The following is a 57,671-nucleotide window of genomic DNA, read 5'->3' as shown; positions in this document are numbered from 1 at the left end:
TTGTGTTACTCTGTGTCTCCTTATTGGACTGGATGTATCAAAAACATGAGTATGAAAAAAATCTTAAAATGTCTAAGCAAGACATTAAAGATGAATATAAAAATAGTGAAGGTGATCCGCTCATTAAATCAAAAATCAAACAACGTCAGCGCGAAATGGCGATGCGTCGAATGATGTCAGAGGTTCCGAATGCGGATGTGGTTATTACCAACCCGACGCACTATGCGATTGCCCTGAAGTATGATGAGGAAAGTATGGATGCCCCACGTGTAGTAGCAAAGGGAACAGACTTTGTTGCTCAAAAAATTAAACTGATTGCGAAAGAACATGATGTCGTTATGGTTGAAAATAGACCGTTAGCACGAGCCATGTACGATCAGGTAGAAATAGGCGATCAAGTACCAGAGGAGTTTTTCAAAGCAATAGCTGAAGTACTCGCTTATGTTTATCGTATCAAGCGGAAAATTTAAAGCTTTTATGTAGGAGGGACACAAATGAAGGTTCGCGATATAGGGGTTTTAGGTGCGGTTATTTTAATCGTTGCGATGCTCATCATCCCTCTTCCTCCGTGGATGTTAAGTTTCCTAATCGTCATTAATATTACGTTAGGATTAATAGTACTTTTAACAGCAATGAGTATGAAGGAAGCGTTAGATTTCTCTATTTTCCCTTCCGTTATTTTACTGTTAACCTTGTTTCGACTAGGGTTGAGTGTTTCCACAACGCGAGCGATTTTAGCGAATGGAGATGCTGGTTCAGTTGTTGAAACTTTCGGAGATTTCGTCGTTGGCGGGAATGTTCTCGTAGGTTTGGTTGTGTTTTTAATTTTAGTATTAATTCAGTTTATCGTGATTACAAAAGGGGCGGAACGTGTTGCGGAAGTAGCTGCTCGTTTCACACTGGATGCGATGCCAGGTAAACAAATGAGTATTGATGCTGATTTAAACGCTGGTGTAATTTCTGAGCGTGAAGCACGTGAACGACGTGACAAAGTTGCGGGTGAAGCGGATTTTTACGGAGCGATGGATGGTGCTACGAAATTCGTAAAAGGGGATGCTATCGCCTCCATGGTGATGGTTATTATTAACTTATTATTTGGGATTATTATCGGCGTAGTCCAAATGGGCTTACCATTTGCAGAAGCGGCAACTCATTTCTCAAAGCTAACCGTTGGTGATGGTATTGTGTCACAGATTCCTGCGCTTTTGATTTCAACAGCAACAGGGATTGTTGTAACACGCGCATCCTCTAAAGGAAGTTTAGGAGAAGATATTACCGGACAACTATTTGCTCAAGCAAAGCTTCTTTATGTTGCTGGGGGTACTATTATTTTACTAGGTTTGTTCACGCCAATTCCAAACTGGGTGACGTTACCAATCGGCATTGCACTGATTGCAGGTGCTTACATGATGGAACGTAAAAAACCAGAGGATGAGGAAGAGTTACTTGAAATCGAGGAAGAAGTGGCAACAGACGGCATGAAGAGCCCTGAAAATGTTGTGAATTTATTAAATGTGGACCCAATTGAATTTGAATTTGGCTATGGTTTAATTCCTTTAGTAGATGCAGCACAAGGCGGCGACTTATTAGATCGTGTCATTATGATTCGACGTCAACTAGCATTGGAACTAGGTATTGTTATTCCGGTTGTACGTATTCGAGACAATATTCAATTACAGCCTAATGAATACCGCATTAAAATTAAGGGTAATGAAATGGCACGAGGTGAGCTTTTACTCGATCATTATTTAGCCATGAGTCCTGGTGATGATGATTCTATTGAAGGAATAGATACCGTGGAACCATCATTTGGTCTTCCTGCAAAATGGATTACCGAGCAAGTTAAAGAAGACGCTGAAATGTCTGGCTATACGGTTGTGGACCCACCAAGTGTTGTATCAACCCATTTAACCGAAATTATTCGAGCAAATGCGCATGAATTATTAGGTCGACAAGAAACAAAACAATTAATTGATCATTTACGTGAAACACATCCAATTTTAGTTGAAGAATTAACACCTGCGCCATTATCTACAGGAGAAATCCAAAAAGTATTGGGCAAGCTTCTTCGAGAAAATGTATCAGTACGTAACTTACCAATTATTTTCGAAACATTAGCAGACTATGCAAAATTAACCAGTGATACCGATATATTAACAGAGTATGTTCGACAATCTTTAGCTCGCCAAATTACCTCACAATATGTAGGGAACAGCCCAACATTGAAAGTCATTACTGTCTCAGGTAAAGTGGAGAAAATGATTGCGGATAGTATTCAGCAAACGGATCACGGTAATTATTTAGCGATGGATCCACAAGATTCTCAAACTGTTTTAGAGACAATTGCATCGGAGGTAGAACGCGTGTCCTTTATGGAACAATCTGCAATTATTTTATGTTCCCCAGCAGTTCGTATGTATTTACGTCAGCTGACAGAACGCTATTTCCCGCAGATTCCAGTGCTATCTTATAATGAATTAGATGCTTCAATTGAAATTCAAAGTGTTGGGGTGGTGAATGTAGAGTGAAAATGAAAAAATATTATGCATCTTCCATACCAGAAGCAATGAAGCTTGTGCGTGCTGAATTAGGCGAGGACGCTGTCATTTTGAATTCAAAGGTTATCGTAACAAAGAAACTTTTTGGGCTTGTAAAAAAGAAAAGTTTTGAAGTTGTTGCAGGCATTGACGCTATGGAGCAAAGCTTTACAGCTCCATCGTCTGCTATCGTGCCAACAATGTCTACTAAAAAAGAAAATGCTAGTTTGCAAGAGATTACAAATGCTGTACAAGCTAAAATTCAACATACCCAGCCTAAACATAGTGCAAGTTTGCAAGAAGACTCTGGTATGTCTGATGAACTGAGGAAGGAAATTGCCGATTTAAAGTCGTTAATGCAATCTATGCACAAGAAGGCTAGCCAAGCTCAATATCCCGATGAACTCTTACCCTTCATTGAATACTTAAGACAGCAAGAGCTAAATGAGGAGCTCATCACAACGATCGGTGATGAGCTTTTTATGCATTTCAAAGAAGCCTCAGAAATCAATTTTTCACAATGCAAGTTAATTACAAAAAACTTATTGCGTAAAAAATTAGAAGGATTGCCGATAGGGGGGCTATCGTATGAACGTAAATATATTAATGTTCTCGGGCCAACTGGTGTCGGCAAGACAACAACAATTGCTAAAATGGCAGCACGGGCTGTTTTAGAGAAAAAGAAGAAAATTGGCTTTATTACAACCGATACATACAGAATTGCTGCGATAGAGCAGTTAAAAACGTATGCTAACCTTTTACAAGCGCCTGTTGAAATTGCCTATAACTCGACGGATTTTGAACAAGCTGTGCAACGATTGTCCCATTTAGATTTAGTGTTTATCGATACAGCTGGACGCAATTATAAAGAAGCAAAATATGTAGATGATTTACAGCGCCTTATAAAGTTTGATGATCAGGCTGAATCTTTCCTAGTGCTTGCTATGACGGCAAAAGAAAAAGATATGACCAATATTATTGAGCAATTTATTAGCGTCCCAATCGAGAAAATGATTTTTACAAAGGTCGATGAAACAAATTCTATTGGCACAATGATTAATTTAATGATTAAATATAATAAAGGACTTGCTTACTATACGAATGGTCAAGAAGTACCAGAAGATATTGAAGAAGCTGATTTAGAAGCAGTGCTTAATTTGTTTTTCCAAGGTGAAGAAAAATGAGGGATCAAGCAGAAACATTACGCTTGAAAATGTTGAAGCGGCAAGGTCAGTTAGGCAAAACCATTGCTGTCGTAAGCGGCAAGGGTGGAGTTGGTAAAAGTAACTTTTCAATGAACTTTGCAATTAATTTAGCGAGTAGGGACAAAAAAGTAGCCATTGTAGATATGGATATCGGCATGGGCAATATCAATATCTTAATTGGAAAAAATGTTTCTTATAGTTTGAAAGATTACTTGGAAGGTAATAAATTGCTAGATGAGGTCATATTTGAAGGGCCACATGGTTTACAATGTATTGCTGGCGGATCTGGTATGTCGAGCGTGCTGGAATGGTCAGAGGCCATGTTTGAAAGACTCATTCACGCTTTTGACCAGCTGCAAAAAAACTTTGACTATATTTTATTTGATATGGGTGCTGGGGCGACGAATTGGTCTTTAGAGTTACTTACTTCCATTGACGAGATAATAGTTATTTCAACAGCAGAGCCAACTTCTATTACAGATGCCTATTCGATGATGAAGTACATTCATGTACGAGATATGGAGAAGCAATTTTATATACTCTGCAACCGTGCTTTTTCTAAAGAAGAAGGTATTGAAACCATTGAGCGTTTAAGGCTTACGATGAAACGTTTTTTAGACAAAGAGGTCGCAGTGTTAGGCTCATTACCAGAGGATCCCGTTGTGCGAAAAGCAGTACGTGAACAAGTGCCTTTTTCAATCGCCTATCCAGATGCTCTTATTTCCAAAACACTGCAATTGATTGTGGCACGTTTTATGGAACAACGTACAGAAGAAGTGCATGCACATGAACAATCAGCAAATAAATTCTTAACTAAACTTAGAAGTATTTTTTCGAAAGGACGTGATTAATTGGACTTTTTACATAAAAGCAAGCTGTTAGTTGTCGATGATTCTGCTTTTATGAGAAAGCTAATTAGTGACTTTTTTGTTGGTAGCTCGAAGGTTGAAGTAGTTGGAACAGCACGAAATGGAAAAGATGCAATCAAGAAAATTCAAACATTAAAACCTACAGTCGTAACAATGGATATTGAAATGCCTGAAATGAATGGACTCGAAGCATTAAATGAAATTATGACAATTTGTCCAGTGCCTGTCGTCATGCTTTCAAGTACAACCCAACGAGGGGCTGAAAATGCACTAACTGCAATTGAGTATGGAGCAGTTGATTTTGTTGCGAAACCTAGCGGAACAATCTCTCTTGATTTACATAAAATCCAATCTGAACTTGTTCATAAAGTGGAACAGGCTTCATTGGTACCTATATCTAAACTAAAAAAACCTTCTAGTAGTAAAAGGCAACAAGAACCCATTGTATCAGCAACTGCTATAAGAAAAGAACTTTCGAAAGAACGAAAAGCGATACTTCCAGCCGATGTGAGCTCGTCCGTAGTGAATAGTACGAAGCCGCACGTTGATTGGAATAAAGTAAGCAAGAAAATTGTGTTAATTGGTACATCTACGGGTGGACCACGTGCGCTGCAGGAAGTTATTACAAAAATTCCGAAATCAATTCAAGCGCCGATTCTTATTGTTCAACATATGCCGGCTGGTTTTACGAAATCACTGGCTGCTCGCCTCGATCATTTAAGCGAGATTACAGTTAAAGAAGCAGAGCAAGGCGATATTTTACAAAATGGCATAGCGTATATTGCCCCTGGGGGATACCATTTAAGATTAAGAAAAGTAGGTACCTCCTATGGCATCGTATTGGATAATCAAGAACCACCACGTTCCGGCCATCGCCCGTCTGTAGATGTCATGTTTGAAGATGTAAGTCAATTTAAAGATTTTGATAAGGTAGCAGTTATTATGACAGGTATGGGGTATGACGGTTCAAAAGGACTAAAGGCTTTAAAACATACCGGCAATGTAATTGCTATCGCAGAGTCAGCTGAAACTTGCATAGTGTATGGTATGCCGAAAGCTGCGGTGGAAACGCAGCTTGTCGATGAAGTCGCTGATGTAGATGATATTGCACAAACAATTATGAAATATTTGCCTTAAAAGGGGTGTCCTCTTAATGGAAGTCAATCAATATTTAGAGATGTTTATCGAAGAAAGTAAAGAGCATTTACAAGCTTGTAGTGAGCATTTATTAGAACTAGAAAAAAACCCTGATGATTTGGCAATCGTTGGTGAGATTTTCCGTTCAGCGCATACACTAAAAGGTATGTCAGCGACGATGGGCTTTGAAGACTTAGCCGATTTAACACATAAAATGGAAAATGTATTAGATGCTATTCGAAATGAAAAGATTCATGTCTCACCAGAAATTTTAGATATCGTTTTTGAATCTGTCGATCATTTAGAAGAAATGGTCATGGATATTGCGAATGGTGGAGATGGAAAACGTGATGTTTCTTCTACTGTAGCGCAATTAAAGCGCATTGAGTCAGGTGAGGAAGCAATTCCGCAAGTTGTAGCCACTGTAGAAGTACCACAAGTATCAAGTGTATTAGAATATGATAGCTTTGAACAAACGGTCATTACGCAATCTGCCGAACAAGGTTTTAATGCGTTTGAAATTTCAGTAAGACTGCGTGAAGATTGTTTATTAAAAGCTGCACGTGTATTTATGGTATTTGAGATTCTTGAGAAGGATGGAGACGTTATTAAATCAGCGCCATCTGTTGAGAAGCTTGAAGATGAACAATTCGATCAGCAATTTTATGTCGCATTTGTAACAAAAGAATCAGCAGAAGATATGCAGAAGAAGTTAATGAAGGTTTCTGAAGTTGAGGAAGTTAATATTGCAACAATTAATCAAGTGCAATTCAGCGAAAAACAACAGTATGAGGCAAGCCAAGAGGTAGCGGCTACTGCAACGGCAACGGCGGAAGTAGTAGACACACAAGATACGACAGCTAAGCCTGCAGCAGAAAAAACGACAACGCCTGCAAAAGCAGATAAAAGTCATGCACCTGTTGGTAATAAAACGATTCGTGTAAATATCGAACGTCTGGATATTTTAATGAATCTTTTTGAGGAGCTTGTGATTGACCGTGGTCGCCTACAATCTATTTCCTCAGAAGTAAATCATGGCGAGCTAAACGAAACAGTGGAACGAATGAGTCGTGTTATGGGTGACTTACAAACCATTATTTTAACGATGCGCATGGTACCTGTTGAAACGGTATTCAACCGCTTCCCTAAAATGATTCGTCAATTATCTCGTGACCTTAATAAAAAAATAAATCTTGAGATTATTGGTGCAGAAACAGAGCTTGATCGAACAGTAATCGACGAAATCGGAGATCCGCTTGTACACTTAATCCGTAACTCTGTCGATCATGGTATTGAAAACCCTACTACGCGCCGTGCAAAAGGCAAGCCGGAAGAAGGTACTGTGGTCTTACGAGCTTATCACAGCGGTAACTATGTCTTTATTGAAATTGAAGATGATGGTGCGGGCATTAATCGTGATAAAGTGCTGTCAAAAGCAATTGCTAAAGGAATAGTTACGCAAGAACAATCACTTGCAATGTCAGACAATCAAATCAATGAGCTTATTCTAGCTTCTGGTTTCTCAACAGCTGATGTTATATCTGATGTATCAGGTCGTGGTGTAGGGCTGGACGTTGTTAAAACGACGATTGAATCTTTAGGTGGAAACATATCAATCGAATCTACACAAGATGTAGGCTCAATATTCTCTATTCAATTGCCGCTAACATTATCGATTATTTCCGTAATGCTTGTAGAAATCGAAAAAGAAATTTATGCAATACCGCTATCATCAATTATCGAAACTTCGATTATTCGTACATCCGATATTATGAATGCGCATAATCAAAAGGTAATCGATTTCCGTGGAAAAGTGGTTCCACTTGTATTCTTGGAGGAAATCTTTGAAGTTCCTCGTAAAGAGCTACAAGACGATGAATTCCATTCAGTAGTAATTGTTCGTAAAGGCGAGAAACTTGCTGGTTTAGTTGTCGATTCATTCATTGGCCAACAAGAAATTGTACTGAAATCATTAGGCAACTACTTAACGAATATCTTTGCAATTTCAGGTGCAACAATTTTAGGTAATGGTAAAGTAGCCTTAATTGTAGATTGTAATGCACTTATTAAATAAGGTGAATGAATAAGAGAGGTGTTAACCATGACAAATGCAGTTGAACAAGAAAATATAAAAGTGATTGTCTTCCAATTAGCAGATAAGGAATATGCTATTCCTGTATCTCACGTTCAAGGTATCGAGAAACTGATGCATATTACACGTGTGCCTAAAACAGAGAAATACGTAAAAGGTGTTATTAATTTACGCGGTGTTGTGACGCCAATTATTGATTTACGACAACGCTTTGAATTACCAATCTCTGACCATGAGGAAACAACGCGTATTATCATTATTTCTTTAGAGGATATGGAAGTAGGCTTTGTAGTCGATTCAGCAAATGATGTATTGGACATTCCTGCAAATTCAATTGAACCACAACCAGAAGTAGTGGGTTCTCTTGAAGAAGAGTTTATTTCAGGTGTAGCCAAAATTGGTAAACGATTATTAATTTTATTGCATTTAGAAAAAGTATTAAATCCACTAAAGTAGGGATTCGATTATGACATTTAATCAAAAGATTACATCACTGCATTTAGACGTCTTAAAGGAAATTGGCAATATTGGTGCCGCACATGCTGCGACAGCACTTTCCAATTTGCTTGGTAAAAAAATTGATATGCGTGTACCAAAAGTCGAAATGGTATCGTTTAATGACATGATGGAGTTAGCTGGTGGCTCTGAAAATGTCGTGGTAGGGATTTTTTTACGCATTGAAGGTGATGCAGAGGGGAGCATGTTTTTCATTCTTCCTATCGAACAAGCAAATCGCTTTATCCGTCGTCTAATACAGGATGAATCATTCGACTTTAAAAACCCACCTGTTTCTGAGCTAGGATTATCAGCCATGCAGGAAATGGGGAATATTTTATCAGGGTCATATTTATCTGCGTTATCAGATTTTACAAATTTAAAAATTTATCCCACAGTACCTGGTCTAAGTGTGGATATGTTTGGAGCAATTATTAGTATTGGCTTAATTGAATTATCGCACGTAAGCGATAATGTCATCGTAATAAATACATCCATTTTTGAAGACGGTGTGGAGGATCATGAAACAGTAAGAGGACATTTCTTCTTATTGCCGGATCCAGATTCTTTTGATGCTATTTTTAAAGCATTGGGAGTTTCATAGGCTATGCTAAATACGAATGGGCAAGTAATAAAAGTTGGAATTGCGCAAATGGATGTAGCGAAATTTCCGAACACAATTAGAACCTCAGGTCTTGGTTCTTGTGTAGGCGTTATTTTATACGATGAGTCAAAGAAAATAGCTGGTTTAATCCATGTAATGCTACCAGATTCTAGTCTTGGTAGATCAGAATCAATAAATGTCGCAAAATTTGCAGATACTGGCATTTCAGCTATGATAGATTTATTAAAACTAGAAGGTGTTCAAAAATTTAAGCTAAAGGCTAAAATTGCAGGTGGTGCGCAAATGTTTCAATTTACATCAGATAAAGATTCAATGCGCATAGGTCCACGTAATGTAGAGGCCGTTAAGTTTGAATTAAAACGTCATGGAATTCCTTTAGTTGCCGAAAATACGGGCGGTAATAGCGGTCGAACAATTGAATTTAATCCGGCTACGTCGATATTAAATATTCGAACGGTTAACCAAGGAGTGAGTGAAATATAATGTTTGGTTCTATTTTTTATAACTTGTGGGGGGCGTTAATTGCCTTTTCTTGTTACTTCTTTATAACGCTGCAACAACCGTATACGCCATTACGTATTATCATAGGTTCCTTTATAGCAGCTATTATCGTATTTTTTGTTATGTATATCGTTAGATTGTTAATTGCATATGTGCTATTTACGCCCAATGCAGATCAATTACTAGCTGATGGTGAGCTGGAAGACAACAATGCTTCGCATCTCGACGAGGGAAGTAATGAAGCAGCTCCTACAAGCTCAACAGTTGAGTTTCAAGATGAAAACACAGAAGATATTGCACAAGTTGTACGAACGATGTTAAATCGTGAAGATGAACAACAAGTAAATGCATAAAGCGAGAACTATTTGAACTGCCTCTAATGTTAACTATAGTTAGAGGCAGTTTTCTTATGCCTAAAAAATACGCCAATCAATTATAGAATAGTGTAAGAGAATCATATGAAATTATAGTCGAATCTTGTTATAATAAAAGGAAAGAATGGCATGGGTTTGTATTCTACGTCTGTCAGTCATTGTAAGCAAATACTCAAAGAGGCTTATTAATTGATATGGATTTAAAAATAAGGTGCTAATAGTGCTCTGGGCACAATGAACCACTTGCAACATGTAAGCTTGCTCACAGGCGTAATATGCTTTTCATAAAGAGAGGTGGATTTTATGACACAACCAATTCTAAACGATGAACAAAAGCTGTGGAATCGGTGGATTCATGATCGTGATCCAGATGCGGGTGATTTACTAATAAAAAAATATACATCTCTTGTGACTTATCATGTACAGCGAATCGGCGCAGGTGTACCTAAAAGTGTATCCCGAGACGATTTAACAAGCTTGGGTATGCTAGGTCTATTTGATGCGTTAAATAAATTTGATATAAACCGAGACTTAAAATTTGATACATATGCTTCTTTTAGGGTGAGAGGTGCCATCATTGATGGCTTACGTAAGGAAGATTGGTTACCACGATCTGCACGAGAGAAAGCAAAAAAATTAGATGCCAAAATAGAACAATTAGAACAACACTATATGCGCCATGTGACACCTGAGGAGCTAGCAGAACATATGGAGGTACCAGTGGAAGATGTTTACCAAACAGTACAGGAGCATTTCTTCTCAAATGTACTGTCCATCAATGAGCAGCAAGATCAGGAGGAGACTGAGGGAAAGTCATTTGTCATTCGTGACGATACGACAAAGACTCCTGAGCAGGTCGTTATAAAATCAGAATTACTTGATGATTTAGCCATAAATATACAAAAGCTAAATGACAAAGAGCAACTCGTTCTTAGTTTGTTTTACACAGAGGAATTGACCTTAACTGAAATTGGTGAAATGCTCGAATTATCAACATCCCGTATTTCACAAATACATTCAAAGGCTTTATTTAAATTGCGCAAGTTACTATCAAATGAAATGATCAATGTATAAGCATCATCACGTTTTGTTGAGGGAGGGATACGAATGAGTTTAAAAGGTGTCGAATTACAAATAGCTATTCCAAAAACGTTTGAAGCGGGTAAAATGGCTGATCAGGCACAACAACAAACTTTAGCTCAACAAGCACATGCAAATGAAGCGCTAAAAAAGGACATTGAGCGCAAACAAAAAGCTGTCAATACATCTGAAGGTATGTCTGAGATTAGTGAAGAGGAAGAAGCTGGTGGGGAATATATAAAAGGTACACGTAAAAAGAAAAAAAATCTTAACGAAAAACCCGAAAAACAGGCTCAGCATCCTTTCAAAGGTAATTTCGTGGACTATAGTGGATAGGAGTTTACTATGACAACCATACTAATAGCTGTACTTTTCGTTTTACAGCTACTATCAATTTATTTCATTATCATTTTGAATACCAAACTAGCGAAATTCAAAGATTTAGAAAAAAAGCAGGAACGTTTAATGCGAGAAATGGACGACTCCATCAGTCTTTATTTAACTGAAATGAAAGACGAAAACAATCGCCTTATTCAAGCGTTGCAAGTCGTGCCAAAACCGGAAATGGCAACTACTACAGGACAACAAAAGCGCAATGCCTTACAAAAAAATGAAGGGCAGCCGTTGTCATCATTAGAAAGCCACACGAAGGAAGCGGGACGAGAGAACGAGCCTCGTATTTTAGTGCCGAAAAATATCGTAACGAACGCCTACTCACGCCAACAGCTAGGAGGCGCACCTGTGCAAGCCACAGCGTCGAAGCCACCTACAGTACAAAAAGAAGAGCCACAACCATTAACGATGGAGCAACAAATTGTGCAAATGGCAAAGCAAGGGAAATCGGCGGAGGAAATTGCCAAAAAACTGCAAAAAGGCAAGACAGAAATCGAGCTTTTATTGAAATTCCATAGCTAAAACAGTTGCTAATGCTATAAAGCTGTGATATAGTAGCAAATGGTGTTATTACTACACACGCATTTTGATGCAGTAAGTGGTGCTCTAAGATTAGGGTAGCTTGTTGCAGACGATAAATGCGGAGGAAAAAAACCAAACATTCTAGGAGGAAATTCACATGTCAGTAATTTCTATGAAACAATTACTTGAAGCTGGTGTACATTTCGGTCACCAAACTCGTCGTTGGAACCCAAAAATGAAGAAATATATCTTCGTTGAGCGTAACGGGATCTACATCATCGACTTACAAAAAACTGTTAAAAAATTAGAGGAAGCTTATGACTTCATGCGTCAAGTTGGTCAAGACGGTGGTAAAGTTCTTTTCGTTGGTACGAAAAAACAAGCACAAGAAGCGATCAAAGACGAAGCTGAACGTTCAGGCAACTACTACATCAACCAACGTTGGTTAGGTGGTACTCTTACTAACTTCGGTACAATTCAAAAACGTGTTGCACGTATGAAAGCTATCGAAAAAATGGAAGAAGAAGGAACTTTCGAAGTTCTTCCTAAAAAAGAAGTAATCCAACTTAAAAAAGAACACGAACGTCTAGTTAAATTCTTAGGCGGTATCCGTGATATGCACGATCTTCCAGACGTTATGTTCGTGGTTGACCCACGCAAAGAACGTATCGCTGTTGCAGAAGCTCGTAAATTAAACATCCCTCTAGTAGGTATTGTTGATACTAACTGTGATCCAGATGAAATCGACTATGTTATCCCTGCTAATGACGATGCTATTCGCGCTGTTAAACTATTAACTGCTAAAATGGCTGACGCTTTAATCGAGTCAAAACAAGGTGAAGAAGAAGCTCCAGCTACAGAAGCTGCTGCTGAGTAATTCACGTTTACAAAAAGGTGATAAGTGGCTCAGAACCCTTATCACCTTTTTTAGAACCTATCACTGAAATAAGTTTAACCAATTTGAGGAGGCAACACTAAATGGCAAACATTACTGCACAATTAGTAAAAGAATTACGCGAAAAAACTGGCGCTGGTATGATGGACTGTAAAAAAGCGTTAGTACAAACTGATGGTGACCTAGAAGCTGCAATCGATTTCCTACGTGAAAAAGGTCTTTCTTCAGCTGCTAAAAAAGCTGACCGTATCGCTGCAGAAGGTACAACTTACATTCTAGAAAAAGGTAACGAAGCAATTATTCTTGAAGTAAACGCTGAAACTGACTTCGTTGCGAAAAACGATAAATTCCAAGTATTAGTTTCTGCTTTAGCTGAGCAATTACTTGCTGCTAAACCAGCATCAGTAGAAGCTGCATTAGAGCTTGAAAATGCAGAAGGCGTAAAAATCGCTGACCAAATTTCAACAGCAGTAGCAACAATCGGTGAAAAAATTACACTTCGTCGTTACGAAATCAAAACAAAAACTGATGCAGATGCATTTGGTTCTTACCTACACATGGGCGGCCGTATTGGTGTATTAGTATCTTTAGAAGGTTCTACAGATGCAGCAGCTGCTAAAGATATCGCTATGCACATCGCAGCGATTAACCCAACTTACGTTTCTCGTGACGAAGTTTCTGCTGAAGAAGTTGAACGTGAGCGTAAAGTGTTAACTGAACAAGCACTTAACGAAGGTAAACCAGAAAACATCGTAGCGAAAATGGTTGAAGGTCGTCTTGGTAAATACTTCGAAGACGTTTGCTTACTTGACCAATCATTCGTTAAAAACTCAGACCAAAAAGTTCGCGACTTCGTTGCTACAACTGGTGGTGCTGTAACTGGCTTCGTACGTTATGCAGTTGGTGAAGGTATCGAAAAACGCGAAGATAACTTTGCTGAAGAAGTAATGAGCCAAGTTAAAGGTAACTAATTTGTAGACTAGTTCACTTGTTGAATTGGCTTACATTTGATCCTAATCAAATAATCACTAGATTTTCTAGACAAAAAATGGGGAACACAACATAACGTGTTCCCTATTTTTCCGAAAAGAGCTAAAAAAAGATAGAATTTTCTATTACCATTATTCACAACTAGCAATTATTGTTAGATATACTATAATGGAAAAGGAATAGAAATGTTTTAAATAAATGTCTGACGGAGGTTTACAATGAGTGTGCCACAATATAAACGAGTAGTTATTAAACTGAGTGGTGAAGCGTTAGCAGGAGAGGCTGGCTTCGGATTATCACCAAAAATTATCAAGTCTGTTGCAGAAGAAGTAAAAGAAGTAGTAGATCTTGATGTAGAAGTTGCTGTTGTTGTAGGTGGCGGTAATATATGGCGTGGGAAAATCGGTAGTGAAATGGGCATGGATCGTGCAGCAGCTGACTATATGGGCATGCTAGCAACGGTTATGAACTCATTAGCATTACAAGATGCTCTTGAAAAATTAGGTATCGAAACACGCGTGCAATCTTCTATTGTGATGACACAAGTAGCAGAGCCATATATTCGTCGTAAAGCAGTTCGTCATTTAGAGAAAAAACGCGTAGTTATTTTTGCAGCAGGTACAGGTAACCCGTTCTTCTCTACAGATACAACTGCTGCATTACGTGCAGCTGAAATTGACGCTGATGCGATTTTAATGGCGAAAAATAATGTAGATGGTGTCTACTCTGCAGATCCAAAGGTCGATACTACTGCCATCAAATATGATACACTCACATACTTAGACGTTATTCAACAAGGGTTACAAGTAATGGATTCAACTGCTTCAACACTATGTATGGATAACGATATTCCGTTAATTGTCTTCTCAATTACGGAGCCAGGTAATATTAAACGTGCCGTACAGGGCGAAAAAATTGGAACAGTTGTTAGGAGGAATGCATAATGGCTAAACAAGTTTTAGAACAAGCAAAAGAAAAAATGAATAAATCGATTGCTGCTTTTTCACGTGAACTAGCATCAATCCGAGCAGGTCGTGCAAACGCATCTCTATTAGATCGAATTACTGTAGATTATTATGGAGCACCAACACCAATCAATCAACTTGCAGGTGTTGCTGTACCAGAAGCGCGTTTACTAGTAATCACACCTTACGATAAAACAATTTTAGGGGAAATCGAAAAAGCGATTATGAAATCGGATATTGGTATTACACCAACTAATGATGGTTCAGTTATTCGTTTAATGATTCCTGCATTAACAGAAGAACGTCGTAAAGACCTTGTAAAACAAGTGAAAAAAGAAGCAGAAGATGCGAAAATCGCAGTACGTAATGTTCGTCGCGATGCAAATGACGATCTTAAAAAACTTGAAAAAGCTGGCGAAATCACAGAAGACGATCTACGTGGATATGGTGATGATATCCAAAAATTAACAGATGATTTCATCGTGAAAGTAGATCAAGTAGCGAAAGAAAAAGAAAAAGAAATTTTAGAAGTGTAAGCAGGCGCTTTACATTTCTACGATGGAACTTTTTGATGAGATGAAGGCGTCCTATACATAACAGGACGTCTTTTCTCTTTTATTGTAAAAGTATTCATTTCTATCGATGCTACATTTCTCCTGTCATGTATGCGCTATAACGTTTTACTTGCATACAAATAGTAAACACTTATTTAAGTGCGCTAGCAGTTCATGAAGGTAGCAAGACAAGATTGTTCTTTGCGATGTATGTTGTTCTAAAATAAGGTAGTTCATACATAGTCAATTAGAGGGAAAAAAAAGACAAAAGGCACTTTTGTTTGTTATGATAGGTTAGTATACGTCCGATTAGTTGTAGTGGGGGAGTTAGCATGTTTAAGAAGCTATTAGGTAAACAAGTAAATATGGATACACTATCATTGGAGGAACGTGTTGCCCATTCGAAAAGCGAGCCGATTCCTGCCCATGTAGCGATTATTATGGACGGAAATGGACGTTGGGCTAAAAAACGGGCCATGCCACGTGTTGCTGGGCACCACGAGGGTATGAAGACAGTACGGAAGGTAACTAGATTTGCATCTGATCTTGGCATAAAAGTATTAACGGTGTATGCGTTCTCTACAGAAAATTGGAAACGACCAAAACCAGAAGTCGATTTTCTTATGCGTCTACCTGTAGAATTTTTAGGCTCCTTCTTACCTGAAATGATGGAGCGCAACGTGCGTGTTGAAATGATTGGTGATCCGACGCTTCTACCGGCACATACACAAAAAGCATTGTATGAGGCAATGGAGAAGACGAAACATAATACAGGGTTAATTTTAAATTTTGCCTTAAATTATGGCAGTCGATCAGAAATGGTTAGCGCCATGAAAGCGATGCTACAAAAAGTACAGGACGGTCAATTAACCATACAAGACATAAATGAGGAATGTATGACAGCTCATTTAATGACAGCTCATCTACCAGAGCCTGACTTACTAATTCGTACAAGTGGTGAAGTGAGATTAAGTAACTTTATGCTATGGCAGCTCGCCTATACGGAATTTTGGTTTACCGATACATTGTGGCCAGATTTTAGTGAGGAAAACTTTCTGGAAGCGGTGGAAAACTATCAAAAACGTAATCGCCGTTACGGTGGGTTGAAGGGAGAAGAAACATCTTGAAACAACGAATCATCACAGCAATCATTGCAGCGGCACTGTTTATTCCATTTGTTATTTATGGAAAAGTGCCATTTACACTACTTGTACTAGCAATGGCTGTTGTAGGCTTTTATGAAATACTAAAAATGAAAAGTATTTCAATTTTTTCAGTACCGGGCATTATCGGGTTACTGACACTCATTTTGCTTGTCATACCGAAAAACTGGGCTAATGAAGTAGTACATGCTATTGGCTACTCGTCCTTATTAATGGTTATCTATGGACTAGTGATGCTCTTGCTGATTTATGTAGTCTTAGTAAAAAACAAAATTACATTTGATGAAATTGGTTTTATTTTACTTGGTGCATTTTATGTAGGATTAGGTTTCCATTATTTAATTGAAACAAGAAGCTATGGTCTTGAATTTGTTGTCTATTGCTTACTTGTTGTATGGACAACAGATTCAGGTGCCTATTTTGTTGGTAGAAAATTAGGGAAAAATAAGCTGTGGCCAGAAATTTCACCAAAGAAAACGATTGAAGGCTTCATTGGTGGTATTGTTATTGCGGTGATTTTTGCTATCGCAATGCAAGCGATTTATCCATTCGCAAATGGTTATGTTTCACTAATTTTTATTACGATTTTTGCTTCCATCATTGGCCAAATGGGCGATTTAGTGGAGTCAGCCATCAAGCGTCATTTTGATGTAAAAGATTCGGGCAATATTTTACCAGGGCATGGCGGCATTTTGGACCGCTTTGATAGTTTGTTATTCGTCGTGCCTTTGCTACATTTTTTACATCTTTTCGGTAGCTAAATGGTTGAATAGACAGTGTAGTTTTTCTTTATTTGATGACGTTATTTTTGTTTGTAGAAAAATAACGAACATTCAATGGAGCGGAAGGCGCAACTTCAGCGGGAAAAGCAGCGCAGGAACGGTTTGCTGCTTCCCAAATTAATGCGTCGGTAGCATAATGAGGCAAATTAAAATATTGATTTGCTAAGATAGAAAAAGGGGACGTTTTGTCGTGAAAAAAATTAGTTTATTGGGTGCAACTGGTTCTATCGGTTGGCAAACCTATGATATTTTAAAAGAACAACGGGAGGCATTTCATCTAGTAGCGTTTTCTTCAGGAAAAAACATAGAAAAAACACGTGAAATGATCGAGACCTTAAAGCCAGAACTTGTCTCAGTTCAGCTTGAGGAAGATGCACGTATGCTCGCAAAAGACTATCCGCAAGTACACTTTACATTTGGTGCAAAAGGGCTTGTAGAAGTTGCGACCCATCCTGATTCAACGGTACTTGTCAATGCAGTGCTTGGTAGCGTTGGTCTTGAATCTACATTAGCTGCCATTCGCATGGGTAAAACAATTGCCATTGCAAATAAAGAAACGCTTGTCACGGCAGGACATTTAGTAATGGCGGAAGCGAAAAAATACAATGCCCCAATATTGCCGGTTGATAGTGAGCATTCTGCTTTATTCCAATCGATGAATGGTGAAAACCCGAAAAATATTGAACGTTTAATTATTACTGCGTCCGGTGGTAGTTTCCGCGACAAAACACGAGAAGAGCTAAAACATGTGACGGTTGCTGATGCGCTCAATCATCCTAACTGGTCGATGGGAGCAAAAATTACGATAGACTCAGCAACAATGATGAATAAAGGGCTGGAAGTTATCGAAGCACATGTCTTGTTTGATATGCCTTATGATAAAATTGACGTACTTTTACACAGAGAAAGTATTATTCACTCTCTAGTTGAGTATCATGATACTAGCGTTCTAGCACAACTTGGTACGCCGGACATGCGTGTGCCTATCCAATATGCTTTAAGCTATCCAGATCGTATGCCGCTACATAATGGGCAACGACTTAATTTAGCGCAAATCGGTCAGCTGCATTTTAAAGAAATGGATTTTGCACGCTATCCAGCATTGCGATTAGCTTATGAAGCAGGACGTGCAGGTGGTACCATTTTAACTGCCATGAATGCCGCAAATGAAGCAGCAGTTGCCGCGTTTTTAGAAGGTCAAATAACGTTTCTTGAGATTGATGAAACAATTGAACGTGTCATGCAGGCACACGATAATGTGCTAGTGCCAGATTTACAAACCATTTTACATGTAGATAGAGAAACAAGAAAAATAGTGTTAGACATGGTAAAATAACGACAGGAAGTTATCGTTAACTAATCGCTTTTAAAGAGGTGGGGTATTATGCAAACAGCCATTGCATTTATATTAATATTTGGCTTGCTCGTGTTCTTCCATGAACTTGGTCACTTCCTATTCGCGAAGCGTGCGGGAATTATGGTACGTGAATTCGCAATCGGTATGGGTCCGAAAATTTACGGAAAAATGCATGGTGAGACAATTTATACAGTGCGATTATTGCCAATCGGTGGATATGTCCGCATGGCAGGCGAGGATATGGATGGCATTGAATTACAGCCTGGCTACCGAGTAGGCATTATTGTCAATGACGATAATATTGTGAACAAAATTATCTTTAATCAAAATAATAGACAAATGCCAGATTTATTATTTTTAGAAGTAGAACGTGCTGATTTAGAACGAGAGTTATTTATTGAAGGTTATGATGACGAGGAAAAATTAGTACGCTATCAAGTTGCGCGCGATTGTGTTGTTGTTGAAAATGGTAAAGAAACGGTCATTGCACCATATGATCGTCAATTTAATGCCAAAACAGTCGGTCAACGGGCAATGACAATTTTTGCTGGACCATTATTTAACTTTATATTAGCATTTTTCATCTATATGCTAATTGGTTTATTAAACGGTGTACCAACGTACGAGCCGATTATTTCAGAAGTCGTAGCAAATGATCCAGCAGCACAGGCTGGTATGATTGCAGGAGATAAGGTCACTTCTATTGATGGACATGCTGTTGAAAAGTGGCAAGATTTAGCGACTATTGTGCAGAAGCGTCCAAATCAAACGGTGAATGTGACGGTTGAGCGTGGGGGCCAAATTGAAAACCTCAGCATGACTGTAAAGGCAGTTAAGCAGAATGACCAAACTGTCGGCCAAATTGGTGTAAGGTATGAAAGCCCTCGGGTTTATAATCCATTAAAAGCCGTAGTCTACGGTGCTCAAGAAACGTATAATATGACGGTTACAATATTCCAATTATTAGGAAAGCTCATTACGGGGCAATTTACTATTGATGCACTATCAGGACCTGTAGGTATTTATAAAACGACTGAGGAAGTTGCAACATGGGGAATATTCGCATTAATGAATTTTGCCGCTATGCTTAGTATAAACCTTGGTATTATGAACCTATTACCACTGCCTGCATTAGATGGTGGACGCTTACTGTTCTTTGGTTTTGAAGCGGTAAGAGGTAAACCAATTGATCGTCAAAAAGAAGGTATGGTCCATTTTGTAGGGATTGTATTGCTAATGATTTTAATGGTCGTTGTTACGTGGAACGATATTCAACGATTCTTCTTCTAAAGTTTTACGACAGTTAACTTTCGTATTGCTAAGTTTTAAAGCTTAACTAACATTAGCTTTCGACTAGGTAATGCCAAAGTGTAATGACATTGTCAAATAGCTTTGAACGCAATTGTTTTGAAACATTGCGTTCAAAGCTAAATTTGTTTATGCTAATTAGAGTATTAATTTATTTATTAAAAAAGGTGGAACACTGAATGAAGCAAAGTAAAACATTTATCCCAACGCTACGTGAAATACCTGCGGATGCAGATGTAAAATCACATAAGCAATTATTACGTGCAGGGTTTATTCGTCAAAATACAAGTGGGGTATATTCGTATTTACCGCTTGCAAAACGTGTGTTAACAAAAATTGAAAATATTATTCGTGAAGAGATGGAAGCCATCAACTCAATCGAATTATTAATGCCTGCATTGCAATCTGCTGAACTATGGCAAGAATCAGGCCGTTGGGAAAAATACGGTCCAGAATTGATGCGATTACAAGATCGCCATAACCGTGATTTTGCATTAGGACCAACACATGAAGAAGTCATTACTACTTTAGTGCGCGATGAAATTAAATCATATAAAAAATTACCTTTAACACTCTATCAAATTCAAACAAAATTCCGTGATGAAAAACGACCTCGTTTCGGTTTATTGCGAGGAAGAGAGTTTATTATGAAGGATGCATATTCCTTCCATGCTTCACGCGAAAGCTTAGATGAAACATATGATGATATGTACCGTGCATACTCAAATATCTTTTCACGTTTAGGTTTAAACTATCGAGCAGTTATCGCGGATGCGGGATCCATTGGTGGGAAAGGTACGCATGAATTTATGGTGCTTTCTGAAATTGGAGAAGATACAATTGCTTATTCTGATACATCAGACTATGCTGCAAACATTGAAATGGCAGAAGTGACTGTAGAGTATCAACCATCTAATGAAGCAGTAAAAGATCTTGAAAAAGTCGCAACGCCAGATCAAAAAACAATCGAAGAAGTTTCTGCATTTTTACAAGTAGACGCTTCAAATGTCATCAAATCATTAGTATTTAATGTGGATGATGAATTAGTTGTGGTGCTAGCACGTGGTGATCACGAAATTAATGATATTAAACTAAAAAATGCACTAGATGCTGGTTCTGTAGAACTTGCGGATGAAGCAGCGATTCGTCAGCTATTAGGCTGTGGAGTGGGCTCAATCGGTCCTGTAAAATTACCAGTAGACGTAAAAGTTGTCGCAGATCATGCGATTAAATCAATTCGCAATGGTGTAGCTGGTGCAAATGAGGACGGCTTCCATTTAGTAAATGTTAACCCAGAGCGTGATTTCGCAGTAAATGAATACTTAGATATTCGCTTTATTCAAGAGGGAGATCCATCACCAGATGGACAAGGTATCATTAAATTTGCAGAAGGCATCGAAGTTGGGCATATTTTTAAATTAGGCACAACATATTCTGAAAAAATGAATGGTACATTTTTAGATGAGCAAGGTAAAGCACAGCCATTTATTATGGGATGCTACGGAATTGGTGTATCACGTATTTTAGCGGCTGTAGCGGAGCATTTCCAAGATGATAATGGCTTCACTTGGCCAACACAACTAGCTCCTTATGATATTCATGTCGTGCCTGTCAATACGAAAGACGAAGCACAAGTTACATTAGCAAATGAATTATATGGCTTGTTAAAATCATATCGTTATGATGTACTTTTAGATGACCGTGCTGAACGTGCAGGCGTTAAGTTTGCAGATGCAGATTTAATCGGCTTACCTGTTCGTGTAACAGTTGGTAAAAAGGCAACGGAAGGTGTTGTCGAAGTGAAATTCCGTCAAACTGGCGAAACTTTTGAATGGAAAAAAGAAGAGGTTATTGATCGCTTAAATGAATTTTTCCGTAAAAATTAATGTCCTTTGGGCTAGTAGTGCCCAAAGTTAATGACAACAAGTAAACGAATTCGCGACACTCCTACGGGAAGTCAAGCAAACCTCACAGAGCGAAAAGCAATTTGAGGTTTGCGGATGTACCCGTGGAAAGGGAGCGAATTTTTTTGTATCATAACCGAAGCATATTTGCTCGATAACTAAGAAATAGAACAAAAGGCTTTTTACACTGTTTCTCATTAAAGTGAAAGTAGGTGTCATTGATTGGAACAGCAACAAGAAGCAAGACAGAGATTTCAAATGCTCTTGCAACAACTAGAGCTAACAGATGATGTATATATGTCTTTTTTTGAAGATGGTGAATTATCCCGTTTAACGGTCCATAAAAAAAATAGACTCTGGCATTTTAATATTAAATTACGTGGCATCCTTCCTTTTCCGTTATATCAACTATTGCGAACACATCTTGCAGAAAAATTCGCTGCGATTGCGCAAATCGAAACAACTTTTGAAACAGTTGAAAAAAATGTGACGGAAGAACTGATCCAAACGTATTGGTTAACCATTATTGAGCAAATTGACGATATGTCACCACCATTAAAGAACTGCCTGGTGTCGCAAGTCCCGATGTGGAATGGGCAAAAAATTACGTTATCCTGTATGCAGGAAATGGAACAAATGATGCTGAAAACAAAATATGCTGAAAAGTTAGCAGAAAGCTACAGTCAATTTGGTTTTCCACCGATCGCCTTTGATTTTATGCTACAAGAGCAATCTGATGAAATGCGTGAGGCGCAGGAAGCCTTCGTTGAACAAAAACGTTTAGAAGAAGCGGCGATGGCTCAGCAAGCGATGCAAGACTACCAAAAACGTGAGCAAGAGAAAAAGGACAATCCAGCATCGGCAGCGCTTGGTGATCGTCCATTCCAACTTGGTATGCACATTAAAGACGATGAAATTATGGAAATTAAGCGCATCGTGGAAGAGGAACGCCGTGTTATTATTGAAGGTTTTGTTTTTGATACAGAAATTAGAGAGTTAAAAAGTGGACGTTCACTGTTGCAAATTAAAATTACCGACTATACCGATTCAATCGTTGTCAAAATGTTCTCCCGTGATAATGACGATGCCGAACTGATGCAACATTTGAAAAAGGGTATGTGGGTAAAAGTGCGTGGTTCTGTTCAAACGGATACTTTTATTCGTGATTTAATCGTTATGGCAAATGACATTAATGAAGTTAAAAAAGAAACACGACAAGACAAAGCACCTGAGGGTGAAAAACGAGTAGAGCTACATTTGCACACACCAATGAGTCAAATGGATGCAGTGACGCCAGTAGACCGTTTAGTGGCACAGGCAGCGAAATGGGGCCATCCAGCCATTGCCATAACAGACCATGCGGTTGTACAGTCGTTCCCAGAGGCTTATAGTGCGGGGAAAAAACATGGCATAAAAGTGATTTACGGTTTAGAAGCCAATTTAGTAGATGATGGTGTACCGATTGCTTATGCATCGGAGCATCGTGCATTAGACGAAGCAACCTATGTAGTATTTGACGTCGAAACGACAGGTCTTTCAACTGCCTACGATACGATTATTGAGCTCGCAGCAGTAAAAATTAAAGGTGGACATGTCATCGACAAATACGAAAGCTTTGCCAATCCACATCACGCACTATCCGCCACAACGATCGAACTGACAGGTATTACCGATGATATGGTACGCAATGCCCCAGAAGTGGAACAAGTAATCCAAGAGTTTCATGCCTTTATAGGGGACGCGATCGTCGTAGCCCATAATGCTTCTTTTGATATGGGCTTCTTATATACTGGCTATAAAAAATACGGATTTGAAGAAACGGTCCATCCAGTGATTGATACATTAGAACTTGCCCGGTTGCTGCATCCAACAATGAAAAATCATCGACTCAATACCCTTTGTAAGAAGTTTGGCATTGAATTAACCCAGCATCACCGTGCCATTTACGATACAGAAGCGACTGGCTATCTATTATTGCATCTGTTAAAAGAAGCGGATGAATTGGGTATTAAATATCATGATGATTTCAATAAGCATGTTGGTGGTGGAGATGCCTATAAAAAAGCACGCCCGATGCACTGTACGATTTTAGCAGTCAATAATGATGGATTAAAAAATCTATTTAAAATTGTATCCCATTCGCATACCCAAACTTTTTACCGCGTACCCCGCGTTACGCGCTCCACATTGGAACGGTATAGAGAGGGACTATTAATCGGCTCAGGCTGCAGTAACGGTGAAGTGTTTGAAACGATGATGAATAAATCACCCGAAGAAGCAGAACAGGTTGCAAGATTTTATGATTATATTGAGGTGCAACCGAAAGCTGTCTATGCACCTTTAATTGAACGCAATGTCGTTCGTGATGAATGGACAATTGAGGATATTATTCGCAAGTTGGTCAAGCTCGGGAAGAAGATGGATAAGCCTGTCGTTGCGACTGGTAATGTTCATTATCTAGATCCTAACGATGCAATGTTTAGACAAATATTAATCGGTTCCCAAGGTGGCGCCAATATTTTAAATAAATCGAAGCTTCCAGAAGTTCATTTTAGAACGACTGATGAAATGCTGAAGGACTTTGACTTTTTAGGTCCGGATCTTGCGAAAGAAATAGTAGTTACAAATACGCAAAAAGTTGCTGATATGATTGGCGATGTTAAGCCGATTAAAGATGACTTATATACGCCGAAAATTGAAGGCTCTGATGATGAAGTAACGAATTTAACGTATGAAATGGCACATCGTATTTACGGTGAAGAATTACCTGAAATTGTGAAGGCCCGTATCGAAAAAGAGTTAAAGTCGATTTTAGGTCATGGTTTCGGAGTTATTTATTTAATTTCCGCAAAGCTCGTAAAAAAATCACTGGCAGATGGCTACTTAGTAGGTTCTCGTGGTTCTGTAGGGTCATCATTGGTTGCAACATTTATGGAAATTACGGAGGTAAACCCATTACCACCACATTATATTTGTCCGAATTGTAAGCACTCCGAGTTTTTCAATGATGGTTCGGTTAGCTCCGGCTATGACTTACCAAACAAAGACTGTACCGAGTGTGGCACGCCATATAAAAAAGACGGACAAGATATTCCATTTGAAACGTTCCTTGGATTTAAAGGAGATAAGGTACCTGACATTGATTTGAGTGTGACACGTTGCTAATTGAAAAGATTAGCCACCAATTTGGTAGAACTACTATTTCAAAGTATGGAATGACGGAGTAACGCCCTGAAACATACTCGCTGAAGCTACGACATGCAAGTGGATAACTGCAAAATTGAAACTTGTATGAAGCTCGTTAAAGTAGGCTGAAGTTCACCCAAACAGTACGGCTGTGGAAAGAGAGCAATCTTGTGAATGATAGGTCTGGCGTCTATAAACTTTCTATGGTTAGAATCAGTAGAATGACTGGGACGAACCCTCGACTGACTTTTCGTGAATGTCACGTAGTAGAAATGCTGCGGGGTCCAAATAGGACTACTAGGTGTGGATGAGTAAGCGTTTGGTTATGAAAATCCATCTTGTGTTATAGGCACATGCTAGCCTAGCGGAATTTAGGGGGAACCTAAGGAAAGATGTACAGATAGAAATAGAGGAACGTGTGAAGCTCCTAACGTAAGAGGAAATTGCATTCCGCTGACGACGGTGTAAGGAAAGGCTATTAGCTATAACTTACTTAAAAGGAGTGGCAGTAGTGCCGTAGTACCAGTGAAGAAATGCCAAAGATGACTGAATATCCAATAAGTCGGAGGACAAAACATTTCAGAGGGAAGGGCACAAGTCGTTAATGTTGAAAACAAACCTACAATAAAGTCAGATTCTAGTATGACTAAAGAGAACGAAAGCTTCGACAAAGGAGTGATTAGTTGGCTGACTTAATGATACAAAAACTAAGAAACAACGAATATTTCGGTTTACAATCGATTTTCGATATTCTTTATAAAGAAAGTAAAAGTGGTCGATACTTTACAGATATCTATAAGATAATTATCTCTCAACAGAACATTTTATTAGCCTTTCGAAACCTCAAAAGCAATACAGGCAGTAAAACGAAAGGTACTAATGGACACACAATTAAACACTTGAATAAAATGAATGCTGATAAATTAGTCAAACTTGTCCGAAGAAGGCTTGAAGATTATGTACCACATGCTGTTAGGCGATTATTTATTCCGAAACCAAATGGAAAGATGAGACCTCTAGGTATTCCAACAATTGAAGATAGGCTAATACAACAAATGTTTTTACAAGTATTAGAACCAATTACGGAGGCAAAATTTAACCCACAAAGTTATGGTTTCAGACCTAAACGCAGCACACACGATGCATTGGCAAGATGTTATCATATGGTGAATCACAGCCATCAACACTTTGTCATTGATATTGATATCAAAGGTTTCTTCGATAACGTAAATCATAAAAAACTTATGAGACAATTATGGACGATTGGCATTCGGGATAAAAAAGTATTAGCAATTATTAAGAAGATGCTGAAAGCTGAAATACTAGGTGAAGGAGTACCGTCAAAAGGAACACCACAAGGTGGAATTTTATCTCCTCTACTCGCAAATGTAGTATTAAACGAGTTAGACTGGTGGATTTCGAATCAATGGGAAACAAAACCTACAAAAGTACCTTATAAGCTAAAACGCAACAAAACCGATGCTCTAAAGAAAACAAAGTTAAAACCAATGTACTTAGTTCGGTACGCAGATGACTTTAAAATATTCACAAATTCCTATGAAAACGCCCGAAGGATAAAAATAGCTGTTGAAAAATGGTTAAGAGAACGATTGGCATTAGAGGTAAGTGAAGTAAAAAGTAAAATTACAAACTTGCGGAAAAACGGTACAGACTTTTTAGGGATTCGATTTAGAGCGGTAGCAAAAGGAAATGCGAAAACGGGTTATATTGTAAATTCAAAAATGGACCCAAAAGCAAAAGAAAAGGTACAAGCGGTAATTAGACATCAACTTATTAAGCTAAGAAAGAATCCGACTCCCAAAAAGGTAATGAAATTTAATGCAAATATTTTAGGATTGCAAAATTACTACAAGATTGCTACTAGGATAGCGCAAGACTTTAATGAAATAAGACATAATGTTCATCCTAATATCAAATCACTAATGTTCAGAAACATTTTTGTAAGAACAAAAGAAACAAATGGAGTGATTGATAGGTTTTATGGAGACTATAATTATCCTCGATTCAAAAGTAATGGATTATTGGTATATCCTATTGAAGCAATTCGACATGATATACGAGGACAACGCAAACCTGATTTTACGATTTATAACGCAAAAGATCGGCTTGCAATTCATAAAGGTTTAAAACAAGTGTCTGTTAGAGAAATTGAAATGTTTCGTAAAGGAATATATAAATCGAAAAGTGTTCTGTATGAAAATAACCGCTTAAGTAAATATGTAGCACAAAAAGGTTGTTGTGGCATTACAGGTGAGAGATTAACACCTCATCAAGCAATTTGCCACCATAGAAAACCAATAGCTCTTGGTGGCACAGATGAATATGATAATTTAATTATTATCAACAAGCAATATCATATGCTTATCCATCATTCAGACCCACAAACAAATAAAGAATATCAAAAGATAATTAGTAAATTTGAAGTAAGAGCAATAAATAAACTAAACAGGCTAAGAACGGAAGTAGGAAATCCAAAGCTTAGCTACTAACTTTCAACAATATTAACGATGGAACGCCGTGTGAGTGTGAAAGCCTCATGCACGGTGTGGGACGGGGGAAAAGCTAGCGATGACTTCAAACGCTTACCTATCGTCATACTTCTCAGGTGAGTACCAACCGCAAGCCCACAACTATACGAAAGTACTGTTTGGTGAAGATTATGTTTTCCGGGCTGGTACAATCGGTACTGTTGCGGAGAAAACAGCTTATGGCTATGTCAAAGGTTATGCGAGCGACAATAATCTCCATTTCCGTGGTGCTGAAGTAGACCGTTTAGTTCAAGGATGTACAGGTGTTAAACGGACGACAGGGCAACACCCAGGTGGGATTATCGTTGTACCAGATTATATGGATATTTACGATTTCTCGCCAGTACAGTTCCCAGCGGATGCACAAGATTCCGAGTGGAAAACAACGCACTTTGATTTCCACTCAATTCATGACAATATTTTAAAGCTCGATATTCTAGGGCACGATGATCCGACCGTGATTCGTATGTTACAAGATTTATCTGGGATCGATCCGAAAACAATCCCAACAGATGATCCGGTTGTTATGAAAATTTTTAGTTCACCTGAATCTTTAGGTGTTACAGAAAAGCAAATAGGTTGTAAGACAGGAACTTTGGGGATACCGGAATTTGGTACGCGATTCGTTCGTCAAATGCTTGAAGATACAAAACCATCGACATTCTCGGAGCTTGTTCAAATTTCAGGACTTTCCCATGGAACGGATGTATGGCTTGGAAATGCACAAGAACTAATACAAAATGGCACATGTGTCTTAAAAGAAGTAATTGGCTGTCGTGATGACATTATGGTTTATTTAATATACCAAGGGTTAGAACCATCATTAGCCTTTAAAATAATGGAGTCTGTTCGTAAAGGGAAAGGCTTATCAGAAGAATTCGAAGCGGAAATGCTCGCTAATAAAGTGCCTGGATGGTATATCGAATCATGTAAAAAAATTAAATACATGTTCCCGAAAGCCCATGCAGCTGCTTACGTCTTAATGGCAGTGCGTATTGCGTGGTTTAAAGTACATTTCCCAATTTTATATTACGCGGCTTATTTCACTGTAAGAGCGGACGACTTTGATTTAATTTCTATGACGCAAGGTTCTCAAATGATACGAGCGAAAATTGATGAAATCAATATCAAGGGCTTAGATGCTTCAACAAAAGAGAAAAACTTACTGACAGTAATGGAACTTGCGCTTGAAATGTGTGAGCGTGGCATGAGCTTCCAAAAGGTTGATTTGTATCGTTCGCAGGCTAGCGAGTTTATTATTGATGGCAATACTTTAATCCCACCATTCGATGCAATTCCCGGACTTGGAACAAACGTTGCGAAAACAATCGTAGCTGCACGTGAAAATGGCGAGTTTTTATCGAAAGAAGATTTACAGCAACGTGGGCGTGTGTCAAAAACATTAATTGAGTATATGGATCAATTAGGGTGTTTGGAAGGCATGCCTGATGCCAATCAGTTATCACTTTTCTAATACAAATGAAATATCTAAATTAAGGAAGTTTGCATTGTGATGTGAAATGTGCTATTCTTATGGTAATAATTTGTTGATAGTTTTCCAGCAAAAGAGTGGGGCATTCCCGCTCTTTTCTGTTGTTATACCGAAGCAAAACAAATTTTTTAGACTAACAGCAGGTAAGACCGTCAAATTTCACCAACATCACTGGTGGAATTTCTGTTTTATTACGCCTGAAATTGAAAAACGCAGGAGGAAACAATGAGCAAAGTACCATCTTTAATTGAAGAACTTGCTACACCGATTGTTGAAGAGTTAAATCTTGAGTTGGTGGATGTCGAGTTTGTGAAAGAAGGACGTAACTGGTTTTTACGTGTTTATGTAGATACACCTGAGGGTGGAATTGACATTGGCCAATGTGCTCAAGTTAGTGAACGACTTTGTTTACTGTTGGATGAAAAAGATCCTATTACACAAAATTATTATTTAGAGGTATCTTCACCAGGTGCAGAACGTCCATTAAAAAAAGATACTGATTTTAAAAAAGCCGTTGGCAAATTTATCTATGTGAAAACCTACGAGCCTATCAAGGACATGAAGGAATTCCAAGGCTACTTAACGTCATACGATGAACATACATTAGTGATGGAAGTACCCATTAAAACCCGCAAAATGACAGTAACAATTGAACAAGAAAAAATCGCTTTGGCACGCCTTGCCATCGATTTTTCAGCATAATGCATATTTAGGAGTGAAAATAAAATGAGTAGTGATTTGTTAGATGCGCTAACGGCGCTGGAAGAACAAAAAGGAATTTCAAGAGATGTGTTAATCGAAGCGATAGAGGCTGCATTAGTTACAGCTTACAAGCGCAACTTTAACCAAGCTCAAAATGTTCGTGTAGACTTAAACTTAGACAAAGGCTCAATTCGTGTATTTTCACGTAAAGATGTAGTAGAAGAAGTTGAAGATGATCGTTTACAAATTGCATTAGAAGATGCAAAAGCAATTAACCCTGCCTATCAATTAGAAGATATTGTTGAACAAGAAGTAACACCTCGTAACTTCGGACGTATTGCTGCGCAAACAGCGAAACAAGTTGTTACACAACGTGTACGTGAAGCTGAACGTGGTTTAATTTATGAGCAATATGTGGATCGAGAAGATGATATTGTAACGGGTGTTGTAGAGCGTTTAGATGCGCGTAATATTTACGTTGGGCTTGGGAAAGTGGAAGCTGCTTTACCACAAAACGAACAAATCCAAGGTGAAACATATCACCCACATGACCGTATTAAAGTTTATATCACTAAAGTTGAACGTACGACTCGTGGTCCACAAGTAATCGTATCACGCACGCACCCAGGTTTATTACGTCGATTATTTGAGATGGAAGTGCCTGAAATTTATGAAGGCATTGTTGAAATCAAATCAATTGCTCGTGAAGCAGGCGATCGTTCTAAAATCTCTGTGCACGCACATAACGAAGAGATCGATCCTGTAGGTTCTTGTGTAGGCGCAAAAGGTGCTCGTGTACAAACAATTGTCAATGAACTAAACGGTGAAAAAATCGATATCGTTGAGTGGTCAGAAGACCCTGTTGTATTTGTTGCAAATGCACTTAGCCCATCAAAAGTATTAGATGTGCAAGTAAATGAAGAAGAAAAATCAACAACAGTTGTAGTTCCAGATTACCAATTATCTTTAGCAATCGGTAAACGTGGTCAAAATGCGCGTTTAGCTGCGAAATTAACTGGCTGGAAAATTGATATTAAAAGTGAAACAGATGCACGTGAGTTAGGGATTTACCCATCTGCAACAAGCACGTTCATACCTGCAGAAGATAATAATTACGAAGAAGCTGCAGTTGACTTATATCAAGACGACGAAGAATAAGTAAGAAAGCCCGTGTGACTTGTCACCTGGCTTTATTCAGTGGGCGGCCTAGGCCGACTGAATAAAGCCAGAAACTGTGGCGAAGGTCATGAATTTTGAGAGGCGGCATTGTACTCCGCAATGGTCAAATCACAAAACTCCACCTTTGCGTGTTAGTTATGGCTAGTCCACCTCTTACGAAGCTTCAGAGAGGAAAGGTGATTCTTATGGCGATTAATAAAAAAGTACCACTTCGAAAATGCGTAGCTACTGGAGAAATGCTACCGAAAAAAGCGATGATTCGTGTTGTTCGCTCGAAAGAGGGCGAGGTAAGCGTTGATGTTTCAGGGAAAAAACCTGGACGTGGCGCCTATGTTTCAAAGTCTGAACAGGCGGTTGACATCGCGCGTAAGAAAAATGTATTAGGGCACCAACTTGAAGCGAAAATTCCTGAAGAGATATACGAAGAGCTATTATTGCTCATTCGTCGGGAGGCTATTTTATGACGAATCAAGCAGTATTTAATTTGCTTGGTATAGCGGCGAGAGCCCGAAAAGTTATTTCAGGTGAAGAGTTAGTAGTAAAGGAAGTTCGCAATGGAAATGCTAAGCTTGTATTGCTTGCAAACGATGCTTCTAAAAACTCTAATAAAAAAATTCAAGATAAATGCACTTTTTACAACGTTGAGTATCATGTAATTGGCGATCGTTATGATCTAGGACATGCTACAGGTAAGGAGGCCCGAGTGGCTTTAGCTATTACCGATAAAGGTTTTGCAAGTAAATTGTCTAGTCTACTCAACGAAAAATAATCGGGGGTGAGCAGATGACCAAAATCAGAGTTCATGAATATGCCAAACAAGTGAATAAATCGAGTAAAGAGGTTATTGAAGCGCTAAGTAAATTAAATGTAAGTGTAACGAATCATATGTCTATGTTGGAAAAAGATACTGTGACAAAGTTAGACCAATCATTTAAAACACCAACAGATAAAAGAGAAGCTAAACAGCCTACTCAAAATGTAACGCAACGATCACAAGCGAATGGCCAACAGAGACCACAGCAATCGGTGAAAAAGCAAGACGGACAAAAGCAGCAGTCTGCTACTTCGAAACCGAAAGCAAATAATTACAGTCAACAAACGCAACAAAACCCAAATTCGTCTAACGAAAAATCTAAGAATACAAAAGGTAATCAAAATAGAAATATGACACAAAATAACAATAATAACAATAATAATAATAATCGTAGAGGCGGCGGTGGTTACAACCAACGTCCAAAACCAGGAATTCACGGCGGCAAACGTCGTCATCCAAAAACGCATCAACCATCAATACCAATGAAACAAAAAGAATTACCGGAAAAAATTACATTTGTTGAATCACTATCTGTAGCTGAATTAGCAAAAAAATTATATCGTGAACCATCTGAAATCATTAAAAAATTATTTATGCTTGGGGTAATGGCAACAATTAACCAAGAATTAGATAAGGATGCAATCGAGTTAATTTGCGCAGACTACGGTGTAGAAGTAGAAGAAGAAATTCGTGTAGATATTACGGATTTAGAAACACACTTCGAACAAACAGAGGAAGTTAACGAAGCGGAATTATCTGAACGTCCTCCTGTAGTTACAATTATGGGTCACGTTGACCATGGTAAAACGACTTTACTTGACTCAATCCGTCATACGAAAGTAACGGCTGGAGAAGCTGGTGGTATTACACAACATATCGGTGCCTACCAAGTAACAGAAGGCGACAAAAAGATTACGTTCCTAGATACACCAGGACACGCTGCATTCACAACAATGCGTGCGCGCGGTGCGAAAGTAACAGACTTAACAATTTTAGTAGTAGCGGCAGATGATGGTGTAATGCCTCAAACAGTTGAAGCAATTAACCATGCTAAAGCTGCGGAAGTACCAATCATTGTTGCAGTAAACAAAATGGATAAACCTTCAGCAAATCCAGATCGTGTAATGCAAGAATTAACTGAACACGGCCTTGTACCAGAAGCATGGGGTGGCGAGACGATTTTCGTGCCTATTTCAGCGTTAAAAGGTGAAGGTATTGATACATTGTTAGAAATGGTCTTACTTGTTGCTGAAGTGGGAGAGTTAAAAGCTAACCCAGATCGTTTAGCACTTGGTACTGTAATTGAAGCACAACTTGATAAAGGTCGTGGCTCTGTTGCTACACTTTTAGTACAAGACGGTACATTAAAAGTCGGAGATCCAATCGTAGTTGGGCATGCATATGGCCGCGTACGTGCGATGGTTAACGATAAAGGTCGTCGTGTAAAAGAAGCTGGTCCATCTACACCTGTAGAAATTACTGGTTTAAATGATGTGCCACAAGCTGGTGACCGCTTCGTAGTATTCGAAGACGAAAAAACTGCTCGTCAAGTAGGGGAAACTCGTGCAATGACAGCTATTCAAGCACAACGTTCTGAAAAACAACGTGTGACACTTGATAACTTATTTGAACAAATGAGTCAAGGTGAAATGAAAGAATTAAACTTAATCGTTAAAGCCGACGTGCAAGGTACTGTAGAAGCGATGGCTGCTTCATTAATGAAAATTGATGTAGAAGGCGTAAATGTGAAAATTATTCACACTGGCGCTGGTGCTATCACAGAATCAGATATTTCGTTAGCAGCAGCATCAAATGCAATTGTAATCGGGTTTAACGTACGACCAGATACAAATGCTAAACGTGCAGCAGAAGAAGAGGGCGTAGATATTCGTCTACACCGCGTTATCTATAAAGTAATTGAAGAAATTGAGCAAGCGATGAAAGGTATGCTAGACCCAGAATTTGAAGAAAAAATTATCGGTCAAGCGGAAGTTCGTCAAACAATTAAAGTATCAAAAGTTGGTACAATTGCTGGTTCTTACGTTACAGAAGGTAAAGTAACACGTGATTCAGGTGTACGTGTTATCCGTGATAACGTAGTAATCTTCGAAGGCGAATTAGATACATTAAAACGTTTCAAAGACGAAGTAAAAGAAGTGGCAAGAGGATACGAATGTGGTATTACAATTACAAACTTCAATGACATTAAAGAAGGCGACATCATTGAAGCCTACATTATGGAAGAAGTTAAACGTGCATAATGATTGTATACGTTGAGGTAGAGTTTATTATTCAAACTGCCCATTCGTTAAAGGAAAAACGCGCTGTATTACAGCGTATGATTACTCGCACTAAACAGAAATTTAATGTATCCATTGCCGAAATTGACCATCAAAATGTTTGGCAACGTACGAAAATAGCGCTTGTGGCTGTTTCTTCTTCGAAAGAAGCGGCCGAGCGTGAAATCAATCACGCCCTGCATTACTTACAGTCAAATCCGTCCTGGGAACAGCTAAATGTGTGGCGAGACTATTTATAAGTAGAAATGAATGTTTGCGCTAATGGCAATGGCAAGTGGAAGGAAGTTTCCATCATCATTCGCAGTTAGCGTAAATAGTTGAACATCGAAATAGAGGTGACTAATTATGTCTCTACGCTCAAACCGTGTTGCTGAGCAAATGAAAAAAGAGCTTGGTGATATTATTGGCCGTAAAATTAAAGATCCGCGTGTAGGTTTCGTTACAGTTACTGGTGTAGATGTAACAGGTGACCTACAACAAGCGACAATTTATATTACATCTTTAGGCAATGAACGTGAACGTGAGGAAACGCTAAAAGCTTTAGTTAAAGCTGCTGGCTTTATCCGTTCAGAAATCGGTTCTCGTATCCGCTTACGTCGTACACCGGAATTAATCTTTGAATTCGATTCATCGATTGAATATGGTAATCGCATTGATTCATTGCTGCGTGGTTTACACAAAGAATAAGCACAACAGTAAAGGTCTGCCACATGCATCTTCATGCAGGCAGACTTTTTTTATGCATTTTTGCTAAAGGGGGATTTATATGAACGGTATTTTACCGCTTTGGAAAGAGCGTGGCATGACGAGTCATGATTGCGTTTTTAAATTACGAAAAATATTAAGGACAAAAAAAGTTGGCCATACAGGCACATTAGATCCAGGAGTGGAAGGAGTTCTTCCCATTTGTATCGGACAGGCAACCCGCATTGCTGAATATTTAACGGATGCAGGGAAGACGTACGAGGCTGTTATTTCAATTGGTCGAACAACGACAACTGAGGATGCGGAAGGCGAAACAGTTGAAGCAGATCACACCAATAAATCGTTTACTCGCACACAGCTACTCGATGTGTTAGCTTCATTAACGGGTGTCATTCAACAAACGCCCCCGATGTTTTCAGCAGTAAAAGTAAATGGCAAACGATTATATGAATATGCGCGAAAAGGCGAAACAGTTGAAAGACCAACAAGACAAGTCACAATTCACGCATTAGAGTTACTAGACGATGTGGAAATATATGAAGGACAAGAGATTAAGTTTCCTGTAAGAATTGCTTGTAGTAAAGGCACTTATATTCGTACATTAGCTGTTCAGATTGGCGAAGGTCTTGGCTATCCTGCACATATGCATGAGCTTGTACGTACAGCGTCAGGAACATTTACGCAAGACAATTGCTTTACACTTGCACAAGTTGCGGAATTAATGGAAAGTGAACAAATCAATACATGTATTCTTCCAGTAGAATACGCATTATCAGACTATCCATATATTGAAATAACTTCCGCTATTGAAAAAGAAATTTTCAATGGACAAGTGCTTCCAGCAGATGCATTATTAAAGGTGCATGATAAAATTGTGTTTGGAATTAACGGAAAAGCATTTGCGGTTTATCAAGCCCATCCGACAAAAGAAGGGTTTATGAAGCCGCATAAAATGTTTCCGACGATAGAGTAGGAGGATTTTTTGTATGCAGGTCATTCATTTAAAATACCCACACCAATTACAGCAACGAGAAAGCATGCAGCCATACTCATTGGCAATTGGCTTTTTTGATGGTGTACATATTGGACATCAGGCGGTTATTGAAGCGGCCAAGCAAGAGGGGGACAAACAACAAATCCCGACTGCCGTTATGACATTTGATCCGCATCCATCTTTAGTGCTAGGCGGGCGCAATGAGAAAGTATTTTATATTACGTTACTACAGCAGAAATTGCAGCTGTTTGAAGAACAAGGGGTAGATACGGTATTTGTTGTCCATTTCACATCTGACTTTGCGAAGCTGTCACCTGCTGCTTTTATTGATACTTTTATTCGAGGGCTGAACATTCAACATGTTACAGCAGGCTTTGATTTTTCATTTGGTGCATTCGGCAAAGGTACGATGGAAGATATGCGCACATTGAGCAACGGGGATTACGGTGTAACCGTGGTTGAAAAGAAAGAGGATGCACTGGAGAAAATAAGCTCAACACGTATTCGTAAGTTATTACAAGAGGGGGATATGGAAGCGGCACGAATGCTTCTAGGCCGTCCTTTTGAAATTAAGGGTATGGTCGTGCATGGCGATAAACGTGGGCGTACAATCGGCTTTCCTACTGCCAATGTGCAAGCATTAGAGGGCACGTACATTCCAGCAAGTGGTGTGTATGCGGTGCGTTTGCTTGTGCAAAATAATTGGTATGATGGTGTTTGTAATGTTGGCTATAAACCAACATTTAAAGATCCGAACGACAAGCAACTGTCGATCGAAGTACATATTTTAAACTTCGACAAAAACATCTACGGAGAAGAAGTGCATGTTGCTTGGTATAAACGTATTCGAAGCGAGCGCAAATTCGATGGCATCGAGGCGTTAAAAACACAAATAGAAAAAGATAAACAAGAGGCTATTCATTTTTTTACTGAAATTGAATAAATGACAGCTGGGCTAAAGTAGTAGAACGAGAATTACAGCTCGATCTACGGTTAGACTAATCCTGCATCTATTACACCAATGAATCGTAAGGTGTAATAGGCGGGGCTACGTTATTACTTGCTTGCCCTATTGTTTTATGGTAACATTCATAAGTGCATAAAGTGCTTAACCTTAGCTCGGTCTACCGAAGACTCCGACGTTTACTGTGCTAATGGGGATAAACAATTATTTAGGAGGTCAATACAAATGGCTATTACACAAGAACGTAAAAACGAAATCATCGCTGAGTACCGTACTCACGAAAGTGACACTGGTTCTCCAGAAGTACAAGTTGCAGTTTTAACAGCTGAAATCAACGCTTTAAACACTCACTTACGTACACACAAAAAAGATTTCCACTCTGAGCGTGGTCTTCTTAAAATGGTAGGTCGTCGTCGTCACTTACTTAAATATCTTCGTGAAACTGACGTTCAACGTTACCGTGAACTAATCAATCGTTTAGGCTTACGTCGCTAATTGACAATCGAAAAGCGGGATTATTCCCGCTTTTTCTTTATGTTTTTAAAACTTTCTAGCACTTCATGTGTGAATAGTTACAAAATATAGCATAAAAACAAGCGAAAACGCCATTAAAACCAAATTACGAAATAAATCCTAAATAAATTGGCAATAACTGAATTTAAATGTATGATTATTTCATGAAATATTTAGCATAGAACAAGCATTTTTGGTACACTTACTATTAGTACATACAGACGAGTAAGTGTTTTTATAATAGAGAGGGGTTCATTGAATGAACGAAAAGAAAGTCTATTCCTACGAATGGGCTGGCCGTCCACTAGTAATTGAAGTAGGACAGTTAGCAAAACAAGCAAATGGAGCAGCATTAGTACGCTATGGTGATACTTCTGTACTCGCAACAGCAACAATGTCAAAATCACCAAAACCACTTGATTTCTTCCCATTAACAGTAAACTATGAAGAACGTTTATATGCAGCGGGTAAAATTCCTGGCGGCTTTATTAAACGTGAAGGGCGTCCGTCTGAAAAAGCGATTTTAGCAAGCCGCTTAATCGACCGTCCAATTCGTCCAATGTTCCCAGATGGCTTCCGTAATGAAGTACAAGTTATTTCAATGGTAATGTCTAATGATCCTGATTGCACGTCTGAAATGGCAGCAATGGTAGGTTCATCTTTAGCATTAGCAATTTCAGATATTCCATTCGGTGGACCAATTGCTGGTGTACAAGTTGGTTATATTGACGGTGAATTCGTCGTGAACCCAACAGTGGAACAATCTAATATCTCAACAATACATTTATCTGTAGCTGGAAACAAAGATGCGATTAACATGGTTGAAGCAGGCGCTTTAGAAGTACCTGAAGAAGTAATGTTAGAAGCAATCATGTTTGGTCATGAAGAAATTAAAAAAATCATTGCTTTCCAAGAGCAAATCATTGCTGAAGTAGGGAAAGAAAAAATACCTGTGACATTGTTTGAAATTGACGAAGCGATTCAATCAGATATTAAAGCAGCTTGCGAGACTGACATGCATGATGCCATTCAAACTGCTGAAAAGCATGCACGTGATGAAGCTATTAAGGCTGTTAAAGATCGTATTGTGGCTTCTTATGAAGAGCAAGAAGCTGATGAAACAACAATGAAACAAGTGCATACAATTTTAGATAAAATGGTGAAAGACGAAGTACGTCGCCAAATTACAGAAGATAAAATCCGTCCGGATGGTCGTAAACTAGATGAAATTCGTGCACTTTCGTCTGAAACAGGTTTATTACAACGTACGCACGGTTCCGCATTATTTACACGTGGACAAACGCAAGCATTGTCAATTTGTACATTAGGTGCACTTGGCGATGTTCAAATTATTGACGGTTTAGGTGTAGAAGAATCTAAACGCTTTATGCATCACTATAATTTCCCTCAATTCTCTGTAGGGGAAACAGGCCCAATTCGTGGCCCAGGTCGTCGTGAAATCGGTCACGGTGCGCTAGGTGAACGTGCTCTTGAAGCAGTAATCCCTGATGAATCTGTATTCCCATACACAATCCGTTGTGTATCAGAAGTACTTGAATCAAACGGTTCAACATCACAGGCTTCAATCTGTGCTTCTACATTAGCGATGATGGATGCTGGTGTGCCATTAAAAGCACCTGTTGCTGGTATCGCAATGGGACTTATTAAAAAAGGTGAGCATTACTCAATTTTAACGGATATTCAAGGTATGGAAGATCACCTTGGAGATATGGACTTTAAAGTAGCAGGTACAGCTAAGGGTGTAACTGCACTTCAAATGGATATTAAAATTGACGGTTTATCACGCAATATTTTAGAAGAAGCATTAACACAAGCTAAAATTGGTCGTATGCATATTTTAGAATCAATGCTGGCGACATTGGCACAGCCTCGTGAAAAATTATCTGCTTATGCACCGAAAATTGTCATCGTGCGCATTAATCCAGATAAAATCCGCGATGTAATTGGACCAGGTGGTAAACAAATTAACAAAATTATTGAAGAAACAGGCGTAAAAATTGATACAGAACAAGATGGTACAATTTACATCTCTTCAGCAGACGAAGAAATGAACGCTCGTGCAAAACAAATTATCGAAGATATCGTACGTGAAGCAAAAGTGGGCGAATACTACTTATCAACAGTAAAACGCATCGAAAAATTCGGTGCCTTCTGTGAAATCTTCCCTGGTAAAGATGGCTTATTACACATCTCTGAAATTCAAGAGGAACGTACAAAGCAAGTGGAAGATGTGCTAAAACTAGGCGATCAATTACTTGTAAAAGTAATCGAAATCGACAAACAAGGTCGTGTGAATTTATCTCGTAAAGTCGTTATTCAAGAAGAAAAAGAACGCGCAGAACAAGGTAAATAATTTGATAACAAAAGGCTGCGTATGATGCGCAGCCTTTTTTAAATAAAATGGATATATACGAGGAGGAAAATATTTGGTACAAGTACATACATGTCAAAACGGTGTGCGTATTGTGTCTGAGCAAATTGATCATGTTCGATCAGTAGCGCTTGGTATCTTTGTCAATGCAGGTTCTCGCTTTGAGTTACCTGAAGAGAATGGCATTACGCACTTTATCGAACATATGCTTTTTAAAGGGACAACAACTAGAACAGCTCGTCAAATAGCCGAGGAGTTTGATCGCATTGGTGGCGAATTAAATGCCTTTACGTCAAAGGAAAATACATGCTATTATGCGAAAGTTTTAGATCATCATGCGGAGCTCGCAATAACGATTTTAGCAGATATGTTCTTTAATTCGACATTTGCAGAAGAAGAATTAGAGAAGGAACGACAAGTTGTGCTAGAGGAAATATTAATGAGTGAAGATGCACCCGATGACGATGTTCATGAAAAGTTATGGGAAGTAATGTATCCACATGATGCACTAGGCCGCCCGATTTTAGGCACTGCTGAGACATTAAAAACATTCACGGCAGATGTCATTCGTCAATATATGGCCAAACATTATGGACCAGAATCAATCGTGATATCTGTGGCTGGTAATATTTCTTCGGCATTATTAAATACGATTGAAGACTTATTTGGACATTACGAAGCATCACCACTTGCAATGGTGCCAGTATTGACAAATCCGCAGTTTTATCCAGGCGAAATTATGAAAACGCGTGATACAGAGCAGGCACATTTAGCTCTATCCTATCCAGCAATCGGTGTGAAAGATCCAGATATGTATAGTTTTATTGCATTAAATAATATTATTGGTGGCAATATGAGCTCGCGACTGTTTCAAGAGGTACGTGAAGAGCGCGGCTTAGCATATACTATTTTCTCATATCAATCTTGTTATGCGGATGTTGGGGCGTTTACGATTTACGGCAGTACAAGTCGCCAGCAGTTATCGCAATTGCAACATACGATTGATGCCACATTGCTGGATATCGTAGCGGGTGGTGTGACGGACGAAGAGCTAGATAATGCAAAAGAACAGCTAAAAGGAAGCTTTGTCCTCGGCCTTGAAGGAACGGGTGCACGCATGAACCGTAATGGTACAAGTGAACTAGTGCACAGACGACATCGTTCGGTAGATGAGGTATTGGCATCGATTGATGCTGTCACGATGGAGTCAGTAGATCGACTCATTGCCAAAATATTAAAAGCAGAGCCAGCCATTTCAATTATCGGCCCTGAAGCATAATAAGTGCTCTAATCAGTGCCAGGCACGCAAACAATTCTCACACAATTCCTGTGAAAGTACGGTACGTTAGAAGCGGCTCAAACAAATATATCTTTTTCGACAATCTCTAGCGAGGTATTTAACGATTTAATCGTTTAATACTTCGCTTTTTTCGTTCCTAAATTGCTGAACAGATGGTCTAATAGGTATGCATATTTTCCAATTGGAAATTATATTATCAATTAGACGTTGCTATTATCAATAGAGTCTGTTAGTATAAATGACATTGAATATCATTATCATTTAGCGAGGAGATAGCATACATGTTGAAAAAATGGTTTTGGGTTAGTCTTTTAGTAATCGTATGTACATTAGCAGGATGTGCGAAGCAAGAAGAACAAGGAGCAGAAAAAGAAGTAGAAAAGCCACAACAACAAGAAGTAACAGCAGATGCGAAAGAAGATGTATTAAAAGATGGCGTAGATGAAGAAGCTTTTCAAAAAGCATTAGCAAGTTTCCCAGCAGAAGTGCCTGAAAAAATTGTGACGACATCTGTCCCATTAACAGAAATGCTTCACCTATTAGGCATTACACCTGTAGGGGTTCCAACATCGACAAATCCACTACCAGCAGATTTTGATGCCATTACGAAAATTGGCTCACCGATGGCACCGGATTTAGAAGTGATTTCGAGTTTGCAAACAGATCTAATACTTGGTGCTGCATCTCTTCAAAGCTCGTTGGATCAAGCACTTACAGGCATGAATATACCAACAGCTTACTTACCAACAGAATCTTATGATGATTTAAAATTAAGTTTCAAAGTACTAGGTACATACTTTGGGAAAGAACAAAAGATGAACGAAGTGCTACAAAGTATTGTAGCGAAGGAAGATGAACTGAAAGCAAAAGGGCAAGGCAAAGAGCTTCCATCTGTCATGCTAGTAATTGGCACATCAGATTCCTTCATGGTCATGAATGATAAATCTTACTTAGGTAGTTTAGTTGAGCGTTTAGGTGCGGACAATATTGCTAAATCCGTATTAAAAGCTGAATCGACTTATTCACCAATGAACTTAGAAGATATAGTAGTAGCTGATCCGGATATCATTTTTGTATTAGCCTCAGGTGATCATGGAGCAAATGAAGATAAATTTAAACAAGAAATTGAAAAAAATAGTGCGTGGACACAATTATCAGCTTATAAAAATGACAAAATCTATATGCTGGATTACAGTACATTTGGAGTAACATCAATTGCCAATGTAGAAACAGCACTGACAACAATTGCAGATTATTTCTACAAGTAAAAAAGAGGTTTAACTATGATTAGTACAACGAGAAGTCGCATAATCGTAATACTTACCTTTGTGCTGACATTAATAGCAGCAATTGTTGCCATTGGACTTGGAAGTGTCCATATTACAATTCCAGATATAATTACAACGATATTTAATGGCCGTACAGATGAAGGGGTTTATACAACGATCATTTGGGATATTCGACTGCCACGTGTGTTACTAGCATTAATTATTGGTGCTAATATTGCGATTTCGGGTGCGCTACTACAGGCGGTAATGGGTAATCCATTAGCTGATCCAGGATTAACAGGTGTAACGAGTGGTGCTGCTGCCTTCGTGCTACTCATTATGTTAGCGAATCCAGAATTCACAAATTATATACCGATAGCAGCCTTTGTAGGGGGCTTACTTGCTGCGACAATTGTCTATGCATTAGCGTGGCGTCGTTCAGGTATATCACCCATCACTATTATTTTATCAGGTGTGGCAGTCAATGCTTTAGGGGGCGGCATTATTGGTTTCTTATCCATTATGTATAGCGACCGCCTCCCATCTGCTGTGCAATGGTTAAATGGCAGTCTAGCAGCAAAAGGCAATGCCTCGCTACAGATGATTTATCCTTACGCTATTGTGGGGTGGATCATTTCAATCTTTGCTATTCGCAAGGCAAATATTATCCGCTTAGGCGATCAAGTGGCAGTCAATCTCGGTGAAAATGTAACACGTATTCGTATTATGTTATCTATTTTAGCGGTATTTCTAGCGGCTATTTCAGTAGCGGCTATCGGTATGATTGGTTTTGTCGGCTTGATCGTTCCACATATGGCACGCATGCTTGTAGGCTCAGACTATAAGTACATGCTACCGATGAGCATGGCGATGGGGGCAATTATCTTACTCATTGCAGATACCGGAGGACGAACATTATTTGCGCCACTCGATATTCCAGCGGGGATTATTATGGCAGTAATTGGTGGACCATATTTCTTATATTTAATGCGAAAGAGGGCGTTTTAAATGTTAAAAATTGAACAGCTATCTGTCCGTTATGAGCAAAAAGAAGTTGTCCATAATTTTTCATTTGAAGTCAATAAAGGAGAGGTATTATCCATCATCGGGCCGAATGGCTCTGGCAAGTCTACGATACTAAAGGCTATAGCACGTATGCAGCCTTATAGTGGTGGCACTATTACCTTTAATGGTGAAAATATACGTCGCCTTTCGTCTAAAGAAATTGCCCAGAAAATGTGTATACTTAGCCAACGCAATCAAGCACCAGCAGATATTACTGTGCGAAATTTAGTCGCTTACGGTCGGTATCCACATAAAAAATGGTTTGAACGTTTAAATGCAGAAGATGAGAAAATCATTGATTGGGCATTAGAGAGAACGCAACTATCACATTATCGCGATCAACCGATTGCAGCGTTATCAGGTGGCGAATCTCAACGCGCATGGATTGCGATGGCATTGACACAACGACCACAAATTTTATTGTTAGATGAGCCTACGACCTATTTAGATATAGCGCATCAACATGAAGTATTAGAATTAGTACGAGAACTCAATCGTGAAATGGGAATGACGGTTGTTATGGTGCTGCACGATCTCAATCAAGCATCTAGTTATAGTGACCAAATTGTCGTTGTCAAAGATGGTTATCGAGCTCAAATGGGTACACCAGAAGATGTGATGACAGAACAAATGATTCAGCAAATTTATCGGATGGAAGCAGAAATTCAATATGTTTCATGGGATTCTGCTCCACGAATTCAATTAAAAAGTACTGTGAAGGCATAGGAGGAATTACAATGCAAAAGGAATTAAACATGGAGCAAGTTAAACAAGATTACGAAACATTTATACAAGCTAAAAAAGGTTGTGTGTTAAGCTTTGTAGATGCAGACGGTAAGCCTTTCAGCAGTACAACACCATTTGTGCGGCTAAATGGGAAATTTTACGTTTACATTAGTCGTGTTGCTGAGCATTTTAAACTAATGGAGCAAGCTCAATTTGTAGATTTAATATGTGTAGCAGACGAGCCAGTAACAGCCAACCCATTTGCTCCAGAACGTGCCCGTTGGCAGTGTACACCAAGCTATTTAGGAAATGAAGGCCATGAGGACGTATTTGCCTTATTTGATGAAGTGCAAAATGCTAAAATGATGCAATTGTTACGTACACTAGATTTTTCATTATTTGAGTTAACACCTTTAGAAGGTCGCTATGTTGTCGGCTTTGGTAAAGCATTTGATATTGATGTGACAACAGACACATTAAAGCATGTTGTGATTGATAAAAAATAATTGCCCTTTCAGCATCACTTTATAATTAAAACATACAAGCCCTAGCACGTTTTTACGTGACAGGGCTTGTTTCGCATTGGCCATGCATTATCATCATTATCCTAGATGCTCTCATCATCTTACTTGCAAGCTTCTATCTCGTGCCGAGATTTTACATCTGTTGCACTGTGTTTCCTACCGCATTATTCCCCATCTCTAGCCCTCTGTAAAATCAAAACGTCGCCCTTCTTTGCTTCATTTCTATTTGAAGTTAACGGCATCAAAATGCCCTTTTTGTCATTCTGTTATTCCTCATTATTACGCTGAAATCTTCATCGCTCAATCTCTACGCAAGAATTCCCTTTTTCGTCAATTTGTCGAGTTGCGTCACATTAAGTATCCTTATTTTTATTTCCCTTTGCTTAAACGACATCTGTGTCGGTTTTTATCAATAATATATATTCGACAATATCTTTGCCCAATAGCGATATTTCACCGCCTGCTTTTTCCGCTTCTTTGCGCATGTATATTCTTTTAATAACTATAAAATGGAAATGTTTTACCAGTGTGTTCGACTGGCATGGACGATGGCGGCTCCAACTTAGAATGTAGCGATATAGCAAAGCAAGTAGCTATTTAGTGTAAAAATATGTAAATGTTAACTATAGACAGTTCGGTCAAAAGTTGCAACTTTGAAGTACTTGCAGGAGGGGGCACGATTTGCAAAAACTCGGCATATATTGGGTTAACGGCTCAAGGAGGGAGATGAGGCATGCTATTATCTGAAATGGTGGATAAAGAGTTAATTCAAGTTGAAGGTGGTGTACATTTTGGCATACTGGCACACACAGAATGCCTATTAGATGTGCAAACAGGTAAGATACATGGCTTTGAGATTATTAAAGAAAAATTGCCATTCCAAAAAAAGAAAGTGAAAGTTAGTGAAATGATCCCTTGGCATGAAATTATCTTAATTGGTGAAGACCGTATTTTATTTAACAAAACAACGACAGTACAGTCTGAATTTTTACAGTGAGGTGAGCTTTTGGAAAACGAAAAATGGCTGGTAATCGGCGAGGATTCAAGATTAAAGGAATTAGCAACGATGCTACGAAGTCCTTCAAGAACAGTATTTTATAAAAGAACTTCCGTTTGGAATGAGGAGTTAAATAAACTTGTGTTAGAGTTCCAGCCTAATAAAATTGTTCTACCGATTCTACCGTTAAAAATAGAAGTGGAACAATTGTATGGCATATCACAAGTGAAGTTTTATACTGGGCGATTGACGATGCATTGGAAGCAATTACTAGAAAAAAATGAAACGAATAACTATTTACAACAAGAGTCCTTTATATGGCAAAATGCTAGATTGACGGCAGAGGGATTTATCGCCACGTTTTACGGACTCGAGCAGAAATGTATTTACGGACAAAACTTTACTATCGCAGGCTTTGGACGCATCGCCAAAATGCTCGCATCTTTACTCGTAAAGATGGGTGCTAATGTGCATATTGTCGCGCGTTCAGTGGTACAAGTGAGTGAAGCAAAGGCATATGGTTATAAGGCCTCTGATTTGGACGATCGAAAATGGTCAGTCCATGATGGAATTTTCATTAATACGATTCCAGCTAAGTGGATTACAGATTCGTTTTTGGAACACGTGCCAGCGGTGCTATATGATTTAGCTTCAGAACCAGGCTGTTTAGATATTGATGCTGACCAGTTACAGACATATGTGCTATTGCCATCATTACCTGGGAAATACTTTGCGCATGATGCGGCAGAAATTTTGTGCAAGGCAATAGAGGAGGAAGAAAATTGCTGACGGGGAAACGAATTGGTTTAGGTATTACAGCTTCACATTGTACGTACGAGGATGTTGTCCCCAAAATTCAAAATTTTATTGATGCTGGGGCTACCGTGGTTCCGATTATTACCCATTCTGTATTACATGCCGCTACACGTTTTGGTACAGGAGAAGAATGGATTGCAAAAATAGAAGGATTGACAGGTGAGAAGGTTATTTCTTCGATTAAAGAAGCAGAACCATTTGGTCCTTCCAATCCATTGGATGCCATGGTTATCGCACCGATGACTGGAAATAGTATTAGTAAATTTGCCAATGCTGCTACAGATAGCCCTGTGTTGATGGCTGCTAAGGCAACATTGCGCAATGGTTCGCCTGTAGTGCTAGGCATTTCCACAAATGATGCGCTCGGTTTAAATGGCATTAATATTATGAAACTGCTCAATGCGAAAAACATTTACTTTATTCCATTCGGTCAAGATTCTCCACATGGAAAACCGAATTCATTAATTGCTGATTTTAATCAAATGGTCGATACGGTACATGCAGCAATTACGCAAAAAAAACAATTACAGCCACTATTGATACAATATTTCAAATAAATCCATTAATTGCTCACAATTTTCAGTATTTTTATGATACAATATCACACATTATGGAACTTGTATTCGAGGAGAGATGATAGATGACTAAGCAGTTAACAGTTGCAGTTGTAGGGGCAACAGGAGCAGTAGGTTCAAAAATGATGGAACAACTAATTAAACGAAAATTTCCAATCGGGCATATTAAGTTTTTAGCGTCTGCACGTTCTGCAGGAAAACCAATCGAATTTAATGGTAAGACATATACAATTGAAGAAGCGACACCAGAAGCTTTTGAAGGCGTCAATGTCGCTTTATTCTCTGCGGGTGGTTCAGTATCGGCAGTGCTTGCGCCTGAAGCGGCTAAACGCGGGGCAGTAGTCATTGACAATACGAGCCACTTCCGTATGGATCCAGAGGTACCGCTCGTGGTACCTGAAGTGAATCGCGGCGATCTTGCAAAACATAAAGGTATTATTGCCAATCCAAACTGCTCGACTATTCAAATGGTGGCAGCACTTGAACCAATCCGTACAGCATTTGGTTTAACAAAGGTATTAGTTTCAACATACCAAGCAGTTTCGGGTGCAGGTATTTCAGCAATTGAAGAGCTCAAAACACAAAGCGCAAACTGGGATGCAGGTAAGGATGTAGAAGCGAATATTTTACCAAGTGGTGGCGACAAACGTCATTTCCCAATTGCTCGTAATGTCATTCCCCAAATTGATAAATTTACAGACAATGGCTTTACATACGAAGAAATGAAAATGATCAATGAAACGAAGAAAATTATGCATGCACCGGAACTAAAAGTAGCTGCTACTTGTGTACGTGTACCAGTTGTTTCAGGGCACTCTGAATCGGTTTATATTGAAGTAGAGAAGGAAACTTCAGTGGAAGGGATTTTCGAAGTATTACGCGATGCACCTGGAATTGTATTACAGGATGATATCGCAACACAAACTTACCCAATGCCGATTTATGCTGAAGGGGAAGATGCTACTTTTGTAGGACGTATCCGTCAAGACTTAGACAATAAAAAAGGATTCCATCTATGGATCGTATCAGATAATTTATTAAAAGGCGCTGCATTGAACTCTATCCAAATTGCAGAAGCAATGCTTGAGGATAACTTACTATAAGAGGGGTGTAAGGATGAATTTAGGTCGAATAGGAACGGCGATGATTACGCCGTTTAAAGAAGATGGCACGATTAATTATCCAGAACTAGAGCGTATCATTAATTATTTAATAGAAAATGGTACTGATTGTATTGTTGCATGTGGCACAACCTCTGAAAACCCAACTATGACCACAGAAGAAAAAATAGAAGTTGTTCGATTTACAGTAGAGAAAGTAGCAGGACGTGTACCAGTGATTGCAGGTACGGGGGACAATGAAACGGCTTATTCTATCGCCATGACGCATAAAGCCGAGGAAAATGGCGCGGATGGTATTATGTTAGTAGCACCTTATTATAATAAGCCGAATCAGCGCGGTATTTATGCCCACTTTGAGACAATTGCGAGAGAAACAAGACTACCGGTTATGCTTTATAATGTACCGGGACGTACAGGCATCAATGTGGCCTATGAAACGTCTGTTGATTTAAGTAAAATTCCGAATATCTCATGGATTAAAGAGGCAAGCGGAAATTTAGATCAGATGGGCGATATTATTGAAAACGTTGAAGCAGCGGATGATTTCTTAGTATATAGTGGTGATGATGGATTAACATTACCGTTGCTTGCAATTGGTGGGGCAGGAGTTATTTCTGTTGCCTCTCATGTTGTCGGAAATGATATGCAGTTAATGATTAAATTGTTCGAAGAAGGTCAACACGAGCAAGCTGCAAAAATTCATCGAGCATTATTACCGCTCGTACGTGCGTTGTTTGCTCAACCGAATCCGTCACCAGTAAAATACGCTATGACGAAACTAGGCTTTGATACATTGAACGTTCGTCTACCAATGGTAGAAATGACAGATGAAGAGAAAGCTAACTTTGATTTAGTATGGGAAACCTACCAAGAAAAAGCGAAATACTTTAGAGCACTAGTAAAATAAATGGAACTAAAGACAAACTCCAACAAGAGTTTGTCTTTAGTTTTTTATTTATGGTGTCAGGCACCGAAACAATTCTGAAAATTCATGGTTGTAATGGACGGAAAATCTTGCGCCTAACGCATGTAACATAACAAGCAACGAACCGTGTGCAGGCAAGCGTTGGGCTTACGATGTGCTGAGTAGAAAATAGCAGTCGATTTTTTCACTAGAGGATGTAAAATAATCGCAATACCTACATTTTTAATTTGTGCAAAAGCTTTGCAAACCGTATAATGAAAATAAGTGGTTGCTGTTCGGGATATTTTTTAGGAGGAAATAAATTGACAAAAAAGAAAAATGAACTAATTCGTATCATCCCACTAGGTGGTGTGGGCGAAATCGGAAAAGCAATGTGCGTAGTAGAAATTGACGAAGAGCTATTTGTTGTAGATAGCGGCTTAATGTTCCCAGAAGACGAGATGCTGGGCATTGACATCGTAATTCCTGATATTACGTATTTAGAAGAAAACAAAGAGCGTGTAAAAGGGATTTTCTTAACACACGGTCATGAGGATGCCATTGGTTCGATCGCTTATATTTTACAAAAAGTGAAAGCGCCAGTGTACGGCTCAAAACTAACAATTGCGCTAGCAAAAGAACATTTAAAAGAATTACCTGCTCCACATCAGGTGAAATTCTTTGAAGTAACAAATCGAAGCCGTATGAATTTCAATTCTACGTATGTGACATTCTTCCATACAACACATAGTATTCCCGATTCATTAGGGGTTGTGTTCCATACTTCAGAAGGTGCGATTGTTCATACTGGAGAATTTAAATTTGACCAATCTGCTACAGGTAAATTCAAGCCTGATTTAGCAAAAATGGCGCAGTTAGGTGAAGAAGGCGTATTTATTTTACTATCTGAATCCTGTGAAGCAGAGCGACCAGGCTATACGACATCTGAGATTGTGATTGAGGAACAACTTTCAAAAACATTCCATTCGGCACCAGGTCGTATTTTAGTTGCTGTATATGCCTCTAATTTCATTCGTATTCAACAAGTATTAACGCAAGCTCAAAAATCGTTCCGCAAAGTGGTTATTGTAGGGAAGCCTTTAGAAAAAGCGGTCGATTTAGGTGTTCAGCTAGGTTATTTAACGGCTGATGAAGATACAATTATACCTATCTCTGAAATGCAAAAATATCAAGAAGAAGAAATTATTATTATTGCAACAGGTAATAGAGGCGAACCATTAGATGCACTGGAAAAAATCGTTCGTAAGCATCATCGAGACATTAAAATTAAACAAAATGATACAGTACTTATTACGTTTACACCGTCACCTGGTATGGAAGTTCAAATGGCGAACACAATGAATTCCATTGCAAAAGCGGGAGCAGAAATTTTAACATCGAGCAAAAATGTTCATGTTTCTGGTCACGGTAGCCAAGAGGATTTAAAGTTAATGCTAAATTTAATGCAGCCGAAATACTTTATTCCTGTTCAAGGTGAATATCGCATGCTGATTGCACACTCTAAATTAGCGCAACAGTTAGGTATGCAAAAGTCACAAATTTTCATTGCCGATAAAGGTGATATTGTTGAATATAAAAACGGTAAAATGCGGATGAGTGGTCGTGTACAAGCTGGCAATATTTTGATTGACGGTATCGGTGTAGGCGATGTTGGAAACATTGTTTTACGCGATCGTAAATTACTATCGCAGGATGGTATTTTCATTGTAGTTGTAACATTAAACCGTGCACAAAAGAAAATTGCATCAGGTCCTGAAATTTTATCGCGTGGTTTCGTCTATGTTCGTGAATCAGAGCAATTGATGGTAGAAGCATCAGAAATTGCGAAAAACGTTATTGAAAAATACGTTGGTAAAGATACATTCGAATGGACAAACATTAAACAAGAAATTCGAGATACATTGAATACTTATTTATTCCAAAAAACGAAGCGCCGCCCAATGATTATCCCAATTATTATGGAATATTAAAACGTTAACCAACGCTTTTTAAGGCTGTTAACTTTGTAGCGAAGGAGAAAGGATTTTCTAACCGATGAAAACGGTGGAAAATCCTTTTTTTGCAATAAACGAGTTCTACATGTTATTATTCGCTACATATATAGAATGGATTGCAAAAGAAGGTGAAAAAGATGGCAAGTAGTAAAAGAAGAAAAGTGACGAAAGCAAAACCAAAACCAACATCCGATAAAAAAGAAATGCATCCGCTTATGTACGAAATTTTAGGGCTCATCTTAATCGCGATTGCGGTCATTATGATTTTTGAATATGGCATGATCGGTCGTATTTTACAAACAATTGCCATGTTTCTTTTAGGAAACTTACATTTTACAGTGCCATTTATGCTGATATTTGTTGCATTGCTGCTCATGATTGGACAGAAAAAAGTTAGCATGAAGGATCGCCTCATCGTAGGGATGCTTCTTATTGTGATGAGCTTAACGATTTTTAGTCATGGTATTTTATTTGAGCAATTATCGAAATCCGGTGGTTTATTATCGGAGTCTGTTCTGCGAGAGTCATGGCGTATTTTAATTAATACTGATGGTGTAGTTCACAGAAGTAATGCACTAGGTGGTGGAATGGTAGGTGCGCTATTATTTAGCGGTCTCCATGTATTATTTGAAGCGACAGGGGCAAAAGTGGTTGCCTGGGTTATTTTCTTTATTGGCTTAATTTTAGTGACGGGCAAGGCACTAGTGCCGTATTTAGCTGCAAAAATGCCTGTCCTTTTTGGGAAATGGCAAAAAAAACAGCAAGAAAAGAAAAAAAATGCGCCAAAGAAAGTCAAACGTCGTCGTTCGCGTGCAGAGAGTACGACAGACGAAGTTGCAGCTGTTGACCATGTCCAAGAAAATCATGAAGAAGAGGAAGTCTCTCATGAGCCAATTATCTCTGCCTTCACACAAAATGTGTCGCATGAGCGAGAACAGGCGCCTACAATGGAAGAGCATATAGAAAACGAAGATGGGGCGCTTATAGATGATGTCCATATTGAGCATGCAGAAGCTGTTGAAAATGCAGATTATCAGCTTCCATCTTTCAGTTTGTTGCAAATGCCGCCACAGCATGACCAAAGTGGAGAATACTCGGTTATTCAGGCAAATGCGAAAAAGCTAGAGCAAACATTACAAAGTTTTGGTGTCAAAGCAAAAGTGACGCAAGTTCATTTAGGGCCAGCTGTCACGAAGTATGAGATTTTACCGGATATTGGCGTGAAAGTCAGTAAAATTGTCAACTTACAAGATGACCTTGCTTTAGCGCTTGCCGCAAAGGATATTCGAATGGAGGCACCGATTCCTGGGAAATCGGCCATCGGTATTGAGGTGCCGAATAGTGAGGTGGCCATCGTGACATTGCGAGAAGTATTAGAATCAAAAGATGGCGCCAAACCAGAAGCTTTATTGCAAGTAGCATTAGGTCGTGATATTACTGGACAAGCGGTATTAGCAGAGCTCAATAAAATGCCCCATTTACTTGTCGCTGGTTCTACGGGCAGCGGGAAAAGTGTGTGTATAAATGGCATTGTGGTATCCATACTAATGCGGACAAAGCCACATGAAGTCAAACTGATGATGATTGACCCGAAAATGGTGGAATTAAACGTTTATAATGGCATTCCCCATTTATTAGCTCCAGTAGTGACCGATGCTCGCAAGGCATCGCAAGCACTGAAAAAAGTCGTATCAGAAATGGAACGACGCTATGATCTATTTTCACATACGGGTACTCGAAATATTGAGGGCTATAATAGCCATGTCCAAAAGTTCAATGAACAAACGGAAGAAAAACATCCAAAATTGCCTTATATTGTGGTTATTGTTGATGAGTTAGCCGATTTAATGATGGTTGCCTCAAATGATGTGGAAGATTCTATTACGCGTTTGGCACAAATGGCTCGTGCTGCTGGTATTCATTTAATTTTAGCAACGCAAAGACCAAGTGTAGACGTGCTAACAGGCGTTATTAAGGCGAACATCCCGTCTCGTATCGCCTTTGCAGTATCATCCGCAATTGATTCGAGAACGATTTTAGATATGGGTGGAGCAGAGCGTTTATTAGGTCGTGGCGATATGTTATTTTTACCAGCTGGTGCCTCAAAACCGAAACGTGTGCAAGGTGCATTTTTATCAGATCAGGAAGTTGAAGCGGTCGTTGATTTTGTTATAGAACAACAAAAAGCACAGTACCAAGAAGAGATGATTCCGACTGAAGAAGAGACCGTTTTAGAAGAAACGGATGAATTATTTGACGAAGCAGTGCAATTAGTGGTCAATATGCAGACAGCTTCTGTGTCGATGTTACAACGTCGCTTCCGTATCGGCTATTCTCGTGCTGCGCGTATCGTCGATCAGATGGAACAACGCGGTATTGTCGGGCCTCCAGAGGGTAGTAAGCCTCGACAAGTACTGATTCACCAGTACGATAATTAATTACTAAATAAGGAAATATGACTAGTTTTTTCTGGAATTATGTCCAAATGTTTGACGCGAAATTAAAGAAAGAATGATTTCTATAATTGATTTTGCTTAAAATAGTTTATTTCATTCTGCAAAAATGTTATATTTATGAACGATTAGTAGGAATGTTGTACATCAGATGTCTGATCTCTGATTTTGGTGGTGATTTATGTGACTATTAAAGCAGATCATCGTCATCTCTATCTTCAAGTAATTGATCGTTTAAAGTCTGACATCGAGACGGGTGTTTTCAAAGAAAATGAAAAACTTCCTTCAGAGTTTGAATTATCGAAATCACTAGGAGTAAGTCGAGCAACACTTAGAGAGGCGCTTCGACTGTTGGAAGAGGAAAATGTGATCGTGCGTCGACACGGGGTTGGCACATTTGTGAACCCTAAGCCTTTATTTACATCGGGCATCGAGCATTTATCAAGTATTTCTTCTATGATCGAAACGGCAGGAATGGAACCGGGGTCTAAGTTTTTAAAGGCCACGGAGAATATCCCTTCTGATGAAGATTTAAAACGCTTCCAATGTGATGGCGAAGATAAAATACTCACGATTGAACGTGTCAGAACAGCGGATGGTGAGCCAGTCGTTTATTGTATCGATAAATTACCAGCCAGCTTCCTGCCTACTGACTTTGTTGACAAAAAAGAAGTTTCACTTTTCTCTGCACTTGAGCAATCGGGGAAAATTCACGTAGCCTATGCTGTGACCTTTATTGATCCAGTTGGCTATCATGAGCAAGCGTCACCGATTTTAAATTGTGGTCGTGAAACAGCTCTTTTAGTATTGAAGCAGCTCCATTACGATGACAATGATCAAGTAGTGTTGTATTCAAAGAATTATTTCCGAGCTGATAAATTCAGCTTCCATGTAGTACGTAAACGGGTGTAGAACATTTCTAAATTATTTTCCTGCTAATTACAATACCTCGGGGGGTTAACAAAATGAAAAAACGTAAATTTGGTTTAGTATTATCTTCAGTTTTAGCGGCAAGTGCAATTTTAGGTGCATGTGGTGCAAAGGACGAAGAAAAACCTGCAAAAGACAATGCGGCATCAGGAGACAAAAGCACTGAGGAAACTTTCTCAGTAGGTATGGTTACTGACGTAGGTGGCGTTGATGACAAATCATTTAACCAATCTGCATGGGAAGGTGTTAAAGCTTACGGCGAAGAGCACAACCTTGAAAAAGGTAAAGGCTATGACTACCTTCAATCAGCTTCTGACGCTGACTATGAAACAAACTTAAACAACTTAATCCGTCGTGACTTTAACTTAGTATTCGGTATTGGTTTCATGATGGCTGATGCAATTGATGCAGTAGCAAATGAAAACCCAGACAATCATTTCGCATTAATCGATGCTGAAGTAAAAGATGATAACGTTGTTTCTGTTCTTTTCAAAGAGCAAGAAGGTGCATTCTTAGCGGGTGTAGCTGCTGCTAAAATGTCTCAATCAGGTAAAATCGGATTCGTAGGTGGCGTAGATATTCCAGTAATCAACCGTTTTGAAGCTGGTTTCGTTGCTGGTGCTAAAGCTGTTAACCCAGATATCGAAATTCAACGTAAGTACACAGGTGCTTTTGACAAAGCGGACCTTGGTAAAATCACTGCAAACAGCATGTACTCTTCAGGCGTAGATATTATTTTCCACGCTGCTGGTGCGACTGGTAATGGTGTATTCTCTGAAGCTAAAGAACGTAAAGCAAAAGACCCTAATGCAAACGTATGGGTAATCGGTGTTGACGCTGACCAATACGAAGAAGGTAAAGTAGATGACAAAACAAACGTTACTTTAACTTCTATGTTAAAAGGTGTTAATGAAGCAGTTGTAGATATTTCTAACAAAGCGAAAAATGGTGAATTCCCAGGCGGAACAACAGTTGTTTACGGTCTAGCTGAAGACGGTGTTAAACTTGCTGATTCTCGTGGTGCAATTCCAGCAGATGTTCAAACTGTAATTGATGAATATAAAGAAAAAATTGCTAGCGGTGAAATCAAAGTTCCAGAAAAAGTGGAAAAATAATTCATCTCTTAATCATCATAAGGGCTTTACAACCGCCCTTATGGTGATTTTTCAATCTATCGTTATATTTTGACTATTTCTAATACTCTGTTTGGATATATTTTATTTTTATATTATTTTTCCATATTAAAATAAGATTAGTATATTATCATAAGCTTAAGATAATGATGGTACCAAGTTAATAGAAGAAAGGTTTCTAACGATGACCTTTCCTGTATTAATTTAAATTACCCTACCTTTAGGTAAAAGTTGAATACGGGTTTTTTATTTAAAAGCGCAATCCTTTTAAATAGAACGAAACTTTGGCTGTATTGCAATAGAGGCAGGTAGAAATACACTAGAGTACAATTGTTTTAGAGAAAAATGCCTAATAAGGGAGTGACAATATTGGAATACGTGATTGAGATGCTTGGAATCCGCAAAGAATTTGGCGGATTTGTAGCAAATAATAACATCACCCTCCAACTAAAAAAAGGCGAAATCCATGCACTACTAGGGGAAAATGGTGCTGGTAAATCGACTTTAATGAACGTTCTTTTTGGTCTGTATCAGCCAGAAGGTGGAGAAATTCGTGTTCGTGGGAAAGCTGTTAAAATAACAAACCCGAATGTTGCCAATGATTTGGGAATTGGCATGGTGCATCAACACTTTATGTTGGTGGAAAACTTTACAGTAACAGAAAACATTATTTTAGGTTCAGAACCTACTAAAATGGGCGTAGTCAATATAAAAGCTGCTGCGAAAAAAGTGCAAGCGCTTTCGGAAAAGTACGGTTTAGATGTTGACCCTCATGCCAAAATCGAAGACATTACCGTTGGTATGCAACAACGTGTTGAGATTTTAAAAACGCTATATCGCGGTGCAGAAATTTTAATTTTCGATGAACCGACTGCCTCTTTAACACCGCAAGAAATTACAGAGCTTATTCAAATTATGCGTCGATTAATCGCTGAAGGTAAATCGATTATCTTAATTACACATAAGCTGAAAGAAATTATGGATGTTTCTGACCGTGTAACGATTATCCGTAAAGGGGAAGGGATTGGAACAGTTGTAACGACTGAAACAAATCCAGACCATTTAGCGGAATTAATGGTTGGTCGTCAAGTAGAGTTTAAAACAGAAAAAACGGAAGCGAAACCAACTGAAGCAGTTTTAACAGTTGAAAATTTAGTCGTAACAGATTATCGAAATATCGATAAAGTAAAAGGCCTTAACCTTAATGTACGTAAAGGTGAAATTGTTGGTATTGCAGGTATCGATGGCAATGGACAATCTGAGTTAATCGAGGCTATTACAGGCTTACGTAAAGTAAAAAGCGGTAAAGTAATGTTTAACGGCAAAGATGTTACGAACATGAAACCGCGTAAAATTACTGAACAAGGTGTGGGGCATATCCCGCAAGACCGTCATAAGCATGGTTTAGTATTAGATTTCCCAATTGGTCACAATATTGCGCTACAAACATATTACCAAGCACCAATTGCTAAAGGCTTTATTATGGACTATAAAAAAGTATCAGAAAAAGCAAATCAGATTATTAATGAATATGACGTACGTACAGGTAATGGCGAAATGACACCTGCACGAGCACTATCAGGTGGTAACCAACAAAAGGCGATTATTGGTCGTGAAATTGACCGTAATCCAGACCTATTGATCGCGGCATTGCCAACACGTGGACTTGACGTTGGGGCTATTGAATTTATTCACTCTCGATTAATCGAGCAGCGCGATAAAGGCAAAGCTGTATTGTTAATTTCATTCGAATTAGACGAAGTCATGAATGTTTCAGATCGTATCGCTGTTATTTATGATGGGCAAATCGTGGACGAGTTAAATCCAAAAGCAACAACAGAGCAAGAGCTTGGTCTATTAATGGCAGGGCAAAGTAAAAAGAGCACAAATATAGCGAAGGAGGGGAACGACTAATGTCAAATCGTGTCATTAATATACTCGTTCCTATCATCTCTATTATTATCGGTTTAATTGTAGGTGCTATCGTGATGGTAGTCAGCGGCTATGATCCAATTCTAGGATATAGTGCACTTTGGACAGGTATTTTTGGAGATTCATATTCAATAGGGAACACAATACGTCAAATTACACCTTATATTTTGGCGGGTCTTGCGGTAGCATTTGCCTTCCGTACAGGTTTATTCAACATCGGTGTTGAAGGACAATTAATTTTAGGTTGGCTAGCGGCTGCATGGGTAGGCTATGCATTTGATTTACCAAAAATTATTCACTTACCATTGGCATTACTAGCCGCAGCAGCAGCTGGTGCATTCTGGGCCTTTATTGCAGGTTTCTTAAAAGCGAAA

General features: G+C 38.8%; 50 protein-coding genes and 2 pseudogenes (2 of these 52 only partly in view). All 52 read left to right on the top strand.

All coding sequences use genetic code 11. From position 1 onward, the window contains the following. Positions 1 to 470, top strand: partial view of a flagellar biosynthesis protein FlhB gene (flhB, locus tag ACIQXI_RS11640; RefSeq protein WP_402924783.1) — the end only. 619 nt of this gene lie to the left of the window's left edge; only the last 470 of its 1,089 coding nucleotides appear in the window; its start codon lies beyond the left edge, outside the window; its stop codon occupies positions 468 to 470. A gap of 24 nt (positions 471 to 494) precedes the next feature. Beyond that, on the top strand, positions 495 to 2,528 hold the full coding sequence (gene flhA, locus ACIQXI_RS11635) for a flagellar biosynthesis protein FlhA (protein WP_402924780.1): 2,034 nt from the start codon (positions 495 to 497) through the stop codon (positions 2,526 to 2,528). Then, complete coding sequence (gene flhF / locus ACIQXI_RS11630; RefSeq protein ID WP_402924777.1) at positions 2,525 to 3,721, top strand: flagellar biosynthesis GTPase FlhF; 1,197 nt, start codon at positions 2,525 to 2,527, stop codon at positions 3,719 to 3,721. Before flhA ends, flhF begins: the two co-directional genes overlap by 4 nt. Next, complete coding sequence (locus tag ACIQXI_RS11625) at positions 3,718 to 4,593, top strand: MinD/ParA family protein (protein ID WP_402924774.1); 876 nt, start codon at positions 3,718 to 3,720, stop codon at positions 4,591 to 4,593. The genes flhF and ACIQXI_RS11625 overlap by 4 nt, the downstream gene beginning before the upstream one ends. Next, positions 4,594 to 5,748 carry a protein-glutamate methylesterase/protein-glutamine glutaminase gene (locus ACIQXI_RS11620; protein ID WP_402924772.1) on the top strand — a complete coding sequence of 385 codons (1,155 nt, stop codon included), beginning with the start codon at positions 4,594 to 4,596 and terminating at the stop codon, positions 5,746 to 5,748. A 16-nt stretch (positions 5,749 to 5,764) separates the two neighbouring features. Then, positions 5,765 to 7,822 (top strand): chemotaxis protein CheW, encoded by a 2,058-nt coding sequence (locus tag ACIQXI_RS11615; RefSeq protein ID WP_402924769.1) that lies wholly within the window; start codon positions 5,765 to 5,767, stop codon positions 7,820 to 7,822. 27 nt (positions 7,823 to 7,849) lie between these two features. Then, a complete protein-coding gene (locus ACIQXI_RS11610; protein WP_402924767.1) occupies positions 7,850 to 8,296 on the top strand; it encodes a chemotaxis protein CheW in 447 nt (148 codons plus the stop codon). A 10-nt stretch (positions 8,297 to 8,306) separates the two neighbouring features. Then, positions 8,307 to 8,939 carry a chemotaxis protein CheC gene (locus ACIQXI_RS11605; RefSeq protein ID WP_402924765.1) on the top strand — a complete coding sequence of 211 codons (633 nt, stop codon included), beginning with the start codon at positions 8,307 to 8,309 and terminating at the stop codon, positions 8,937 to 8,939. Between the two features lie 3 nt (positions 8,940 to 8,942). Next, entirely contained in the window at positions 8,943 to 9,443 is a 501-nt protein-coding gene (locus ACIQXI_RS11600; RefSeq protein WP_402924762.1) for a chemotaxis protein CheD, read from the top strand. After that, positions 9,443 to 9,814 carry a hypothetical protein gene (locus ACIQXI_RS11595; protein WP_402924759.1) on the top strand — a complete coding sequence of 124 codons (372 nt, stop codon included), beginning with the start codon at positions 9,443 to 9,445 and terminating at the stop codon, positions 9,812 to 9,814. Before ACIQXI_RS11600 ends, ACIQXI_RS11595 begins: the two co-directional genes overlap by 1 nt. Positions 9,815 to 10,138: 324 nt before the next feature. Further along, on the top strand, positions 10,139 to 10,909 hold the full coding sequence (locus ACIQXI_RS11590; protein WP_402924756.1) for a FliA/WhiG family RNA polymerase sigma factor: 771 nt from the start codon (positions 10,139 to 10,141) through the stop codon (positions 10,907 to 10,909). Positions 10,910 to 10,942: 33 nt separating this feature from the next. Continuing rightward, positions 10,943 to 11,251: an RNA polymerase subunit sigma gene (locus ACIQXI_RS11585; RefSeq protein WP_402924753.1), complete on the top strand. Its 309-nt coding sequence runs from the start codon at positions 10,943 to 10,945 to the stop codon at positions 11,249 to 11,251. A 9-nt stretch (positions 11,252 to 11,260) separates the two neighbouring features. Continuing rightward, positions 11,261 to 11,830 (top strand): DUF6115 domain-containing protein, encoded by a 570-nt coding sequence (locus ACIQXI_RS11580; RefSeq protein ID WP_402924751.1) that lies wholly within the window; start codon positions 11,261 to 11,263, stop codon positions 11,828 to 11,830. A 157-nt stretch (positions 11,831 to 11,987) separates the two neighbouring features. Next, positions 11,988 to 12,707, top strand: coding sequence for a 30S ribosomal protein S2 (gene rpsB, locus ACIQXI_RS11575; protein ID WP_402924749.1), 720 nt, complete (start codon positions 11,988 to 11,990; stop codon positions 12,705 to 12,707). A gap of 101 nt (positions 12,708 to 12,808) precedes the next feature. Then, on the top strand, positions 12,809 to 13,696 hold the full coding sequence (tsf, locus tag ACIQXI_RS11570) for a translation elongation factor Ts (protein WP_402924747.1): 888 nt from the start codon (positions 12,809 to 12,811) through the stop codon (positions 13,694 to 13,696). A 237-nt stretch (positions 13,697 to 13,933) separates the two neighbouring features. Further along, the gene (gene pyrH, locus ACIQXI_RS11565) at positions 13,934 to 14,659 is read left to right on the top strand and encodes a UMP kinase (RefSeq protein ID WP_402924745.1); all 726 of its coding nucleotides are present in this window, start codon (positions 13,934 to 13,936) and stop codon (positions 14,657 to 14,659) included. Continuing rightward, on the top strand, positions 14,659 to 15,216 hold the full coding sequence (gene frr / locus ACIQXI_RS11560) for a ribosome recycling factor (protein ID WP_402924743.1): 558 nt from the start codon (positions 14,659 to 14,661) through the stop codon (positions 15,214 to 15,216). The genes pyrH and frr overlap by 1 nt, the downstream gene beginning before the upstream one ends. A 350-nt stretch (positions 15,217 to 15,566) precedes the next feature. Continuing rightward, positions 15,567 to 16,361, top strand: a complete 795-nt coding sequence (locus ACIQXI_RS11555; protein WP_402924741.1) for an undecaprenyl pyrophosphate synthase — start codon at positions 15,567 to 15,569, stop codon at positions 16,359 to 16,361. Next, positions 16,358 to 17,158 carry a phosphatidate cytidylyltransferase gene (locus ACIQXI_RS11550; protein ID WP_402924739.1) on the top strand — a complete coding sequence of 267 codons (801 nt, stop codon included), beginning with the start codon at positions 16,358 to 16,360 and terminating at the stop codon, positions 17,156 to 17,158. Before ACIQXI_RS11555 ends, ACIQXI_RS11550 begins: the two co-directional genes overlap by 4 nt. A 211-nt stretch (positions 17,159 to 17,369) precedes the next feature. After that, positions 17,370 to 18,515 carry a 1-deoxy-D-xylulose-5-phosphate reductoisomerase gene (gene dxr, locus ACIQXI_RS11545; RefSeq protein ID WP_402924737.1) on the top strand — a complete coding sequence of 382 codons (1,146 nt, stop codon included), beginning with the start codon at positions 17,370 to 17,372 and terminating at the stop codon, positions 18,513 to 18,515. A gap of 48 nt (positions 18,516 to 18,563) precedes the next feature. After that, positions 18,564 to 19,826, top strand: coding sequence for an RIP metalloprotease RseP (gene rseP / locus ACIQXI_RS11540; RefSeq protein ID WP_402924735.1), 1,263 nt, complete (start codon positions 18,564 to 18,566; stop codon positions 19,824 to 19,826). Between the two features lie 197 nt (positions 19,827 to 20,023). Next, the gene (locus ACIQXI_RS11535; protein ID WP_402924733.1) at positions 20,024 to 21,730 is read left to right on the top strand and encodes a proline--tRNA ligase; all 1,707 of its coding nucleotides are present in this window, start codon (positions 20,024 to 20,026) and stop codon (positions 21,728 to 21,730) included. A gap of 240 nt (positions 21,731 to 21,970) precedes the next feature. Further along, a pseudogene (locus tag ACIQXI_RS11530) lies at positions 21,971 to 24,898 on the top strand (PolC-type DNA polymerase III); the annotation flags it as partial. Positions 24,899 to 25,617: 719 nt separating this feature from the next. After that, positions 25,618 to 27,444 carry a group II intron reverse transcriptase/maturase gene (ltrA, locus tag ACIQXI_RS11525; protein ID WP_402924731.1) on the top strand — a complete coding sequence of 609 codons (1,827 nt, stop codon included), beginning with the start codon at positions 25,618 to 25,620 and terminating at the stop codon, positions 27,442 to 27,444. Positions 27,445 to 27,553: 109 nt separating this feature from the next. Next, a pseudogene (locus tag ACIQXI_RS11520) lies at positions 27,554 to 28,957 on the top strand (PolC-type DNA polymerase III); the annotation flags it as partial. A gap of 243 nt (positions 28,958 to 29,200) precedes the next feature. After that, positions 29,201 to 29,677 carry a ribosome maturation factor RimP gene (rimP, locus tag ACIQXI_RS11515; RefSeq protein WP_402924728.1) on the top strand — a complete coding sequence of 159 codons (477 nt, stop codon included), beginning with the start codon at positions 29,201 to 29,203 and terminating at the stop codon, positions 29,675 to 29,677. 24 nt (positions 29,678 to 29,701) lie between these two features. Then, complete coding sequence (nusA, locus tag ACIQXI_RS11510; RefSeq protein ID WP_402924725.1) at positions 29,702 to 30,835, top strand: transcription termination factor NusA; 1,134 nt, start codon at positions 29,702 to 29,704, stop codon at positions 30,833 to 30,835. A gap of 206 nt (positions 30,836 to 31,041) precedes the next feature. Next, positions 31,042 to 31,320: an RNase P modulator RnpM gene (gene rnpM / locus ACIQXI_RS11505; RefSeq protein ID WP_401009449.1), complete on the top strand. Its 279-nt coding sequence runs from the start codon at positions 31,042 to 31,044 to the stop codon at positions 31,318 to 31,320. Next, the gene (locus ACIQXI_RS11500) at positions 31,317 to 31,625 is read left to right on the top strand and encodes a YlxQ family RNA-binding protein (RefSeq protein WP_402924723.1); all 309 of its coding nucleotides are present in this window, start codon (positions 31,317 to 31,319) and stop codon (positions 31,623 to 31,625) included. The genes rnpM and ACIQXI_RS11500 overlap by 4 nt, the downstream gene beginning before the upstream one ends. 14 nt (positions 31,626 to 31,639) lie before the next feature. Continuing rightward, positions 31,640 to 33,931 (top strand): translation initiation factor IF-2, encoded by a 2,292-nt coding sequence (infB, locus tag ACIQXI_RS11495; RefSeq protein WP_402924720.1) that lies wholly within the window; start codon positions 31,640 to 31,642, stop codon positions 33,929 to 33,931. Beyond that, positions 33,931 to 34,209 carry a DUF503 domain-containing protein gene (locus tag ACIQXI_RS11490; protein WP_402924718.1) on the top strand — a complete coding sequence of 93 codons (279 nt, stop codon included), beginning with the start codon at positions 33,931 to 33,933 and terminating at the stop codon, positions 34,207 to 34,209. Before infB ends, ACIQXI_RS11490 begins: the two co-directional genes overlap by 1 nt. Before the next feature lie 106 nt (positions 34,210 to 34,315). Continuing rightward, positions 34,316 to 34,657, top strand: coding sequence for a 30S ribosome-binding factor RbfA (gene rbfA / locus ACIQXI_RS11485; RefSeq protein ID WP_024361990.1), 342 nt, complete (start codon positions 34,316 to 34,318; stop codon positions 34,655 to 34,657). A gap of 79 nt (positions 34,658 to 34,736) precedes the next feature. Further along, the gene (gene truB / locus ACIQXI_RS11480; protein WP_402924716.1) at positions 34,737 to 35,648 is read left to right on the top strand and encodes a tRNA pseudouridine(55) synthase TruB; all 912 of its coding nucleotides are present in this window, start codon (positions 34,737 to 34,739) and stop codon (positions 35,646 to 35,648) included. Positions 35,649 to 35,661: 13 nt separating this feature from the next. Beyond that, a complete protein-coding gene (gene ribF, locus ACIQXI_RS11475) occupies positions 35,662 to 36,612 on the top strand; it encodes a riboflavin biosynthesis protein RibF (RefSeq protein WP_402924714.1) in 951 nt (316 codons plus the stop codon). A 246-nt stretch (positions 36,613 to 36,858) separates the two neighbouring features. Next, the gene (gene rpsO, locus ACIQXI_RS11470; RefSeq protein WP_010858490.1) at positions 36,859 to 37,128 is read left to right on the top strand and encodes a 30S ribosomal protein S15; all 270 of its coding nucleotides are present in this window, start codon (positions 36,859 to 36,861) and stop codon (positions 37,126 to 37,128) included. A gap of 277 nt (positions 37,129 to 37,405) precedes the next feature. Beyond that, positions 37,406 to 39,520 (top strand): polyribonucleotide nucleotidyltransferase, encoded by a 2,115-nt coding sequence (pnp, locus tag ACIQXI_RS11465; protein ID WP_402924711.1) that lies wholly within the window; start codon positions 37,406 to 37,408, stop codon positions 39,518 to 39,520. Between the two features lie 73 nt (positions 39,521 to 39,593). Further along, positions 39,594 to 40,817, top strand: coding sequence for a M16 family metallopeptidase (locus ACIQXI_RS11460; RefSeq protein WP_402924709.1), 1,224 nt, complete (start codon positions 39,594 to 39,596; stop codon positions 40,815 to 40,817). A gap of 302 nt (positions 40,818 to 41,119) precedes the next feature. After that, positions 41,120 to 42,106, top strand: a complete 987-nt coding sequence (locus tag ACIQXI_RS11455; protein ID WP_402924708.1) for an ABC transporter substrate-binding protein — start codon at positions 41,120 to 41,122, stop codon at positions 42,104 to 42,106. 15 nt (positions 42,107 to 42,121) lie between these two features. Further along, positions 42,122 to 43,114, top strand: coding sequence for a FecCD family ABC transporter permease (locus ACIQXI_RS11450; protein ID WP_402924706.1), 993 nt, complete (start codon positions 42,122 to 42,124; stop codon positions 43,112 to 43,114). Further along, complete coding sequence (locus tag ACIQXI_RS11445; protein ID WP_402924704.1) at positions 43,115 to 43,897, top strand: ABC transporter ATP-binding protein; 783 nt, start codon at positions 43,115 to 43,117, stop codon at positions 43,895 to 43,897. It abuts the gene before it with no gap. Positions 43,898 to 43,908: 11 nt separating this feature from the next. Continuing rightward, entirely contained in the window at positions 43,909 to 44,403 is a 495-nt protein-coding gene (locus ACIQXI_RS11440; RefSeq protein ID WP_402924701.1) for a pyridoxamine 5'-phosphate oxidase family protein, read from the top strand. A 751-nt stretch (positions 44,404 to 45,154) separates the two neighbouring features. After that, positions 45,155 to 45,418, top strand: a complete 264-nt coding sequence (locus ACIQXI_RS11435; protein WP_173477709.1) for a YlmC/YmxH family sporulation protein — start codon at positions 45,155 to 45,157, stop codon at positions 45,416 to 45,418. A 9-nt stretch (positions 45,419 to 45,427) separates the two neighbouring features. Continuing rightward, on the top strand, positions 45,428 to 46,207 hold the full coding sequence (locus ACIQXI_RS11430) for a dipicolinate synthase (RefSeq protein ID WP_402924699.1): 780 nt from the start codon (positions 45,428 to 45,430) through the stop codon (positions 46,205 to 46,207). Then, positions 46,201 to 46,791 carry a dipicolinate synthase subunit B gene (locus tag ACIQXI_RS11425; protein ID WP_402924696.1) on the top strand — a complete coding sequence of 197 codons (591 nt, stop codon included), beginning with the start codon at positions 46,201 to 46,203 and terminating at the stop codon, positions 46,789 to 46,791. Before ACIQXI_RS11430 ends, ACIQXI_RS11425 begins: the two co-directional genes overlap by 7 nt. Positions 46,792 to 46,874: 83 nt before the next feature. Then, positions 46,875 to 47,912 (top strand): aspartate-semialdehyde dehydrogenase, encoded by a 1,038-nt coding sequence (locus ACIQXI_RS11420; protein ID WP_402924693.1) that lies wholly within the window; start codon positions 46,875 to 46,877, stop codon positions 47,910 to 47,912. A 13-nt stretch (positions 47,913 to 47,925) separates the two neighbouring features. Further along, positions 47,926 to 48,837, top strand: coding sequence for a 4-hydroxy-tetrahydrodipicolinate synthase (gene dapA / locus ACIQXI_RS11415; RefSeq protein WP_402924690.1), 912 nt, complete (start codon positions 47,926 to 47,928; stop codon positions 48,835 to 48,837). A gap of 320 nt (positions 48,838 to 49,157) precedes the next feature. Continuing rightward, on the top strand, positions 49,158 to 50,825 hold the full coding sequence (locus tag ACIQXI_RS11410) for a ribonuclease J (protein ID WP_402924688.1): 1,668 nt from the start codon (positions 49,158 to 49,160) through the stop codon (positions 50,823 to 50,825). 161 nt (positions 50,826 to 50,986) lie between these two features. Beyond that, complete coding sequence (locus ACIQXI_RS11405) at positions 50,987 to 53,287, top strand: FtsK/SpoIIIE family DNA translocase (RefSeq protein ID WP_402924687.1); 2,301 nt, start codon at positions 50,987 to 50,989, stop codon at positions 53,285 to 53,287. A gap of 198 nt (positions 53,288 to 53,485) precedes the next feature. Then, the gene (locus tag ACIQXI_RS11400) at positions 53,486 to 54,214 is read left to right on the top strand and encodes a GntR family transcriptional regulator (protein WP_402924684.1); all 729 of its coding nucleotides are present in this window, start codon (positions 53,486 to 53,488) and stop codon (positions 54,212 to 54,214) included. Between the two features lie 53 nt (positions 54,215 to 54,267). Next, positions 54,268 to 55,347 (top strand): BMP family lipoprotein, encoded by a 1,080-nt coding sequence (locus tag ACIQXI_RS11395; RefSeq protein ID WP_402924681.1) that lies wholly within the window; start codon positions 54,268 to 54,270, stop codon positions 55,345 to 55,347. Between the two features lie 387 nt (positions 55,348 to 55,734). Beyond that, on the top strand, positions 55,735 to 57,279 hold the full coding sequence (locus ACIQXI_RS11390) for an ABC transporter ATP-binding protein (RefSeq protein ID WP_402924680.1): 1,545 nt from the start codon (positions 55,735 to 55,737) through the stop codon (positions 57,277 to 57,279). Continuing rightward, on the top strand, positions 57,279 to 57,671 hold the start of the coding sequence (locus ACIQXI_RS11385) for an ABC transporter permease (RefSeq protein ID WP_402924677.1). 654 nt of this gene lie beyond the right edge of the window; 393 of the gene's 1,047 nt are visible here — the first part of the coding sequence; it begins with the start codon at positions 57,279 to 57,281; its stop codon lies beyond the right edge, outside the window. The genes ACIQXI_RS11390 and ACIQXI_RS11385 overlap by 1 nt, the downstream gene beginning before the upstream one ends.

This window comes from Lysinibacillus sp. NPDC097195 (assembly GCF_044762075.1).
GTDB lineage: Bacteria > Bacillota > Bacilli > Bacillales_A > Planococcaceae > Lysinibacillus.
The sequence above is the reverse complement of the archived record's forward strand: the minus strand, read 5'-3'. Positions and strand labels throughout refer to the sequence as shown.

Excerpts from the sequence above, each read along its gene's own strand:
- ACIQXI_RS11610 (WP_402924767.1), top strand. The coding sequence starts at position 7,850 with ATGACAAATGCAGTTGAACAAGAAAATATAAAAGTGATTGTCTTCCAA.
- ACIQXI_RS11595 (WP_402924759.1), top strand. The coding sequence starts at position 9,443 with ATGTTTGGTTCTATTTTTTATAACTTGTGGGGGGCGTTAATTGCCTTT.
- ACIQXI_RS11440 (WP_402924701.1), top strand. The coding sequence starts at position 43,909 with ATGCAAAAGGAATTAAACATGGAGCAAGTTAAACAAGATTACGAAACA.
- rimP (WP_402924728.1), top strand. The coding sequence starts at position 29,201 with ATGAGCAAAGTACCATCTTTAATTGAAGAACTTGCTACACCGATTGTT.
- ACIQXI_RS11450 (WP_402924706.1), top strand. The coding sequence starts at position 42,122 with ATGATTAGTACAACGAGAAGTCGCATAATCGTAATACTTACCTTTGTG.
- frr (WP_402924743.1), top strand. The coding sequence starts at position 14,659 with ATGGCTAAACAAGTTTTAGAACAAGCAAAAGAAAAAATGAATAAATCG.
- ACIQXI_RS11555 (WP_402924741.1), top strand. The coding sequence starts at position 15,567 with ATGTTTAAGAAGCTATTAGGTAAACAAGTAAATATGGATACACTATCA.
- pnp (WP_402924711.1), top strand. The coding sequence starts at position 37,406 with ATGAACGAAAAGAAAGTCTATTCCTACGAATGGGCTGGCCGTCCACTA.
- flhA (WP_402924780.1), top strand. The coding sequence starts at position 495 with ATGAAGGTTCGCGATATAGGGGTTTTAGGTGCGGTTATTTTAATCGTT.
- ACIQXI_RS11625 (WP_402924774.1), top strand. The coding sequence starts at position 3,718 with ATGAGGGATCAAGCAGAAACATTACGCTTGAAAATGTTGAAGCGGCAA.
- ACIQXI_RS11500 (WP_402924723.1), top strand. The coding sequence starts at position 31,317 with ATGACGAATCAAGCAGTATTTAATTTGCTTGGTATAGCGGCGAGAGCC.
- ACIQXI_RS11585 (WP_402924753.1), top strand. The coding sequence starts at position 10,943 with ATGAGTTTAAAAGGTGTCGAATTACAAATAGCTATTCCAAAAACGTTT.
- ACIQXI_RS11395 (WP_402924681.1), top strand. The coding sequence starts at position 54,268 with ATGAAAAAACGTAAATTTGGTTTAGTATTATCTTCAGTTTTAGCGGCA.
- ACIQXI_RS11535 (WP_402924733.1), top strand. The coding sequence starts at position 20,024 with ATGAAGCAAAGTAAAACATTTATCCCAACGCTACGTGAAATACCTGCG.
- ACIQXI_RS11615 (WP_402924769.1), top strand. The coding sequence starts at position 5,765 with ATGGAAGTCAATCAATATTTAGAGATGTTTATCGAAGAAAGTAAAGAG.
- ACIQXI_RS11435 (WP_173477709.1), top strand. The coding sequence starts at position 45,155 with ATGCTATTATCTGAAATGGTGGATAAAGAGTTAATTCAAGTTGAAGGT.
- infB (WP_402924720.1), top strand. The coding sequence starts at position 31,640 with ATGACCAAAATCAGAGTTCATGAATATGCCAAACAAGTGAATAAATCG.
- ACIQXI_RS11490 (WP_402924718.1), top strand. The coding sequence starts at position 33,931 with ATGATTGTATACGTTGAGGTAGAGTTTATTATTCAAACTGCCCATTCG.
- ACIQXI_RS11405 (WP_402924687.1), top strand. The coding sequence starts at position 50,987 with ATGGCAAGTAGTAAAAGAAGAAAAGTGACGAAAGCAAAACCAAAACCA.
- ACIQXI_RS11455 (WP_402924708.1), top strand. The coding sequence starts at position 41,120 with ATGTTGAAAAAATGGTTTTGGGTTAGTCTTTTAGTAATCGTATGTACA.
- ribF (WP_402924714.1), top strand. The coding sequence starts at position 35,662 with ATGCAGGTCATTCATTTAAAATACCCACACCAATTACAGCAACGAGAA.
- pyrH (WP_402924745.1), top strand. The coding sequence starts at position 13,934 with ATGAGTGTGCCACAATATAAACGAGTAGTTATTAAACTGAGTGGTGAA.
- ACIQXI_RS11590 (WP_402924756.1), top strand. The coding sequence starts at position 10,139 with ATGACACAACCAATTCTAAACGATGAACAAAAGCTGTGGAATCGGTGG.
- ACIQXI_RS11580 (WP_402924751.1), top strand. The coding sequence starts at position 11,261 with ATGACAACCATACTAATAGCTGTACTTTTCGTTTTACAGCTACTATCA.
- nusA (WP_402924725.1), top strand. The coding sequence starts at position 29,702 with ATGAGTAGTGATTTGTTAGATGCGCTAACGGCGCTGGAAGAACAAAAA.
- rbfA (WP_024361990.1), top strand. The coding sequence starts at position 34,316 with ATGTCTCTACGCTCAAACCGTGTTGCTGAGCAAATGAAAAAAGAGCTT.
- dapA (WP_402924690.1), top strand. The coding sequence starts at position 47,926 with ATGAATTTAGGTCGAATAGGAACGGCGATGATTACGCCGTTTAAAGAA.
- ACIQXI_RS11600 (WP_402924762.1), top strand. The coding sequence starts at position 8,943 with ATGCTAAATACGAATGGGCAAGTAATAAAAGTTGGAATTGCGCAAATG.
- ACIQXI_RS11420 (WP_402924693.1), top strand. The coding sequence starts at position 46,875 with ATGACTAAGCAGTTAACAGTTGCAGTTGTAGGGGCAACAGGAGCAGTA.
- truB (WP_402924716.1), top strand. The coding sequence starts at position 34,737 with ATGAACGGTATTTTACCGCTTTGGAAAGAGCGTGGCATGACGAGTCAT.
- ACIQXI_RS11445 (WP_402924704.1), top strand. The coding sequence starts at position 43,115 with ATGTTAAAAATTGAACAGCTATCTGTCCGTTATGAGCAAAAAGAAGTT.
- rpsO (WP_010858490.1), top strand. The coding sequence starts at position 36,859 with ATGGCTATTACACAAGAACGTAAAAACGAAATCATCGCTGAGTACCGT.
- rnpM (WP_401009449.1), top strand. The coding sequence starts at position 31,042 with ATGGCGATTAATAAAAAAGTACCACTTCGAAAATGCGTAGCTACTGGA.
- rpsB (WP_402924749.1), top strand. The coding sequence starts at position 11,988 with ATGTCAGTAATTTCTATGAAACAATTACTTGAAGCTGGTGTACATTTC.
- ACIQXI_RS11605 (WP_402924765.1), top strand. The coding sequence starts at position 8,307 with ATGACATTTAATCAAAAGATTACATCACTGCATTTAGACGTCTTAAAG.
- tsf (WP_402924747.1), top strand. The coding sequence starts at position 12,809 with ATGGCAAACATTACTGCACAATTAGTAAAAGAATTACGCGAAAAAACT.
- rseP (WP_402924735.1), top strand. The coding sequence starts at position 18,564 with ATGCAAACAGCCATTGCATTTATATTAATATTTGGCTTGCTCGTGTTC.